The organism is Halomonas sp. ML-15 (genome assembly GCF_014779595.1).
GTDB lineage: Bacteria > Pseudomonadota > Gammaproteobacteria > Pseudomonadales > Halomonadaceae > Franzmannia.
This window is the reverse complement of record NZ_JACXZT010000017.1, coordinates 151,125-208,795: the sequence shown is the minus strand read 5'-3', so window position 1 is coordinate 208,795 and position 57,671 is coordinate 151,125. Positions and strand designations below refer to the sequence as shown.

Below are 57,671 nucleotides of genomic sequence, written 5' to 3'. Positions count from 1 at the left end.
AATCGATTCGATCAAGGCGCGGCTGTCGGGCAGGCGGCGAGTCACACCGATCGGGGCTCGCGCAATGCTGCCGATCCCGCTCATCGCGCAGATGAACAGGAACTTGCTCCAGGTCGCTACCTGGATATCCTCGGCGACCTCGGCGGTGATGCCCTCGGCGGCTGACAGGCACTCGCGGATGGCGGCCACGCGCTCGCTCTTGCGGTTGTCGAGCTCGCCGAGGCGTATAAAGGGCTCGATGCCGGCGTGGCGAATCACCCCCGGGGCCTCGCGCCAGGCAAGGATGCCGCACAGCCCGCCGATGACCCGCGCTTCTCCCACCTCCCGGGCCAGCTGATCGGCGGCCTCGACGCCGTTCTCGAGAGGCAGCACGCAGGTGTCGGGGCCGAGTAGAGGGGCCATGGCCGCCGCGGCATCGGCGACCTGCCAGGCCTTGACTGCGACGATCACCAGGTCGACCGGGCCGATGCTCGCCGGGTCGTCGCTGGCCTGAGCCGGGGCGACCTGAAAATCGCCCTGGATGCTGTGGACCTTGAGGCCGTCGCGCTGGATGGCGGCGAGATGCTCGCCGCGGGCGATGAAGGTGACGTCCTGGCCGGCGGCGGCGAGACGGCCGCCAAAGTAACCGCCAACGCCACCGGTGCCGTAGATCGCGATGCGCATGGGGATCTCCTGAATGGCACGCTCACTCGCGAGTGAGCGTGGCTAAGGGGTGTGGTTGTGAGGTTAGTCTCTGAAGCGACGCAGGGCTTCCTCGGCATCCGCCTGCCAGTGGCTGGGCAGAGTGGCGGCCTGCTGGAGTGCCAGATGGGCCTCGTCACGCTCGCCAAGGCTTTCGAGGGTCAGCCCCAGGTTGAGCCAGGCAACGGCCATATCCGGCTGCTGTTCGGTGGCATGGCGGAACGCCTCGGCAGCGGCTTCGGGATCACCGGCGCTGTGCTCGGCATTGCCTTGAGCAAACCAGGCCATGGCGTCCTGCGGCCAGCGCTCGGTGACCGCATGCCAGGCGGGTAGCGCCGCCCTGGCATCGTTGGCCTGCTCAAAGGACGCGATAGCGTCCATGGCGCGCCGCGGCCCCACGCTTACCGGCAAGTCGCCGGGGGGCAGGGCGACCATCGCCCAGCGCTCGCTGCGTGCCCAGGTGGCGTCGAAGCGGCGGAACGACTCCTGTCGATCGGCCTCCTCACCGCTATGCAGGGTCATCAGCTGCTCGTCGAGGTCATAGCCGATCGCCACCGCGTAGTGCCACATCGGCCAGGCGGGCAGCGATAGATTCTGCATCACCACCACCGGATGGCCAGCATCGAGCTCCTTGAGCAGTGACGGGAAGTTGCCGTCGAGCACGAAACTGACGCGGTCGTAGCGACGCACGGTGGACTGCATCTCGGGCTGCACGCTGCCGTCGCGGTTGGGCAGGAAGACCTGGGGAATCAAGGTGTCGACGCTGACATCGACGTTGGAATAGTTGAGCACCATGGCCAGTGAAGCGGGGCCGCACTGATACTCGCGCTGGGCGTGGAAGGGGACGCCGTCGATATAGGTGCGCTCGGCGATGCCCATGTCGCTGGGACTGGCCAGGCGCGGACTGGTGGCACAGCCGCTGAGCAGTAGCAGGGCCGCCATCAACAGCAGAACGCCCGCAGTGCGGGCGTTCCATGCTTGCCGTTGTGGCTGCCATCGCGGCGTAGGCCGTTCAAGCAGGTGAGACATGCGGCTGCCTCAGCGAGTGAACGGGAAGACGTTGGTCAGGCCGAGTAGATCGGTGACCAGCAGCAGCACGAAGACGAAGACCAGTGCACCGACCACACTGGCACCCGCCGGCAGGTCGTCGAGCTGTTCGGCCATCTGGCGCACTTCGGCGTCGGACAGCGCAGCAACGCGGGCTTCGACGTCGGCCGGATCGACGCCCTGGGCGACGAGCTGATCCTGAACGTCCTGGCGAGCGAGTACCTCATGGATACGCTCGCGGTCGGCGCTGACCTGATCGGCACTCAGGGCATCCTGGGTAGAGACCAGCGAACTGGAGGGCGCGGGCTGTGGCGCGGCGGCGACCGACATGCTGCCGAGGACCAGGAAGGCGATCAACAGCGGGCTGAGGACTCGAGAGAGTTTCTTCATCATGGGATGTTTCCTTTCTTTTGGGAGTGGCTTCCGGCGTCTTGATGATCCTTGAGTCTGCATCCGTGCATACGACGATGCCGTCTCAGTATAGAATTAGATGCCGATGATTTTCATGCCTTTTTTGTCAGTTCTTTGTCAAGCAGCTGGCGAATCAGCGGCGTGTCGGCATCGCGGTGGGTCGGCAGCTCGAAGCGTGCTTCGGCGATGGCATGCCGTGAGAGCCGGGCCTGGAGCAGGGTTTCACCGTCGCTGGCTGCGGCCAGCGTTTCGCCGCGCGGGCCGAGAATGCGCGAGCCGCCCCAGAACATGCTGCTTCCCTCGCTGCCGATGCGGTTGGCCATGATCACCGGCGTGCCATAGGTCATGGCATAGAACCCTAGGTTGGTGGACCAGTTGTGTTCGTTGGAGAAGGCCTGGCTGACGATGCCGCTGGCCGAGTTGATCGGCGCGCAGAGTACCTCCGGGCGGCTCAGCAGTGCGGCATGTACCAGCGCCGGGTTCCACAGGTCGGCGCAGATCAGCGTGCTGGCCGTCCAGCCGCCGGCCACGCCAAACTGAGTGAGCTGTCTACCCGCGGTAAACCACTTACCCTCCTCCAGGCCGCCGTAGCTGGGTAGATTGAGCTTGCGGTGTACCGCCTGCACCGCACCGTCCTGCAGCACGGCCACGGCGTTGTAGCACTCACCTGGAGTGGCCTCCTCGACGAATCCTACCAGCGTGCGCATAGGGCCGCAGGTGTGGGCCAGTTCGGCCAGGCGTGGATCGTTGGCAGGCATGGCGACCTCCAGCACGCGGCGGCCGAGGCCGTAGCCGGTCAGCGACAGCTCGGGAAACACCAGCAGCTCACAACCATCGTTGCGTGCGGCGTCGAGCAGCGTTCGGTGGCGGGCGAGGTTGGTGTCGATGTCACCTAGCTCGCAGTCGAGCTGGACCGCGGCGACGTGGAGATGATCGTGGTCGGGCATTGGAGGTCACTCGGGTAGAAACGGCGGCCAACCCAAAGAGGCCGCCCGCGGGCGGCCTCTCGAATGGCTAGGCAATAGTCTGCCAGCCATGGGCGTGGAGCTGAAGGGCCTTACAGCAGGTCGTGCTGCTCGAGGAAGGACTCGGCGACGCGCTCGATGGTCTCGCGCTCGACATCGACCCGGGCGTTGAGCTCGGCCATGGTGGCATCGTCGAGCAGCGCGGACAGGGCGTTGAGCTGCTCTTCGAGCTCGGGGAACTCCTCGAGGGTCTCCTCGCGGATTACCGGGGTGAGGGCGTAGGCGGGGAAATACTCGAGGTCGTCTTCCAGCACGCGCAGATCAAAGGCCGGGATGCGCCCGTCAGTGGCGAAGACGACCGAGACGTCGACCTCGCCGTCGCGCAGCGCCGGGTAGGTAAGGCCGGTATCCATGCGGCTGACATTGGGACGCCCGAACTCGAATTCGTACGCTTCCTGCAGCGGCCGTAGGCCGTCGTCGCGGGCGTAGAACTCGACGTTGGAGGCCAGGGTCAGCTCGTCGCCGTCGTTAATCGCCGCGGCCAGGTCGGAGATGGTCACGATGCCGCGCTCCTCGGCGTCGTCCTCGCGCATGGCCAGGCCGTAGGTGTTGTTGGCCGCGGAAGGCTCGAGCCACACCAGACCGATCTCGGCGTCGAGCTCCTTGACCCGGGCATAGGTCTCTTCGGGATCGAGGCGCTCGCTGATGTCGTTATAGGTGATCAGCGACGTACCGGTGTACTCCCAGTAGAGGTCGACCTGGCCGTTCTCCTGGGCCTGGCGCAGCACGGCCGACCCCATACCAACGCGGCTATCGATGTCGTAGCCGAGCGCCTCCAGGTACTGGCTGGTCATATGGGCGATGATCTGCTGCTCGGTGAAGCTCTTGCCACCCACCACCAGGTCGGCGGCGCTGGCGGTGGTCACTGCGCCTGCCAGGGCGAGGCCGGAGAGGGTAGAAACGATATATTTCACGGTCTATCTCCTTGTGTCAGGAATGTTGTCGTTAGTGATGTTGCGGCTGCCGCGCAGGGTTGACGCCCCGCGGGACAACGAAGAAGGCGATGGCGGCGATCAAGGCGTCAACGCAGATCGCCAATAGCGCGGTGGGGATGGCCCCGGCCAGCATCATCACCGGGTCGTAGAGGTCGATGCCGGTAAAGATCAGTTCGCCGAGCCCGCCCGCGCCAATCAGGAACGCCAGCGGCACGGTGCCGATATTGATGGCCAGCGCCGTGCGTATCCCGGCGAAGATCACGTAGAGGGCATTGGGCAGCTCGACCTGAAACAGGCGCTGTGTCGGCGACATGCCGATGCCCGCGGCGGCCTCCATCAGCGCCGGCGAGACGCCCTTGAGGCCGGCGTAGGTGTTGCGGGCGATGGGCAGCAGAGTGGCGACAAACAGCCCGAATATCGCCGGCACGGTGCCGATGCCCAGGAAACTCATCGACAGCGCCAGTACTGCCAGCGTCGGGATGGTGGTGCCGACATTGAGCACCTGCATCAGGCTTTCGGCCCAGCGCGCCATCGACGGGCGCGACAGCAGTATGCCCAGCGGAATCGCCACGCCGATCGCCAGGCCGCCGGAGACGGCGGTCAGCCACAGGTGTCCCACGGCCAGGTACTGGACGTCTGGCAGGTGCCACAGGAAGTCGTCGATGATGCCGCTCGAGTGGCTCCACACCCCGGCGGCGAAGATCGCCACCAGCAGCAGCGCGCGCAGCGCACCTTTCATGCTCTGGATGGGCATTGGCTCACTCCTTCGCAGCGGCGTCGGCGGCGGCCTGACGGGCGCGGTAGCGCGAGCCCAGGTGGCTGGTAATGGCGCGCTGGGTGATCTGCCCGCAGACTCGGCCGTCGTCATCCACGCAAGGCAGCCAGGTGATATCGTGGGCGAACATCAGCGAAGCGACCTTGCGCAGGTCATCGTCGAGATGCACCGAGGCCGGCACGTTCTGAAAGTGGTCGCGGCAGTAGCCCTTGGTGGTGCGCGCCACCGCGCGGCTGACAATGCCGGCCGGCTGGCGCTTGTCGTTGACCATCAGGATGGCGTTGGAGTAGCCGAAGTCGTCGATACGCTGCAGGGCGGTCTCCAGGGTGTCGCCGGGGATGACGCTGCCGATCTCGTCGGAGACGATCTCGCGTACCTTGACCAGGTTAAGACGTTTTAGCGCGCGGTCCTCGCCGAGGAAGGACTCGACGAAGGCGTCCTTGGGCGCGGTGAGCAGGTCGTCGGGGGTGTCGTACTGCACCAGCCGCCCTTCGCGGAAAATGGCGATGCGGTCCCCCATCTTGATCGCTTCGTCGATGTCATGGCTGACGAACATGATGGTCTTGTTGAGCGCCTGCTGCATCTTCAGGAATTCATCCTGGATCACCGCACGGTTGATCGGGTCGATGGCGCCGAAGGGTTCGTCCATCAGCATCACCGGCGGGTCGGCGGCTAGCGCCCGGGCCACGCCGATGCGTTGCTGCTGGCCCCCGGAAAGCTCGCTGGGATAGCGCTTGAGAAAGACATCCGGCTCGAGGGCGATCATCGCCATCATTTCGCGGGCGCGTTCGCGGAAACGGGCCTTGTCCCAGCCCAGCAGGCGCGGCACCACGGTGATGTTCTCCTCAATGGTCATGTTGGGGAACAGCCCGATCTGCTGGATCACATAGCCGATATTGCGGCGCAGGGTCTGGGTATCCATACCGGTGGTGTCGTCGCCGTTGATGAACACCTTGCCCGAGGTCGGGCGCACGATTCGGTTGATCATCTTCAGCGTGGTGGTCTTGCCGCAACCCGAGGGGCCGAGCAGGATGCAGATCTCACCGGCAGGGACCTCCATGCTGATATGGTCGGCGGCGACTATCGCGCCCTTGGGCGTGTCGAAGACCTTGGTCAGGCTGTCGAGTCGAATCATGGGCGAATCCTTGTCTGGTGGCAGTGGCGCGAGCAGGGCGGGGTCAGGCGGTGGATGCCGCACGCTCCATGCCCTTGGGCGTCAGGCGCTTCTGCAGCGCCAGCAGGCTGTAGTCGGCAATGATCGCCAGCAGGCTCACAGCAATCGCGCCGACGATCAGCTGGCGAGGGTCGGACTGCGAGATGCCACGGCTGATAAAGGTGCCAAGCCCGCCAGCGCCGATATAGGCAGCGATCGCCATCACGCCGATGTTGAGTACCACGGCGGTGCGAACGCCGGCCATGATCACCGGCACCGCCAGCGGGATCTCGACCATGCGTAGGCGCTGGTTGGGGCTCATGCCAATGCCGCGGGCGGCCTCACGCAGCGCCGGGTTGACGTTGTTGATGGCGGTGTAGGTGTTGCGGATGATCGGCAGCTGCGAATAGAGCAGGACCGCGATTACCGCTGGCACATAACCGATGCCGTGACCGATCAGCGACAGGATCGGAATCATGATGCCAAACAGGGCTATGGACGGAATGGTGATGATGATCGAGGCGGCGTAGAGGACGTTGCGTGCCAGGCGCTCGTTACGGGTGATGGCGATGCCAATCGGGACCCCTGTCAGGGTAGCCAGACCCACTGCTACGCCGACCAGAGCGATATGCTCAAGGCTGCGGCTGGCCAGCAGGTCGAGATTGTCGAGCGCGTATTGAATGAGCTCCACGCGGCGGGTCCTCCTGTTTGGGGGCGACGCTGGTCGATGACGGTGGACGCCCCCGGTGATAGCGCACGCATTACGCACGGCGGCTCACGAGCGAGTCGTTAAGATCGAGGCATAGCGGGTCGCACTGGAACGACGTAAGTCTAGCAAAGGTGGGTATCTATTTGTTTTGAAAATGAATAACGATTTCAAATTGCAATCATGAATAATACTGCTAGACCCCGGAGCTGGGTGTCGAGGCAATTATGCCGGGGTTGCCAGCAGTCTAGCGAAGTCCTCGGCCGGAAGCGGGCGGCTAATCAGATAGCCCTGGATATCCTCACATCCCTCACGGCGTAGGAAATCGAGCTGCTCCTGAGTCTCGACACCCTCGGCGGTCACCGTCAGGCCCATACTGTGGGCCAGCGCGATGATCGAACGGGCAATCGCGGCATCGTTATCGTCATGGGGGATATCGCAGATGAAGCTGCGGTCGATCTTGAGCTTGTGAATCGGCAGCCGCTTGAGGTGGCTGAGTGACGAATAGCCGGTGCCGAAATCGTCGATCGCAAGGCTGATGCCCTGAGCCTTGAGCTGGCTGAGGGCCTCGATGGCACGCTTGGCGTGCTGCATGATAAAGGTCTCGGTGACCTCCAGTTCGAGATTGTCTGGGCTGAGGCCGCTGCGGGTCAGGGCGTGGTTGACTGAGGTCACCAGCTGGCCGCTGTCGATCTGGGCGCCGGCCAGATTGACCGCCAGGCGCTCCAGGATCAGTCCCTCGGCCTGCCAGGCGGCGACTTGGCAACAGGCGTCTTCCAGCACCCACTGACTGATATCGCCCAGCAGGCCGCTGTGGGCTGCGGCATCCAGGAACAGTCCCGGTGCGGTGAGACCGCGGGTGGGATGCTGCCAGCGCACCAGCGCTTCGGCGCCGATGATGCGACCGCTGACGGCGGCCACGATGGGCTGATAGTGGACCACGAATTCGTTGCGCTCCAGCGCAAAACGCAGCTCGGTTTCGAGGCGTAGCTGGGTCTGGGTGGCGACGGTGAGCTCGGTGGTATAGAAGTCGAAGCAGTTGCGGCCGCGCGCCTTGGCGCGGTACATCGCCGCCTCGGCGTGCTCGAGCAATTCGGTGATATCGTCGGCGTCGCTGGGGAAGACGCTGATACCGAGACTGGTGGTGACGAATGGTGTCTGGTCGCCAAGGGTGAAAGGCTGCTTGAAATGACTGATCAGCTTGCTGGCGATGATCATGGCGTCCTGGGGGATGATGAGGTCCTCGAGCAGGATCGCGAACTCATCGCCGCCCAGGCGGGCTACGGTGTCGGTGGCGCGCAGGCCTTGCTGCAGGCGCAGGCTGACCTGGCGCAGCAGGTCATCGCCGTGGCGATGGCCGAGGGTTTCGTTGATGACCTTGAAACGGTCTAGATCGAGCAGCAGCACTGCCAGGTTATGCCCGAAGCGCTTGGCGCGGTGCTTGGCATGTTGGGCGCGTTCGAGAAACAGGGCGCGATTGGAGAGGCCGGTGAGCTCGTCATAGTAGGCCAGCTCGTTGAGTCGCTGACGAAAGCGGTGAGTCGACATGCTGGCGGCGAGTACGTCGCCGACCATTTGCAGGGCATCGAGCTCGACGTGTGACCATTCATGCTCCGTTTCAGTGTCGTCAAGGCCGATGAAGCCCCACAGGGCATCGTCCACGTGGATCGGCATCACTGCCAACGACACGATGTTCAGGGGCAATAGGACGTCCTGCTCAGAGGTTGGCATGTCGCGCACCCGGCCAGTAATCGCGCGACCCTGCTTGAACTCTTGTATCCAGCGGCCATCGCCGAGCGCATCCAGCGGCATATTCTGCAGCGCAGGGTTGTCGATATGCGGCTCGACGCCGCTACGCACCCATTCCAGGCGCTGGCTGGCCAGCCAGCCTGACTCTGCGTGGCGCTCTACCTGGAACATATACACCCGGCTGACCATCATGGCCTCACCCAGGCGTGCCAGTACTGCATTCAAAGCGTCGCTATCATTACCCGCGCGCAGCAGACTAGTGGCGGCGAAGTGCATCGCCTGAATGATTCTGCCGCGGCGGGCGATCTCCCGGTCCGTCGAGTGAGCGCTCATGAACCCAGGTTCTCCTGCCATGTTGTATTACGATCACTCAACTTTATAAGCGATCCATCATTTCAACAGTAGCAGTTTTTTAACATGCTCCGCTCCCAGAGAGTTTTTTGCTGCCGGCAGAAGGTAGAAAGTAAGAGACCCATCGCACACTTAAGTTACCTGCGGAGGGTCGCTGGCCGCGGCAGGTTGAGAATGCCGGTCGCGGCGCCGCAGCACCCACTTCTCCAGCTCGACGATAAGGAACAGCGCTATGCTCGCGGCCACAATCATCAGCCAGTGGTTCAGGCCCAATGCGGCGCTGCCGAAGATCATTTGCATAAAGGGCAGGTAGGTCCAGGCCAGTTGCAGCAGCATTACCAGGCCAATGGCGATCCATACCGGTCGACTGCCGAAGATCCCTTCCCAGGAGAGTGAGCTGTTGATCAGGTAGCGGCTGTTGATCAGGTAGGCTGCGCTGCCGGTGACCAGGATATTGACCGCCCCGCTGCGTGCCAGCTCCTCGCTGCCGCCCTGGCTGAGGATCCAGCTGAACATGCCGAACACGCCCGCCAGCAGCAGTACCGAGACGAACACCACCCGCCACAGCAGGAACATGTCGAGTAGCGCAGCATCGGCATCGCGCGGCTGGCGCTGCATGATGTCCGGCTCGGCGTCCTCGAAGGCCAGCGCCAGGCCGAGGGTGACCGCCACCACCATATTGACCCACAGCGCCTGCAATGGGGTGACCGGCAGCAGGGTGCCGGCCAGCACGGCGAGCATGATCGCCAGCCCCTGGCCGCCGTTGGTGGGCAGCAGAAAGGTGATGGTCTTGCGGATGTTGTCGTAGACCTTGCGACCCTCCTCGATGGCGCCGGCAATGGTGGCAAAGTTATCGTCGGCGAGTACCATCTCGGCGGCCTCCTTGGCCGCCTCGGTGCCCTGGATACCCATCGCCACGCCAACGTCGGCGCGCTTCAGCGCTGGCCCGTCGTTGACCCCGTCGCCGGTCATTGCGCAGATGCCGCCGCGGGCCTGCATTGCCTTGACCAGACGCAGCTTATGTTCCGGGGCGGCGCGGGCGAAGACGTCCACCTCGAGAATGCAATCTTCCAGTTCGGCGTCCGACATCGCCTCCACCTCGCGGCCGGTCAATGCCCGCTCGGTTTGGGCGAAGCCCAGCTGCTGAGCGATGGCGCGGGCGGTCACGGCGTGGTCGCCGGTGACCATCACCGGCCGGATACCCGCCGCCAGACACTGCTTGACGGCGCGAATCGCCTCGTCGCGAGGGGGGTCGAGCAGCCCGACCAGCCCCAGCATCACCAGCTCCTCCTCGGCGTGCTCGTCGCTCAACTCATCGAGGTTAGGCAGCGTCCTTTCGGCCAGGGCCAGTACCCGCAGGCCGCGGGTGGAGAGCGCGTGGATGCGCTCTTCCCACGCCTTCACGTCGAGTTCGACACTGTCACCCTCAGTGCCACGCTGGCGGTGGCACATCTCCAGCAGCCGGTCCGGTGCGCCCTTGACCAGCAGTCGCGGCTCCTCGTCGAGCTCGTGCAGGGTGGCCATGTACTTGCGTTCGGACTCGAAGGGGATAGCATCATGTCGGTCGTGGTCACCGCGCAGTTCGCGGGCGTCGAGTCCGGCCTTGGCGGCGGCGACCACCAGCGCGCCTTCGGTGGGGTCGCCGTGGATCAGCCAGCGGCCATCCTCCTCGGCGAGTTCGGCGTCGTTGCATAGCACCCCCACCTTGAGGAAGTGTCGCAGTGCCGGTAGCTCATCGAGATCGAGGGCGCTCTCGCTGGCTTGGCCGTCGTCCACGCGGTGGAACTCGCCCTCAGGGGCGAAACCGACCCCGTCGATGCAGATCTCGCCCTCCGGCAGCCAGATCGACTGGGCGGTCATCTCGTTACGGGTCAGGGTGCCGGTCTTGTCGGAGAAGATCGTCGAGATCGAGCCCAGCGTCTCCACCGCCGGCAGCCGGCGGATAATGGCGTTGCGCTTGGCCATGGCCTGGACGCCGAGCGCCAGGCCGATGGTGACAATGGCCGGCAGGCCTTCGGGGATCGCCGCGACGGCCAGGCCCACCGCGGCCATGAACATCTCGCCCAGCGGCTGGTCGTGGACCAGCATGCCGAATAGCCCGGTGAACAGCGCGGCCCCCAGAATGAACAGCGCCAGCACCCGGCCGGCGCGGTCGATCTGGCGCAGCAGCGGCGTCTTGAGCTGTTCGACGCCGCGCAGCATCTCGGAGATACGGCCGATCTCGCTGCGCGTGCCGGTTTCCACCACCAGCCCGCGGGCGGTGCCCTGGACGACGATGGTGCTGGCGTAGGCCATGGCGGTACGGTCGCCGAGCTCACTGTCGGCCTCGACCGGCTCGAGCTGCTTGTCGACCGGGGTCGACTCGCCGGTCAGCGCCGCCTCCTCGGTGCGCAGTCGCTTGGCCTCGATCAAGCGCAGGTCGGCGGGGACCCTGTCGCCGCTCTCGACCATCACGATATCGCCGGGCACCAGTGACTCGGCGTCGATGGTCTGGCGCTGGCCGTTGCGCAGCACCTTGGCCTGTGGCGAGAGCATATTACGGATACTGTCCAGCGCCTGCTCGGCCTTGCCTTCCTGGACGAAGCCGATCAGCGCGATGATCACCACCACGCCGACGATGGCCGCGGCATCGAGGGTATGCCCGAGCCCCAGGCTGGCGACTGCCGCTACCAGCAGGATCATCATCAGGATATTGTTGAACTGCTCCAGCAGGCGTCGCCACCAGGGGCGCCCCTGGGACTGCTGCAGCCGGTTGGGGCCATAGCGCTCGAGTCGACGTTCGGCCTCGGCGTCGCTGATCCCCTCGGCTTGGCTATCGAGTTCTTGCAGGGCGTCTTGCGCGGAAAGCGCATGCCAGGCGGTGGTGTCCTGGCTGTCAGAGCGGGTCGACGGCTGGTCAGGCATCCTGGCCTCCTTGTCGGCATCGGTGTGCTGCAGGTATAGCATAGCCAATGCTGCACTGCAGTGATCCATGTCAAGCCATGCTAAGACCTAGTCTGCATGTCAGAATGCGCGCTGCAATGAGTCGACATAAGGATGAGCCTCAAGATGGCCAAGCAACGCCCTTGCCCTTGCGGAGATAGCCAGGCGTACCTGGCCTGCTGCGGGCGCTACCATGCCGGCACGCCGGCGCCGTCCCCCGAGGCGCTGATGCGCTCGCGCTACAGTGCCTTTGCACTACAGCTCGACGACTACCTGTTGGCCACCTGGCACGCCTCCACACGGCCGGCGAGCCTGCCTGGTGACGAGTCAACCCGCTGGGTGCGACTCGAGGTGCTGGAGAGCGGTGAGTCGGGGGCGCAGGGGCATGTGCGTTTTCGCGCCACTTTCCGCGAGGGACGCCGCTGGGCAGCGCTGGAGGAGGCCTCGCGCTTCGTTCGCGAGGCGGGGCACTGGTATTACCTGGACGGTCGCCCGCGCGTGGCCCGTCTCAAGCCCGGCCGCAACGATCCCTGCGTGTGCGGCAGCGGGCGCAAGTTCAAGGTCTGCTGCGGCGGCACTTAGCGTTTTCCGCTTCGCGATGCGTTAGAGCCAGCTGGCGACTCCCAGTAGTAGAGCCACCAGCCCCAGGCTGACGCCGAAGGCGGGCCAGGGAACCAGCCACGCCTCGGCGCGGCGCAGTCGGAGCCGCCAGCGCCGCGCCGCGCTCTGCAGGGCCTGACGCCGAATACGCTGGCGTACTCTCTGCTGCTGCCGGGCGGCCTTCACCCGGTGGTGCAGCGGGGTCGCCGCCAGCAGCAGGGCGGCCAGCGCCAGGGCCAACAGCACCGGCAGCCCGTCGCTGAGCACCCTCAACGCTGGCAAGCCCGGGGATAGCCACCAGGGCAGCAGCGCGGCCAGGGTGCCGAGCGCGAACAGCCCTGCCAGTAGCCAGGGCGCGAGGGGCAGCGGTTGCGGCGGCGAGGCGCCGCGATCCAGCAACAGAAAGAGCCGCAGCATCAGCAGGCTGCTGGCGATACCGCTCAGCGTCGCCAGTCCGCCGGGCAGCCCGGCGGCGCTGAGGCTCTCGGTCAGACCCTGCTTGAGGAGCGCGCCGCCGCTGGGCGGCACCCCGGCCAGGGTGAGGGCGGGCAGCAGCAGCGCCGCCAGCACCAGACGGCGAGCGGCGGGCGCGGCGCGTGAGGCGAGGCCGGCCCCGGCGAACAGCGCGGCCTTGGCCAGGGCGTGGGTGGCGACCAGCAGGATCAGGGCGGGGCGGGCGGCCTCGACACCCAGCATCAGCAGGCCCAGCAGGGTCGCCATCAGCCCCAACTGGCTGACACTGGACCAGGCCAGCAGTCGCTTGGCGGAGGCGCTGAGCAGGCCTCGCAGCGCCCCGTAGCCGGCACCGGTCAGGCCCAGCACCAGCAGCGCGATGGCCAGCGGCGTCGCTGCCTCGGCGCCGGGCAGCAGGCGTAGCGCACCCAAGACTCCCACCTTGACGATCAGCCCCGAGAGCACCGCACTGGCCAGCGGTGGGGCCACCGGATGGGCCAGGGGCAGCCAGGCGTGCAGGCCGGGTAACCCCGCCTTGAGCGCGAAGCCCAGGGTCAGGGCTGCCAGGGTGGGCATCGACAGCCCCGTCTCGGCCAGCGTGGCGAAGTGCAGCGAAGACGCCTCGCGCCAGGCCAATACCAGGCCCAATACCAGCGCCAGTTCGGCCAGCAGCATCATCGCCAGGTAGCCGGCAGCGGCGCGTCGCGACTCGGCGCGCCCATCGAGCCGAACCATGGCCCAGCCCACCAGGCTCAGCAGGCTCGCGCCTACCAGGAAACTCAGCAGGTCGTCTGCCACCAGTACCAGCAGATGAAGGGCGGCGGCGGCGGCCAGCAAGGGGACGAGCCCCGGCGGCGAAGCGGTGGCGAGCGGCCAGCGCCAGGCCGCCGCCAGCGCCAGGGGCCAGATCACCCCGGCCGCCAGTGCCAGTGGCCGGGCGTCGTCGACGAGACCGATGCGTGGCAGCGGCGAGACGGGCAGCCAGGCCAGGGCGGCTAGGCCTGCCAGCCAGCTCAGCAGTGCCAGGACCAAGGCAGCGCCGAGGGTGACGCCACAGGGACGGCGGCTGAGCGCAACAGCCTCGGCCGGTCGCAGGGCCAGCTCGCCGAGCCGCCAGAGCCAGGCGCCGGTGAGCAGAGTGCCCAGTAGCAGCAGGGCGGCGATGCCGGGGCGGGCAGTGGCAAGGCTCGCGTCGAGCAGCCACCATTTGCCGACGAAGCCGCCCCCGGGCGGCAGCCCCACAAGGCCGAGCCCGGCCAGGGCGATGATGCTCCACGCCAGGGGAGCCCGCCGGGCGCTGCCGATGAGCCCCGACAGGCGGTCATGGCCGTAGGCTCGCTGGATGGCGCCCGCGGCCAGGAACAGTGCGCCTTTGGCCAGGCCGTGTGCCACCAGCAGCAGCACCGCCCCCTGGGCCGCCTTGCCATGCCAGCTGCCGCCGGCGAGGGTCGGCAGCAGCAGGGCATAGCCGCTCTGGGAGAGCGTTGACCAGGCGATCACCAGCTTGAGGCGGCGCTGCAGCATCGCCTGGAGGCCGCCCCAGATCAGTGCGCTGGCTCCGAGCAGTGCCAGGGCGGGACGCAGGCTGCCGTCAAGCCGCGCCAGGGGCCCCAGCCAGAGCCGCCACAGCACCATCAGCGCCGCGGCCACCACCGCGCCGGAGAGCAGAGCGCTGACTGGCGCCCGGGCGCGGGAGTGGGCCGCCGGCAGCCACAGGTGCAGGGGGACCAGAGCGGCCTTGATCGCCAGCCCCAGGGTCAGCATGACCGCCGCCAGCCGGGTCGCCGGGGTGGTCGACATTGCCTCGGCCAGCAGGCCCAGGTCGAGGAGCCCGGTCTGGCCGTAGAGCAGGGCGACGCCGAGCAAGTAGAGCAGGGAGCCGAGCAGCGAGGCGAACAGATAACGCAACGCGGCTCGGTGGTGAGGATCGTCATGGCTGCGGGCTACCAGGCCCACGGCGGCCAGACTCATCAGCTCCAGGATCACATAGAGGCTGAAGAGGTCCCTGGCGAGCAGCAGGGCATTGAGGGAGGTCCACAGCAGCCACCAGAGGCTCCACAGGAAACGGTCGTCGCGGCTGTCGGGATCGGCCAGCAGGGAGAGGCTGGCCAGCCCCATCAACAGGGCGGTCATGCCCAGCAGCGCGGCGGCGGGTAGATCGAGCCACCAGGCGATGCCCAGTGGCGGCTCCCACCCGCCCACCGCCAGCGTGACGGGCAGCGAAGGCCAGCCAGCCAGCAGCCCCACGGCACCGATGATGATGCCGAGCAGGGCGAGGGCGACCTGGGTACGTGGGACGGCCAGCCCCAGGAAGGCGGTCAGGGCCAGACCCAGCGGCAACACCAGCGTGCCGGGCAGCCACCAGATGGCCAGGCTCAAGGGTCGCTCTCGTCGTGATGGGAGTGTGTGGCGCGGAGTATCAGCGCCAGCGCCGCGGCGGTCGTGCTTACCGCCACCACGATCCCGGTGAGCACCATGGCATGGGGCACCGGATCGAGTCCCGCCTCGGTGTGGGCCAGGGTCACCAGCAGCAGAAAGAGCGCACTGGCCAGCACGTTGAGCGCCAGGATCCGCCGCAACAGGCTGGTGGCGCGAAACAGCCCGAGCAGCGCCAGGCCGCTCAGCAGCGCGGCGAGCAGCGCGAAGAAACCGCTCATCGTCCCGGCTCCCCGTAGAGGTAGCAGGCCATCAGCATCAGCGCGATGGAGAGTGCCGCCGCCACCTCCACGACGAGGATGGCCAGAGCGGCGATGGCCACGGGGATGGCGAAGAAGGTGCCGGTGAGCAGCAGGCCGCCGAGGGCCAGGCCCAGGAACAGCACCAGACCGGTGCTCAGCAACAGGCGCAGCAGCGGTTGACGGTCGGGGCGTTGCATCCAGGGCACGGCATCGGCCAGCAAAAGGAGGACACCGCCGGCGCCGAGCACGGCACCGGCGGGGAAGGCGCCCCCTGGGGCATGGCTGCCCCGCCAGAGCAGGTAAGCCGGCACCATCAGAAAGAGCGGATGCAGCAGCCGGGTGAGGGCGGGCAGCCCCGGCAGGGCGGTGGCCGGAGCATAGGGTCGCAGCTCGGGGCCCAGCGACCAGACGAGCCACACCGCCCCTAGCATCACCGCCAACTCCAGCATCGTGTCGAGGGCGCGCAGATTCAGTAGTACCGCTGTGACCGGGTGCCGTACGCCGCTCTCGGGCAGGGCCGCCGTCACCTCGGCGCTGAGTCCGGGGCGCGGCAGCTGCCAGGCCACCCAGGCCAGCCACAGGCCGAGCAGCAGGACGACGCCCAGCGCCAGGGCGACCGGCGGGCGCTGCCAGGGCCGCAGGGCGAGTCGCGGCGTCGCGCCATTGGGCAGCCGGCCTAGCGCCGCCAGCAGCAGGGCGCCGGTGACTCCGGTGCCGATGGCGGCCTCGGCCAGTGCAATATCGAGGGCCTCGAGACGCACCCAGACCAGGGCCATCACCAGGCCAAAGGCCATGAAGTGCACCACGGCGGCGAAGGGCTTGGGGTGGAAGAGTGCCTGCCAGGCCAGCCACAGCAGGCCGGCACCCAGCAGCAGGTCGAATCCGATGATGAAAGTGCTCACGAATCCCGCGACCCCCGTCGGGTCCGTGGACGCAGCCCCCGGGCCAGGGCAGTGGAGGCCATCAGGGTAGCGCCGATGCTCGAGGCCACCAGCACGAGTCCCCAGACCAGCAGGATCTTGAGGGCTGCCGAGACGCTGGCCGCCTGACAGGCCAGCCCCAGGCAGAGCAAACCAAGTCCCAGATTATCGGCCTTGGTCAGGGCGTGCAGTCGCGAGTAGACATCGGGAAAGCGCCACAGGCCAAGGGCTCCGGCCATGAAGAAGAGCACCCCCGCGGCGATCAGCCAGGGGGCAATCAAGGCGAGTCCCTCAGTCACCTTCGGCCTCCTCGGGGCGGCGTTGCGCCTCGTGCAGTCGTGTCCAGGTGCGGGTCACGAAGGTTGCGGTGGCCACTGCGGCCAGCAGGCCGAAGAGCAGGGCGACATCCACCAGCGCCGGTTGTGCCAGGCGGGTGCCGAGCAGCAGCAGGATGGCGATGGCCAGGGTGCTGAGCTGCTCGGCACCCAGCATGCGGTCGACGCTGGTGGGACCGCGCCAGATCCGCCACAGGCCAACCGTCGCGCAAGCCAGCAGCAGCATCGCGGCGAGGATAGGCGGCATCAGTCGATCTCCTTCTGGTCGGCATGCAGGCGGGCGATGCGGCGCTCCAGCACTGCCAGGTCGCGGGTCGTCGCCGGGGTCAGGTGCAGCACATGCACCACCAGCCTGTCGGCTGCCAGGCGGACTGTCAGGGTGCCCGGAATCAGGTTGATCAGGCTGGCCATGAACAGGCGCCCTGGCCCCTCGGGGAGGCACGACCAGCGGTGGTCGATCACGGCGCTGTGAAGGTCCAGGCGGGGGCGACAGGCCAGCAGGGCAACCTGTACTCCGCCGCGCAGGGCCAGCCATAGCGCCACTGGGCAGAGCGCCAGGCAGGCGGGCAGGTGCAGCCGTGACAGACCGCTGAGGGGCATGGCCAGGGCGGTGATCAGGATCACCGGGACGCCCCAGGCCCAGGCGCTGCCCTCGGTGAGCACCCACCACAGCAGGGCGAGCCCCGCCAGGCGGCGGGCAGATAGCCGGACCGCGGCCCATGCGACGACGCTGACGGGGTCTCCCGTCGTAGTTCGTTGCGGTGCTTGCGCGTCTGAGCCGCCGCGAGGGGGCGGTGGGGGCTGATGGTTCGCGGGCGATGGTGGGGTCATCCCTGTCCTCCATGGGTGAGATGACCCCTAGATGTAGCACAGTCCCGGTGGGGATGCCGTGACCTGGCTCAATCTGGACCGCTGCGATGGCTGCGGAGCGCCAGGCGACAGTTCGAGGCCCGCCGCAGGCGACGGGATAACCGGCGACCTTGTCAAAGGATCATGGCGGCGATCCAGCCGAAGGCGATCAGCGGAATATTGTAGTGCAGGAAGGTAGGCACCACGGTGTCCCAGATATGATCATGCTGCCCGTCGGCGTTGAGGCCGGCGGTGGGGCCCAGCGTCGAGTCCGAGGCCGGCGAGCCGGCGTCCCCGAGGGCGGCGGCGGTACCCACCAGCGCGATGGTGGCCAGCGGCGAGAAGCCGAAGCCCAGCGCCAGCGGCACGTACAGCGAGGCGATAATGGGGATGGTCGAGAATGACGAGCCGATGCCCATGGTGATGAACAGCCCCACCAGCAGCATGACCAGGGCGGCCAATCCCTTGTTGTCACCAATCAGCTCGGCGGAGCCCGCCACCAGACCCTCGACCTCGCCGCTGGCCTGCATCACGCTGGCAAAACCCGCCGCCGAGATCATGATGAAGCCCACCAGCGCCATCATGCGCATGCCTTCGGTGAAGATGCCGTCCTGCTCGTGCCAGCGGAACACACCGCTCACCGACAGCAGGGCAAAGCCGAAGATCCCACCCAGCACCATTGAACCGGTCAGCAGCTGCACCGCTACGGTCCCTACTAGCGAAGCTGCCAGTACCACCTTCTGCCAGGTCGCCAGGTGGCGTGCCGCTTCGGCGGGCGTCTCGTCGCCGTGGGCCAGGTCGCGGTCTTCGTAGTGGCGCCCCTTGCGATAGCTGAACAGCACCGCCACGGCGAGGCCCAGCGCCATGCCGCCGATGGGAATTACCATTGCCATCGGCACCATGCCGCGGGTGACTTCGAGGCCCAGCTCGGCACCGCTCTCGTTGAGGTTGGCGAGCAGTATATCGTTGAGGAAGATCGCCCCGAAGCCCACCGGCAGCAGCATGTAAGGGGCGGTGATGCCGAAGGTAATGACGCAGGCGGCTACCCGCCGATCGAGGTTGAGGTGATTCATCAGCTTGAGCAGCGGCGGCACCAGCACCGGGATAAAGGCGATATGCACCGGAATCAGGTTCTGGGAGCTGACCGCCGCGGCGAGCAGTGCCGCCAGCAGGGTGTAGGCCACCAGTCGACGGTTGCCGCCGTCGCTGTCGAGATTGAGGCCGGCGATGGCTCGGTTGGCCAGCAGCTCGGTGATGCCCGAGCGCGATAGCGCCACGGCGAAGGCACCCAGCACGGCGTAGGAGAGGGCAATGGTGGCGCCATTGCCAAGACCGTCGTTGAAGGCGTCGAGGATTTCGCCCAGCGGCATGCCGGCGAACAAGCCGCCGACCAGAGTTGCGACGATCAGCGCGAAGACCACGGAAACGCGGGCAAGACTCAGGGAGACCATCACCAGGATGGCCAGCACGATGGCATTCATGGAGCACTCTTGTGGTTGGATCAAGCAGGGGTGACGCACCCCGCGGCCAGGCGCCGCGGGGTGTTCGAACGAGCGGTGCAGCCGGCCGCTTCAGCGCGCGCTGGGCAGCATATCCGCGGGCACCAGCGCGCTCAAGGTGCGCGCTGCGAGCAGCTTGCTGGCCGCTTCGATATCGGGGCCGAAGAAGCGGTCCTTGGCGTAGTAGTCGACGCGTTCGCGCAGCGCTGAGCGCGCCTGCTCGAGGGCCTCGGTAGTGAGCAGGCGCTGGCCGCTCTCATCCTGGCGGAAGTCGAGCCCCTGGCAGGCCGCCAGCCACTCGATGGCAATGATGCCGCGCACGTTGTCAGCCATCTCCCACAGCCGCTTGCCGGCCGCCGGGGCCATGGAGACGTGATCCTCCTGATTGGCCGAGGTCGGCAGGCTGTCGACGCTGTGGGGATGCGACAGTGCCTTGTTTTCGCTCGCCAAGGCCGCCGCCGTCACCTGGGCGATCATGAAACCGGAGTTGATCCCGCCGTTCTCCACCAGGAAGGGCGGCAGCTGCGACATATGCTTGTCCATCATCAGCGACACGCGCCGCTCGGTGAGCGAGCCGATCTCGGCAATGGCCAGCGCCAGGTTGTCGGCGGCCATGGCCACCGGTTCGGCGTGGAAGTTGCCGCCGGAGATGATGTCGCCGCTATCGGCGAAGACCAGCGGGTTATCGGAGACGGCATTGATCTCGACGGCCAGCACCTCAGCGGCCTGGCGCAGCTGGGTCAGGCAGGCGCCCATCACTTGCGGCTGACAGCGTAGCGAATAGGGGTCCTGCACCTTGTCGCAGTCGATATGGGTGTCGCTGATGTCGCTGCGCTCGCCGAGCAGATGACGGTAGGCCGCGGCGGCGTCGAGCTGGCCCTGCTGGCCGCGCGCCTCATGGATACGGGCATCGAAGGGGGAGCGTGAGCTGAGGGTGGCCTCTACCGTCAGTGAGCCGCATACCGTGGCGGCGGCGTAGAGGTCTTCGGCGTCGAACAGCCCCTTGAGCGCATAGGCGCAGGAGACCTGGGTGCCGTTGAGCAGCGCCAGCCCCTCCTTGGGGGCCAGGGTGATGGGCTCGAGACCGGCGATCTCCAGTGCCTGGCGAGCGGGCAGCCATTCACCTTGGTAGCGGGCTTTGCCCTCGCCGAGCAGTACCGCACTCATATGGGCGAGGGGGGCCAGGTCGCCGGAGGCGCCTACCGAGCCCTTGAGGGGGATGTGTGGATAGACCTCGGCGTTGATCAGGGCGATCAGGGCATCCAGCACATCGCGGCGGATGCCGGAGAAGCCGCGGGCCAGGCTATTGACCTTGAGCACCATGATCAGCCGCACCAGGGCGTCGTCCATGGGCGCGCCGACGCCGGTGGAGTGGGAGAGCACCAGCGAGCGCTGCAGGTCTTCGAGGTGCTCGTGGGCGATACGGGTCTGGGCGAGCAGGCCGAAGCCGGTGTTGATGCCGTAGACGGTGCGATCATCGGCCACCACCTGGTTGACGCAGTCCACGGCCTGCTGAATAGCGGCGTTGGCGCTGTCGGGCAGGCTGACCGGGATGGGTGCCTCGAAGACCTGGCGGGCCTGGGCCAGGGTCATCTTGCCGGGTTGAATCTCGAGATATGACATGCGGTGAATCTCTTTTAAGAAGCGTGTCGTTGCTCGCGCTGAACTGATCTGGCTCTCAGCGCGTTTGGAAGCTCGTTGGCGTAGGAGCTGTTCCGGCGGCAGGCCTGCGAGGAGGCGCTGTAAACCCATCCCTGGGCGCTACCTTGCGCCATCCATGGCGCAAACCTCCTCTACGGCCTGCCCCCGGCGCTCCTGGGCATATGGCATTGCTTGTGACTGTCGTTACTTATCGAGCATCGGCAGGTCGAGGCCGTTGTCGCGGGCGGACTGTTTGGCGATATCGTAGCCCGCATCGGCGTGGCGCATCACCCCGGTACCCGGGTCGTTGCGCAGCACCCGGCCGAGGCGGGCGTGGGCATCATCGGTGCCGTCGGCGACGATCACCACCCCGGCGTGCTGGGAGTAACCCATGCCCACGCCGCCGCCGTGGTGCAGCGAGACCCAGGTGGCGCCGCCGGCGGTGTTGAGCAGGGCGTTGAGCAGCGGCCAGTCGGAGACGGCGTCCGAGCCGTCCATCATCGCCTCGGTCTCGCGGTTGGGGCTGGCCACCGAGCCGGAGTCGAGGTGGTCGCGGCCGATCACGATGGGTGCCTTGAGCTCGCCATTGGCGACCATCTCGTTGAAGGCCTGGCCGAGGCGGGCGCGGTCCTTGAGGCCGACCCAGCAGATCCGTGCCGGCAGCCCTTGGAAGGCGATCCGCTCGCGGGCCATGTCGAGCCAGTTGTGCAGATGCGGGTCGTCGGGGATCAGCTCCTTGACCTTCTGATCGGTCTTGTAGATGTCCTCCGGGTCACCGGAGAGCGCCACCCAGCGGAACGGCCCGACGCCCTGGCAGAACAGCGGACGGATATAGGCCGGCACGAAGCCGGGGAAGTCGAAGGCGTTCTCGACGCCCTCTTCCTCGGCCATCTGGCGGATATTGTTGCCGTAGTCGAAGGTCGGCACGCCCATCTTCTGGAAGTCGAGCATGGCCTGCACGTGGACCGCCATGGACTGCTTGGCGGCCTTGACCACGGCGGCGGGCTCACGCTTGCCCCGCGCCACGTAGTCCTCCCAGGTCCAGCCGGCGGGCAGGTAGCCGTGCAGCGGATCGTGGGCGCTGGTCTGGTCGGTGACCATATCGGGGCGTACGCCGCGCCGGACCAGCTCCGGCAGCACCTCGGCGGCGTTGGCGCAGAGACCGATGGAGACCGCCTTGCCCTCGGTGGTGTAGCGCTCGATGCGCGCCAGGGCATCGTCGAGGTCGTCGGCCTGCTCGTCCAGATAGCGGGTGCGCAGGCGGAAGTCGATGCTGGTCTGCTGGCACTCGATATTCAGCGAACAGGCACCGGCCAGCGTTGCGGCCAGCGGTTGGGCGCCGCCCATGCCGCCGAGGCCGGCGGTGAGGATCCAGCGGCCGCTGAGCTTGCCGTCGTAGTGCTGGCGCCCGGCTTCGACGAAGGTCTCGTAGGTGCCCTGGACGATGCCCTGGGAGCCGATATAGATCCACGAGCCGGCGGTCATCTGGCCGTACATCATCAGGCCCTGCTTATCGAGCTCGTTGAAGTGCTCCCAGTTGGCCCAGGCCGGCACCAGGTTGGAGTTGGCGATCAGCACCCGCGGTGCATCCTTGTGGGTCTCGAACACGCCCACCGGCTTGCCGGACTGGATCAGCAGCGACTGAGTGTCTTCCAGACGCTTGAGGGTCTCGACGATGGTGTCGAAGCACTGCCAGTCGCGGGCGGCGCGGCCGATACCGCCGTAGACCACCAGGTCCTCGGGGCGCTCGGCCACGTCCGGGTGGAGGTTATTCATCAGCATGCGCATGGGCGCCTCGGTGAGCCAGCTCTTGCAGGTCAGCTGGCTACCGGTGGGGGCGGCGATCTGGCGCGAGGCATCGTGGCGCGGATCAAACGTCTGATGGCTGTTCATGGCGGTCTCCTGTGAGGTCAGTTCAACGTTAGGTGGTGTACCAGCCGCGCCGCCGCTCGGGCGGTACGGTGGTCGATATCAAGATCGGGGTTGAGCTCGGCGAGGTCGGCGAGACGCAGCTTGCCGCTATCGCGTACCGCTTCAATAAGCGGCTCGATCAGGGCCAGCGAGACACCGCGTGCCGCTGGTGCACTGACCCCGGGTGCCTCGGCGGCAGGCAGCACGTCGAGGTCGATGGTCAGGTAGAGGTGGTCGCAGCGCGCCATAAAGCGCTGCAGGTCCCTGACCACGGCATCCAGTCCCTTGGCATCGATCTCGCGATCTTCGCGTACCAGCACCCCCAGTTCGCGCGCGCGGCTGAACAGGGCGCGGGTATTGGCGGCACGGCTGACGCCAAGGCAGGCGTAGCGGAACGGCCAGTTGCGGCTGTGGCACTCGGCGGCGATCTGCGCGAAGGGGGTGCCGGAGGAGCGCACATGGGCGGGGTCGCGCAGGTCTAAGTGGGCATCGAGATTGATGATGCCGACCTTGGGCGCGTTATCGCCCTGGGCTTCCAGGTGGCGTGCCAGCCCCGACCAGCTGGCAAAGGCGATCTCGTGGCCGCCCCCCAGCGCCACCGGCAGGTGGCCTGCGGCGAGCAGAGTGGCTAGGCGGTCGGCGAGCCGCGCCTGGGTGGCTTCCATATCGGCATCGCTATGGCAGGTGACATCGCCGGCATCGTAGGCCGGAGCCTGTCGATGCCAGGCCAGCGAGGCGAGCGCCTTGCGCAGGGCGCGGGGGCCCTTGGCGGCGCCAATACGGCCCTTGTTACGGGCCACGCCGGCATCGCAGGCGAAGCCAAGTAGCGCGACGCCGGCGGGGCTGGCGGCCGTCAGCGGCTGAATCGTCTGGTGCCAGCGCAGGCTGTCGGCCTCGGGATCCTCGCGGCCGGCCCAGGGCGACATATCGATGGTTTTATCCATGGCTCAACTCTCCACCGTAGATCCGCTGGCGCAGGCGGCCGGGCTGCACGGCATAGGCCAGCGCCGCCGGGGTGTCGACATCCCATAGGCAGAGGTCCGCGGGGGCGTCGGCCTCGATTCGTCCCAACCCTCGATCTGCCAACCCCAACGCCTGGGCACCGTGAGCGGTCATGCCGGCCAGCGCTTCCTGGGGCGTGAGGCGGAACAGGGTGCAGGCGAAGTTGAGCATCAGGGTCGGGTTGAAGATCGGCGAACTGCCGGGGTTGGCGTCGGTGGCTACGGCCATCGGCACGCCGGCGCGGCGCAGGGTGTCGATGGGCGGCAGCTGGGTCTCGCGCAGGGTGTGGAAGGCGCCGGGCAGCAGTACGGCGACGCTGCCGGCCTCGCGTAGCGCGGCCACGCCGGCCTCATCGAGGTACTCGATATGGTCGGCTGAGAGGGCGCCATGGCGTGCCGCCGCGGCGCTGCCCCCCAGGTTGGAGAGCTGCTCGGCGTGGGCCTTGATCGGCAGTCCGTGGGCCTTGGCGGCGGCAAAGACCCGCTCGCACTGGGCCACCGAGAAGGCGATCTTCTCGCAGAATACGTCGACGGCGTCGGCCAGGCCTTCGGCAACGGCGGCCGGAATCATCTCCTCGCACACCACGTCGATATAGCCGTCGCTGTCGTCCTTGAATTCCGGCGGCAGGGCGTGGGCGCCGAGCAGGGTGGTGACCACCCGCACCGGCAGTGCCTCGCCCAGGCGCCGAGCCACGCGCAGCATCTTGAGTTCGTCGTTTAGCGTCAGGCCATAGCCGGACTTGATCTCTACTGTGGTCACGCCGTCGGCCATCAACGCCTCGAGGCGTGGTCGCGCGGCCTCGAACAACGCCTCCTCGCTGGCCGCGCGGGTGGCGTTGACCGTGCTGAGGATGCCGCCGCCGCGGCGGGCGATCTCCTCATAGCTGACGCCTTCGAGGCGCTGCTCGAATTCATCGGCCCGCGAACCGCCAAACACCAGGTGGGTGTGGCAATCCACTAGGCCGGGGGTCAGGACGCCGCCGCGGGCCATCTCGCGGCAGGCGGCGAGCTGCGCGGCGTCTGTCTCGGCCATGGGTGCCACCTGTGCGATGCGGTCGCCCTCGACGATCACCGCCATCGGCTCGGGGTGAGTGCGATGGCCGTCGAAGAGCGTGACGTCGCGCCATAGCAGGGCATTGGTCGGGTGCGCTGGCATGCTGGCCTCCTGACTAGGATGATGTGTTTGTATATACATTTAGCGAAGCCCTGCCATGACGTCAAGTGGCGCGTTGCATCGGTCTCGAGACGGCGACGAGTGTGGCGCCGTCAGCGAACGATGATATTTATATATTTAATTGATTTTATTGGGTTTTAAATATCTGCTTCGATACCGGATAGCGTCTGGCTGAGGTCTGCATAAGACCAAAGTATAGGCGCTGTTTGGCGATGGGGAATGGCGATGTCTTTCTGTGTATTGTATATACATATTATCGATGCCAACGCTGGCCATGCGATTTCCTACCACCGCCAACAACACAATGAGAGGGAGGGGCTCCCCATGCCGGACCAACACACGGCGGCCGATGGGCGCCGTTCAAAGGCCGTCGCTCGGCCTGCCACGGTGCTCAAGCTGTTTCTGCCCAGTGCGCTGGGTATCCTGATCTTCTTCGTGCCGGTCACCATCGCCGGTAACACCACCATCCTGCTCGACCATATGGTCACCGGGGCCCGCACGCTGCTCGGCGACCTGAGCGGCTTCTATGCCCTGGCGCTGATCGTGGCCGGTGCCGCCTATCCGCTGATCAAGGGCTACTGGAACCGCAGCCTTACCGAGCGCATCTTCAGCGTATTGAAGATCGCCGGGGTGGCGGCGGCGCTAATGGCCATGACCGGTTGGGGGCCGGGGTTTCTACATGAGCCGGATATGCTGCCGTTCCTGTTCGAGCGGCTGGTAATCCCGGTAGGGCTGATCGTGCCGATCGGCGCGGTGTTTCTGGCGCTGCTGATCAGCTATGGCCTGCTGGAGCTGATCGGGGTATTGCTGCAGCCGATCATGCGACCGGTCTGGCGCACCCCTGGGCGCAGCGCCATCGATGCCGTGGCGTCCTTCGTCGGCAGCTACTCGATTGGCCTGCTGATCACCAATCGTGTCTATCAGGCGGGGCAGTATTCGGCGCGGGAGGCGGCGATCATCGCCACCGGCTTCTCCACGGTATCGGCGACCTTCATGATCATCGTGGCGCGCACCCTGGACCTGATGAGCGTGTGGAACCTCTACTTCTGGCTGACCCTGGCCATCACCTTCATCGTTACCGCCGTGACGGTGCGTCTGCCGCCGCTGTCGCGTATGGATGACAGCAAGCCTGATGGTGAGCCGGAGGCCGTGCCGGGCAAGCGCTTGGCTACCGCCTGGCGCACCGGGCTCGAGGTCGCCGAACGGGCGCCGGGCCTGCACCGCAGCGTGGCGCTCAATGTGCGCGAGGGGCTGGTAATGGCGATCAGCATCCTGCCCTCGATCATGTCGGTAGGGCTGCTGGGCCTGCTGCTGGCCAAGTACACGCCGCTGTTCGAGTGGCTGGGCTGGCTGTTCTACCCGTTCGTGGCGATCTGGGGACTCGAGGATGGCGCGGCTCTGGCCCAGGCGTCGGCGGCGGGGCTGGCCGAGATGTTCCTGCCGGCGCTATTGATGGCGGAAGCCGAGTTCGTGGCGCGCTTCGCCGCGGGAGTGGTGTCGGTATCCGGCGTGCTGTTCTTTTCGGCATCGATCCCCTGCATCCTCTCCACCAGCATTCCGCTGTCGGTGGCGCGCATCGTAGCGGTGTGGTTCATGCGCGTAGCGCTGAGCCTGCTGCTGGCGGTGCCGGCGGGGTATCTGGCCCTGGCACTCTCGGGAGGGTAGTTCGACGAGGGCTCTATGCTTCAACGCGGCCTGGCAGATGCCAGGCCGCGTTGCGTTGAGGACGAGTCTGATCAGGAGCCGTTGCGATGTACCGAAGAGCGCAGCTTGTAGCGCTCGCCGGGATGAATCAGTCGGGCATAGCTGATCAGGTTCTCCCCCGACCAGGTGCGACGAATCATGCTCAGGCAGGGGTGCCGGGTATCGGTGTCGAGATGCTCGGCGGTGGTGGCATCCACCAGTATTGCTTCGACCACGTGTTCGATATCGGTAATCGGGCAGGCTGCCACCAGCACTTCGTTGGGCGTATGCCGGGTAAAATCGGTATCGAGGTAGTCGGGCACCCAGCGTGGATTGACGTAGCGCTCCTCGAGCTGGATCGGTACGTCGTTCTCGCGATGCACGATCAGGGTGTGGAAGACCCGGGTGCCGAGCCGCACCCCGAGACGCAGTGCGACCTCGTCATCGGCAGCGATGGCTTCACTGGTCAACACCCGATTGGCGTATTGGTGCCCACGGCTGCGCACTTCCTCGGCGATATTGTGGACGTCGACCAGCGACGACTCCGCCTTGCGGTCGGTGACGAAGGTGCCGAGCCCCGGCTGGCGGGTCAGGTAGCCTTGCTGAACCAGGTCGCGAATCGCCTTGTTGGCGGTCATGCGGCTGACGCCGAAGTCCCTGGCCAGCTGCTCCTCGGGGGGGATCTGATGGTCTGCCGGCCAGATGCCGCTGTGAATCTTCTCCAGCAGGTGCTGCTGAATCTGCAGGTAGAGCGGTGGGGAGCTGCCCATGGTCGGCGCCGGGTCCTTTGTCGAGTGAATCTGTGCACAAGCCATGAGCAGTTTACCCGTCAGCGTTGGCAGGTACACCCCATGCTTGCGTCGGGCCGGGTCGCGATGCCTGTATCAACTCGCCACGGCTTAGTCGCAATCAACATAAAAGAAACTTGCTCAAACTGCAGATATAGACAACCTTGATAAAGGAAATACAACTAAGCGGGTCATTATTGGCGCCGTGTTAATACAGGATGTAGTTGTTAAGGAAGCGTTCCGCACAGTCTGAATGTGCGCCCTGTTGCATTGCGCCATCCGCATCTTATTGAGGAGGGCATGATATGCAGCGCCTCTATTTCCTGACGCCCGACCTGGAGACCACGGTCAATATCGCCCACGAGTTGGATGACTTGGGTCTGTCCCGTAATGAAGTGCATGTTACCGGACGCGACTGGGTCCATCTCAAGGAGCGTGGTGTCAACAACGCCACCCTGCGCCAGACCTCCGACGTCGGACATGCCGCCGTGCGCGGCCTGCTGTTCGGGATCCCGCTGGGCTGTGCGCTCGGGGTTCTGGTCTACTACGTACTCGGTGAAGGCTTCAGCAACACCGGCATCACCGCTGTCATTGCCGGCATGGGCATCTTCGGCGGGCTGTTCGGGGTCTGGACCAGCACCATGATCGGCGTATCGGTACACGACGTGAAGGTCGACAAGTACGAGGACGATATTGAGAACGGCGCTTTCCTGATGATGGTCGACGTTGCCAACGAACAGGAGTCGAAGGTCTACTCAGTGATTCACCGCCACCACCCCGAGGTGATCATCGACAAGGTCACCGCGGAAGAGCGGCGTCACCACTGTGGTACCGGTGTTTAAACATGAAACTTTCTTTATTTCGTTTTATGCACTGCTAGTAGCGTTTCTATATATAGGCAGGTGGTCGTAAGTGACAGTCAGTCATTAACTAAATTAGCAGAATGGCTGACTGATAATATAGGCGCGGGGAAGAGGGCTGCCGATGGCAATGGCGATCATGGTAATCGTATTGGCGGTGGGCTCGGTGCTGTTTTTCTTTTTCAGCCCCTGGTATCTCACGCCGCTGGCTTCCAATTGGGGGAAGATCGACGACACCATCCAGATCACCCTGTGGGTCACCGGCGCGGTCTTCCTCGCGGTAAACCTGTTCCTGGCCTATGTGATCGTTCGCTATCGCTTCAACCATCGGCGGCGCTCCCAGTATGACCCGGAGAACAAATCGCTGGAGCTATGGCTGACGGGTCTCACCACGCTGGGCATTGCCGGCTTGCTGGCGCCTGGTCTGGTGGTCTGGGCGTCGTTCGTCTCGCCCCCCGAGGATGCCCATCAGGTCGAAGTGGTGGGCCAGCAGTGGCACTGGAGTTTCCGTTTTCCCGGCGAGGATGGCCGCTTCGGCTCGGCGCACAACCGCTTCATCGATGAGCATAACCCCTTCGGCCTGATCGATGATCCGGCCGGCCAGGACGATATTCTGATCAACGCGCCGCACTTGCTGCTGCCGGTCGACCGGCCGGTGAAGATGGTGCTGCGCTCCAAGGATGTGCTGCATAACGTCAAGGTGGCCAACTTCCGCGCCAAGATGGACATGGTGCCGGGACAGACCTCCTATTTCTGGTTCACGCCGACCGTGCTCGGGGAGTACGAGATCGTCTGCGCGCAGCTGTGCGGTATCGCCCACTTCGCCATGCGCGGGCGCATCGAGGTGGTGGAACAGGAAACGTTCGACGCCTGGCTTGCCGAACAGCCCACCTTCGCCGATATCGCGGCGCGCGAGCCGGGCGATCCCGAAGCGGGCGAGTCACATTACACCAGCTGTGCCGCTTGCCATGGCGCCGAGGGGCAGGGCAATCAGCCGCTCAACGCGCCGAAGCTGGCGGGGCTCGATGCCTGGTATCTGGAACGTCAGCTCGAGCTGTTCCGCTCTGGAGCCCGCGGTACTCATGAAGACGACACCTACGGCCGTCAGATGCGCCCATTTGCCACCATGCTGCCGGATCGCCAGGCGATTGCCGACCTGGCGGCCTATATCGAAACCTTGGCCGACGAGCCGCTCCAGGCCAGCCTCGAAGGCGGTGATGTCGAGCGCGGTGCAAAGCGCTACCGCACCTGCGCCAACTGTCATGGCCAGCAGGGAGAGGGCATCCGTGCCACCAACGGCCCGCGCCTGGCAGGAATGCCTGACTGGTACCTGGAACGGCAACTGCACAACTTTCGTGAGGGCGTGCGCGGTCGCCACCGGGAGGATCCTTACGGCAACCAGATGGTCGAGATGGCCCAGGTGCTGGTCGATGATCGCGCGGTCCGCGACGTGGTGGCCTATATCGCCACCTTGCCGCAACCCGCAATGACGGTAGCGGCGGTGAACGCCGGTGACGGGGAGGAGTGAGGGATGGCCGACCATGGACAGCACAGCGTGCCCCACGCTCAGCCGGGCGAGTTCGACAACATGGAGCTGGTGCACCCCAAGACGTTTCTCGGCAAGTATGTGTGGAGCCAGGACGCCAAGGTGATCGCCATCCAGTATGGCATCACCGCCATCGCCATCGGGCTGGTGGCACTGGTGCTGTCGATCCTGATGCGGCTGCAGCTGGGCTTCCCCAACACCTTTGCGTTGATCGACCCGTCAAGTTACCTGCAGTACGTGACCATGCACGGGATGATCATGGTGGTCTATCTGCTCACCGCGCTGTTTCTGGGGGCTTTCGGCAACTACCTGATACCCCTGATGTGTGGCGCCCGGGACATGGCATTTCCCTACCTCAACATGCTCAGCTACTGGTTCTATCTGGTGGCGGTGCTGATCCTGATGGCCAGTTTCTTCGTGCCGGGGGGCGCCACCGGCGCCGGCTGGACGCTCTATCCACCCCAGGCGATCAGTCCCGGTACGCCGGGCATCAATGGCGGCATTCTGCTGATGCTGGGGTCGCTGTCGGTGTTTATTGCCGGTTTCACCATGGGCGGGCTCAACTACGTGGTCACGGTGCTGCAGGCACGCACCCGGGGCATGACGCTGATGCGCCTGCCCTTGACCATCTGGGGCATCTTCATGGCCACGGTGATGGCGCTGCTGGCCTTCCCGGCGCTGCTGGTGGCGATCCTGATGATGCTCTGCGACATGCTGCTGGGGACCAGCTTCTTCATGCCGGAGATGCTCAACCTGGGGGAGCAGTCCGGGCATGAGGGCGGCAGTCCCTTGCTCTATCAGCACCTGTTCTGGTTCTTTGGCCATCCGGAGGTGTATATCGTGGCGCTGCCGGCCTTCGGCATCGTCTCGGATATCCTTGCCACCCATGCCCGCAAGAACATCTTCGGCTACCGCATGATGGTGTGGGCGATCATCATCATCGCCGTGCTCAGCTTCGTGGTCTGGGCCCACCACATGTTCATCAGTGGCATGAACCCTTACTTCGGTTTCCTGTTCGCCACCACCACCCTGATCATCGCGGTACCCACGGCGATCAAGGTCTACAACTGGGTGTTGACGCTATGGCGCGGCAACATCCGCATGACGGTACCGATGCTGTTTGCCATCGGCTTTATCTTCACCTTCGTCAATGGCGGGCTCAGCGGTCTGTTCCTGGGCAACGTCACCGTCGACGTGCCGCTGGCGGACACCTACTTTGTGGTCGGCCATTTCCATATGGTGATGGCGGTGGCGCCGGTGCTGGTGGTGTTCGGCGCGATCTACCACTGGTACCCCAAGATCACCGGCCGGATGATGGATGACGCCCTGGGCAAGATTCACTTCTGGGTCACCTTCCTCGGCACCTACGCGATCTTCTACCCGATGCACTTCATGGGTTTTGCCGGGGTACCGCGCCGCTACTACGGCTATGGCGAGACGGCCTATATTCCCGACTCGATCCAGACCCTCAACGCCTTCATGAGCGTGGCGGCGATCATCGTCGCGCTGGTGCAGCTGGTGTTCTTCTACAACCTGGTGCGCAGCTACTTCCGCGGCCGCGAGGCGGGCCCCAATCCCTGGCAGGCGACCACCCTGGAGTGGCAGACCGAGCACACGCCACCGCGCCACGGCAATTTCGGCGCCGAATTGCCGGTGGTCTATCGCTGGGCCTACGACTATGCCGTGCCCGGTGCCAAGCAGGATTTCATTCCGCAGAACATGGCCCCCGAGGAGGTCGAGCGGCTCGACGATCAGAGCGCGTCGGGGAGGGCGACACCATGACCGTCACCCTGATCTTCATTGCCGTGATGATGGCGATTTTCGGTGGCTGGCTGTTCAGCCATTCGATCGGTGTGCGTCCCTGGGAGGCGCAGGCGGCAGGCGAGAGCAGCCGCCAGATGCCGGTCGGCGTCAGCGCCCCCCGGGTGGGGCTGGGCGTATTTCTGGCAGTCGCCACCTCGCTGTTTGCACTGACCATCAGCGCCTACCTGATGCGCCACGACATGGGCCATGACTGGCAACCGCTGGCGGTGCCTGGCCTGCTGTGGTGGAACAGCGCTTGCCTGGTGCTCGGCAGCGTGGCGCTGCAGACGGCCTGGCAGGGCGCGCGCCGGGACGATGCGCAGCGTTTGCGGCTTGGACTGCTGGTCGGCGGGGGCTTCACCATCGCCTTCATCCTTGGGCAGTCGCTGGCCTGGTGGCAGCTGCAGGCCGCTGGCCACTATCTGGCGGCCAACCCGGCCAATGCGTTTTTCTTCCTGCTTACGGCGCTGCACGCCGTGCACCTGCTGGGCGGGCTATTCGCCTGGTCGCGCAGCCTGTTCCGCCTGCAGCAGGGCGCCGCGCCGCGGGAGGTGCTGCCGAGCATTGAGCTGTGTGCGCTGTACTGGCACTTCCTGCTGGTGGTGTGGGGCATCCTGTTTGCCCTGCTGCTGACGACATGAGGGCATGAGCATGGCGACTCACGATTCCGACGCCTCACCGCAACGCGAGGGCACGGCCGGCCTGATCCGCGACTGGTCGGTAGACCGGCGGGTGTTCGATGTGCCCTGGGGCAAGGCGATGATGTGGCTGTTCATCCTCAGCGACGTGTTCATCTTCGCCTGCTTCCTGGTCGGCTACATGGTGCTGCGCATGTCAACGGTGGAGCCCTGGCCGGATGCCAGCGAGGTGTTCGCGCTGACCATCGCGGGGCAGTCGATACCGCTGCTGCTGATCGCCATCATGACCTTCATCCTGATCAGCAGTAGCGGCACCATGGCACTGGCGGTGAAGTACGGCTACGCCAACGATCGTCGCAAGACCGCCATACTGCTGCTGATCACGGCGCTGTTGGGGGCCAGTTTCGTGGGCATGCAGGCCTTCGAGTGGGCGATTCTGATCGGCGAGGGCGTGCGGCCCTGGGAGAACCCCTGGGGGGCGGCCCAGTTCGGTGCGGTGTTCTTTCTGATCACCGGCTTTCACGGTACCCACGTGACCATCGGCGTGATCTTCATCGTGATCATGGCGGTCAAGGTCATGCGCGGTTCGCTGGACGGTCAGCGGCCCGGCTTTCTGACCGGTCGCAAAGGCAGCTACGGAATGGTCGAGAGCCTGGGCCTCTACTGGCACTTCGTCGACCTGGTGTGGGTATTTATCTTCGCGTTCTTCTATTTGTGGTAGGAGGTCGAGATGGATCAACACAATAGCCATCACCAGCCCGAGCTGCGCGTCTATCTGCGCGTATGGCTCTGGCTGTTCGTGCTTAGCGTACTCTCCTATCTGGTCGATATCTCGGGGCTCGAGGGGTTACCCAAGTGGGGCTTGATCACCCTGTTCATGCTGCTCAAGGCCGGCCTGATCGTGGCCTTCTTCATGCACATGGCCTGGGAGCGCCTGTCGATCATCTATACCGTGCTGCTGCCACCGGCGGTGCTGCTGTTCCTGGCCGCACTGATGGCCATGGAGGCCAACTATACGCTCGTGTCGCGGCTGGGCGTTGCCAACTGAGTTAGCCAGGCCGCCGTGCTAGTATCCACCAACAGATGATGTTCGGTGGATCCATCATGTCCCGTGCCGCACGGCTATTCGACCTCATGCAGACACTGCGCCGCCACCGCTGTGTGGTGAGCGGTAGAGTGCTTGCCCAGGAGTTGGGCATCTCGCTGCGAACCCTGTATCGGGATATCGAGGCTCTCAGGGCGGTAGGGGCCGAGATCGACGGCGAGCCGGGACTAGGTTATGTACTCAAGCCAGGCTTTATGCTGCCGCCGCTGATGTTCTCCGAGGAGGAGATCGAAGCTCTGTCACTGGGGCTCAAATGGGTGGAGCAGCGTGCCGATGATGGGTTGGGGACGGCCGCCAGCGAAGCCCTGGCCAAGGTCGCGGCGGTGTTGCCTCGTGAGCTTCGCCATCGACTGGAAGACTCAACGCTGCTGATCGGCCCCGGCTGGGATAAACCCCAGCAGGTCGATCTTGCCGTACTGCGGCAAGCAATTCGTGGCCAGAATAAGCTCGTGATCAGCTATTGCGACCTCAAGAGCCGTCGTTCGTCGCGGCTGATTTGGCCCTTCGCCATCGGTTTCTTCGAGACCACGCGCATCCTGGTGGCTTGGTGTGAGTTGCGCCAGGGGTTTCGTCACTTCCGTGCCGATCGTATAGAGACCGCTAGGGTGAGAGAGGAGCGATACTCACGGCGACGTCATGAACTGCTCAAGATGTGGCGAGCAACGCTACTGCCACAATCTGACAGTAGTGGGGGCTATGCTACCAGCACACCCACTGATGCGAGGCGTATCACCATGGAACAGGACATTGTCTTTTACACGAACCCGATGTCACGCGGTGGCATTGTGCACTGGATGCTGGAAGAGATCGGAGTGCCTTACCGTAAGGAGGTGCTGGCTTACGGGGCGGAGATGAAAAGCCCCGACTATCTGGCGATCAACCCGATGGGCAAGGTGCCCGCGATTCAGCACGGCTCGGTAGTGGTCACCGAGGCGGCGGCGATCTGCGCGTATCTCGCCGATGCCTTTCCGGAGGCCGGTCTGGCGCCGCCATCGGGGGAGCGTGGTGCCTATTACCGATGGCTGTTCTTCGCCGCAGGGCCGCTGGAGACGGCCATTGCATTGAAGGAGTGTGGTGTCCAGCCGGGGCCAGAGCAGCAGATGCAGCTGGGGTGCGGTGCCTACGAATCGGTGGTCGATGTCTTGGCAGCTGCGGTCAAGGAGCGTCCCTATCTGGCAGGGGAGCACTTCAGTTCGGCGGACATCTATGTCGGCTCACATATCGGTTGGGGCATGCAGTTTGGCACCCTGCCCAAACGGCCCGAGTTTGTGCGCTATTGGCAGAACCTAGAGGCGCGACCGGCCTACCAGCGAGTCGCTGAAGGCGTCCAGCAGGCGATGGCGGAACAGAGTATCTAAGCCGGGACGCAACGCTGCCATGCCTGCCGGGAGGCATACCAACATGTTGTATCAGTCGGGAGAATCACGATGATTGGCTCTATCGAGGAACTGCGAGCACTGTATCCGCCAGCCAAGCCGCGTGCGTTGCAAAAACAGCTCAGCCGCCTGGATGATCACTGCCGGCGTTTCATTTCGCTGTCGCCTTTCGTGGTGCTGGCCAGTGGCGATGGTCTCAACCAGGACGCTTCGCCGCGCGGCGGGGCGCCCGGTTTCGCCAAGGTGCTCGACGATACCACGCTGCTGATCCCCGACTCGCCGGGCAACAACCGCCTCGATTCGCTGAGCAATATCATCGCCAGCGGGCGCCTCGGGCTGCTGTTCCTGATTCCCGGCGTGGATGAGAGCCTGCGCATCAACGGTGCGGCCGAGGTGTCGGTGGATGAAACGCTGCTGGCGCAGGTGGAAGACGAGCGTCGCGAGCCGCGGGTGGTGATCCGGGTGACGCTGGAGGAGGCCTACCTGCACTGCGCCAAGGCGTTGATGCGCTCAAAGCTGTGGAGTGATGAGAGTCGGCGCGAGCGCTCGGTGCTGCCGAGCATGGGCCAGATGATCCAGGACCAGACCAGCGGCAGTGGCGAGCCAGAGAGCCAGGCGACCATGCTGGCGCGTTATCAGAACGAACTGTAGAGGGGATCAACCCACTTTATAGGAGAGCGGCGACTCGGCCAGCAGGCCGCGGCCGCCGGCCAGCGTCAGTGCCAGATCGTGGATGCCATCCCACAGCGGCAGCGGTGCGGCGCCCTTGATCGCCAGATCGAGGCGCTGGGCGAATAGCAGCAGCTTGTGCAGGCGCTTGAGGGGCAGCCGATTGAGCGCCTGCTGATAGGCGGGACGACGCTTGTCGAAGATCGGCGGTTTCTGCGCCTTGCAGGCGTGTTCGAAGCTCTGGCCCTGGTCGAGATGCTGATAGAGCGACAGCAGGATGCGCAGTTCGCGGGTCAGCGCCCACAGCATGATTGGCGCCTCGACGCCCTCCTGGCGCAGGCCACGCACGATCCGCGAGACCCGCTCACGCTCGCCGCGCAGGCAAGCCTCGGCCAGGGTGAAGACATCGTAGCGGGCGCTATCGTCGACACCGCTGGCGATCGCCTCGGCGTTGAGGCGGGCCCCGGGAGGCATCAGCAGCGCCAGTTTCTGCAACGCCTGATCGGCGGCCAGCAGGTTGCCCTCGGTACGCTCGCCGAGCAGCTTGGCGGCCTCCATATCGAGCTGCAGGCCGTGGCGGCCGGCGCGATCGCGCATCCAGTAGCCCAGTCGCTGGTGGTCCACCGGCCATACCGGGACGAACAGCCCAATCTTGTCCAGCGCCTTGAACCACTTGCTCTGCTGCTGCTTGCGGTCCAGCTTGCCGGCGCTGAGCAGCAGCACGTTGTCGCTGCCACTGGCCTGCTCGGCGTAGGCCTCCAGGGCGCGGCCGCCTTCCTGGCCGGCCGCCTGGCTGCCGAGACGCAGCTCGATCAGTTTGCGCGAGGCGAACAGCGACAGGCTGGCGGCGGATTCGGTAAGCCGCCCCCACTGAAAGCCGCTTTCGACGTGCAGCACTTCGCGCTCCTCGATGCCCTGCTGGCGCGCGGCGGTGCGTACGGCATCGCAGGCCTCCATATGGATCAACGGCTCATCACCGGTCACCATCACCACCGGCGGCAGCTTCTTGGCAATCGCCTCGGGCAGCTTGTCGGGGAAGATCTTCACGCAGGCACCTTACGGGGGAGTGGCGTCACCCGGCAGCGTCGTGTCACGAAGCCGGTTGGTTGTCGAGGGCGCGCAGGCGATCGAGCAGTCGGCGCGCGGCCTCCTGGCGCAGTTCCTGGCGAGCCTCTTCGCGGATATCGTCCTGGGCCAGCAGGTTATCGTCGCTGATGCTGAAATTGGTGCTCACCTCGAGCTGCTGCTGGTCGAGCAGGTAGGCGTTGTCGCGCTGGCGCTGCACCGAGAAAGGTGCAGTCAGGGTCATCTCGATTTCGCGACTGGCTGCGCTACCGAAGGTGCGACGGCTCTCGCGGAACGACTCGCCGCCGAGATTGAGGCGTAGCGGCGCGTCGTCGCGAATGGCGGTGTCGGCACTCTCCAGTGCCGCCTGCACCGCGGGGGTCAGGTCGGTGTCGGCGGCGACCAGGGCGATGCTGTCCAACGACACCGTCGAGGCATCTAGCCCGCGTAGCCGAAAGCCGCAGCCGGAAAGCGCCAGGCCAGCGCCGGCGGCCAGGGTCAGGTGGAGAAAGCGACGACGCTGCATGCAACACTCCTTGTAGGTAGACGATGGACGCGGGCCTAGTTGGCGACGATATTGACCAGCTTGCCCGGCACCACGATGACCTTGCGTAGCGTCTTGCCGTCGGTGTGGCGCTGGACGTTATCGTTGGCCAGGGCCTCGGCCTCGATGCTGGCCTTGTCGGCGTCTGCCGGCACCTCAAGGCGCGCGCGCAGCTTACCGTTGACCTGCACCACCAGCTCGATGGTATCGCGGGCCAGGGCTGATTCATCGAGGCTCGGCCAGGCTGCGTCGATAGCGGGTTCGGCATGACCCAGCGCCGCCCACAGCGCGTGGCAGGCGTGGGGTGTAATCGGTGCCAGCAGCAGTACACAGGCTTCCACCGCTTCGCGCGCTACCGCCAGATCCTGGGGGCTGGTGGCCTCACCCTCGTTGTGGAATCGGCCCAAGGCGTTAGTCAGCTCCATCACCGCTGCAATGGCGGTGTTGAAGGTGGTGCGCCGGCCGATATCGTCGCTGGCCTTCTTGATCGTCTCGTGGGTCTTGCGGCGCAGGTCACGCTGGGCGTCGTTGAGCGACGTGGTGTCCAGCGGGCCGGGCGTGCCGGCGGCGAGGTGCTCGTTGACCAGACGCCACAGCCGCTTGAGGAAGCGGTGGGCGCCCTCGACGCCGGAGTCGGACCACTCCAGCGACTGCTCGGGCGGTGCGGCGAACATCATGAACAGCCGCACGGTATCGGCCCCGAAGCGGTCGATCATCGACTGCGGGTCGACGCCGTTGTTCTTCGACTTGGACATCTTCTCGATGCCCCCCATCTCCACCGGCTGGCCATCTTCGATCAGCACCGCGCTCAGCGGACGGCCCTTGTCATCGCGCTTGACCTCGACATCGGCGGGGTTGAACCAGGTCTTGGCGCCGTTGGACTCAAGGCGATAGTAGGTTTCGGCGATCACCATGCCCTGGGTCAGCAGCTGCTGGAAGGGCTCATCGCTGTCGACCAGCCCGAAGTCGCGCATCAGCTTGTGGAAGAAGCGCGCGTAGAGCAGGTGCAGGATGGCGTGTTCGATGCCACCGATGTAGAGATCGACGGGCAGCCAGTAGTTGGCGCGCTCGTCGAGCATCGCCTCGTGGTTGTCGGCGCAGCAGAAGCGCGCGTAGTACCACGACGACTCCATGAAGGTGTCGAAGGTATCGGTCTCGCGCAGCCAGCCGTCGCCGAGATCGGAGAACTCGGGCATCTTCTTGAGCGGCGAGCCTGAGGCGTCGACGGTGACTTCCATCGGCAGCGCCACCGGCAGTTCGTCATCGCTGAGCGGCACGGTCTGGCCCTCGGGACCGTACTTGACCGGAATCGGCGCCCCCCAGTAGCGCTGGCGTGCCACGCCCCAGTCGCGGAGCCGGAAGTTGATCTTGACCTCGCCAACGCCTTGCTGCTTGAGCCTGGCGGCGATGGCATCGAAGGCCGCCTCGAACTCTAGGCCGTCGAATTCACCGGAGTTGATCAGCCGGCCATGCTCGACATAGGCCCCCTCGGAGAGGTCCGGGGCCTGACCGTCCTGGTCGGCGATCACCGCCTCGATGGGCAAGCCGTACTTGGTGGCAAACTCCCAGTCGCGCTGGTCGTGGCCGGGCACCGCCATCACCGCCCCGGTGCCAAATTCCATCAGCACGAAGTTGGCCACGTAGACCGGTACTTCGCGGCCGGTGAGCGGATGCACGGCGACATGCCCGGTGGGCATGCCTTTCTTGTCCTTGGTGGCCAGTTCCGCTTCGGAGGTGCCGCCGTGGGCGCACTCCTCGCAGAATGCAGCCAGCTCGGCATTGCCTGAAGCGGCGGCCTTGGCCAGCGGGTGGCCGGCGGCCACTGCCATATAGGTCACGCCCATCAGGGTGTCGGGGCGGGTGGTATAGACGCTGACCGGCTCGACGTCGGTGCCGTCGGCGGCCTTGATGTCGAATGCCAGTTCGACGCCGCGCGACTTGCCGATCCAGTTGCGCTGCATGGTCTTGACCTGCTCGGGCCACTCGACCTTGTCGAGATCGGCGAGCAGCTCATCGGCGTAGTCGGTGATCTTGAGGAACCACAGCGGGATCTCCTTGCGCTCCACCGGCGCCCCGGACCGCCAGCCGCAGCCGTCGATCACCTGCTCGTTGGCGAGTACGGTCTGGTCGACCGGATCCCAGTTGACCGTCGACATCTTCTTGTAGACCAGGCCCTTCTCCAGCAGCTTGGTGAAGAACCACTGCTCCCAGCGATAATAGTCGCTGTCGCAGGTAGCAAACTCGCGGTTCCAGTCATAGGCGAAGCCCAGCGCCTTCAACTGGTTGCGCATGTAGTCGATGTTCTCGTAGGTCCACTTGGCAGGCGGTACCTGATTCTTGATCGCGGCATTCTCCGCCGGCATGCCGAAGGCGTCCCAGCCCATCGGCTGCATGACGTTCTTGCCCTGCATGCGCTGGAAGCGCGAGACCACGTCGCCGATGGTGTAGTTGCGCACGTGCCCCATGTGCAGCTTGCCGCTGGGGTAGGGGAACATCGACAGGCAGTAGAATTTCTCGCGGCTGGCGTCTTCTATTGCCTTGAAGCACTGGTTCTTGTCCCAGTACTGCTGGGCGTCACGTTCGATGTCAAAGGGCGTGTACTGTGCGTCCATCGGTCTCAACAGGCACCTTGCGTTGAATGTAGCGAAAAAGAGGAGCGTCGCCGAGCCGCCTGGTCTATATATGACCTTGGCCTAACATCGTGGAGGCGCGGCGACGAGTAGCGTCATGACAGGCCGCTAGCATACCCCACTCGCCTGCTTGCGGCCACGCTCAGGCTAGTCCGAGCGGGCGGTTCCGTCCTGGAGAGCGGCTTTTGATGACAGCGGTATTACTTCCCTAAGCGTATTATGGCTCGCGACTTGAGATACTTAATGTTACACTGAGGGGTGTGTGATGTTACATTGATGGTGAATCACCTGTCTTATGGCTCAGGGAAAGCCTCGCGCTAGCATGGCTCGGCAAAGGGACACAGGATGACAGATATACTGAAAAAGTTGTTTGGTTTGCCGCGACGCCGCAAGCAGCTCATACAGCTGATTGCTGACGCATTACTTATCGTGGCCAGCTTCTTTGCCGCTATGCTGCTGCGTCTGGACTCCATGCGGTTTCTCGCTGATCCGGATGTGTGGGTCGCGCTGCCTGTGGTGGTGCCGGTTAGCTTGATCATTTTCGTCAAGCTGGGCTTTTACCGTTCCATTATCCGCTACATGGGCCTGAAGGCCTTTCAAGCGATCATGGCAGGGGTCATAGGGTCGGCGTTAACGCTGGGCATTGTGAGCAGCGTTTTTGACCTGTCGATTCCTCGCTCAGTACCCTTTATCTACATCATGCTGGCATTGCTGACCATTGGCGGCGTGCGGCTTGCACTGCGTCTGCTATACCAGCGTGGCCAGCAGAGACTCAAGACGCGCGTGTTGATCTATGGAGCCGGTGCTGCGGGGCGCCAGCTAGTGATGTCACTTCGCCATGGGCGCGACTATGAGCCTGTGGGGTTCGTCGACTTTGCCCCACGCCTCCAGGGTACCCACGTGCAAGGTTTGAGGGTGCACTCCCCGGACGATACTGGACGCCTGGTTAATAACTATGGGGTAGAGAAGCTCCTGCTGGCCGTGCCCGAGGCCACCCGTGCCCGCCGCCAGGAGATAATCGAGTCGTTGGAGCCGCTCTCGATTCCCGTTCAGACCATCCCTGACATGGCCGACGTCATTTCCGGCAAGGCCAAATTCAACGAGCTGCGTGATGTGGCGGTGGAAGACCTGCTGGGTCGCGATCCGGTCCCCCCCGTGCAATCCCTGATGGGGGCCAACATCAGCGGTAAGGTCGTCATGGTCACCGGTGCCGGAGGCTCAATCGGTAGTGAGCTGTGTCGGCAGATTCTGCGTCAGCAACCCCGGCAGCTGCTGCTTGTCGAGCTCTCCGAATACTCGCTGTACCGCATCGAACTCGATCTGCAGCGCATCGCTGCCGCAGAGTCAATCGATGTGGAGTTCACGCCTCTGCTTGCTTCAGTGCGCGATGGGGAACGTATCAAGAGGCTCATGTGCGATTATGAGGTGCGCACTGTTTACCACGCGGCAGCCTACAAGCACGTGCCGATGGTTGAGCACAATCCTGGTGAGGGCGTGCTCAACAATGTCTTTGGCACGTTGGCCGTGGCCAAGGCTGCCATTGCCGCGCGTGTCGACGACATGGTGCTGGTCTCCACCGACAAGGCGGTCAGGCCCACCAATGTGATGGGGGCCAGCAAGCGCATGGCGGAACTGGTCTGTCAGGCGATGGCGTCCTCCCAGCAGAAGACGCGCTTCTCTATGGTCCGTTTCGGCAATGTGCTGGGCTCCTCTGGCTCGGTCGTCCCGCTGTTTCGCAAGCAGATCGAGAACGGTGGCCCGATTACCGTTACGCACCCTGAAATCACGCGCTATTTCATGACCATCCCCGAAGCTGCCCAACTGGTCATTCAGGCAGGTGGGATGGCCAAGGGGGGCGATGTATTCGTGCTCGATATGGGCAAGCCTGTGCGGATCGTCGAGTTGGCCACCCGTATGGTGCGCTTGACTGGCCTTGAGCCACACTTCCCCCAGTCTGGGGCATCGCCCAATTCCTCAACGCCTAGAAAGCAGCGCAGGCAGCACCAGGAGTTGGCCGAGGGGGGCAGTAAGGGCGATATATCGATCATATTTACCGGATTGCGGCCTGGAGAAAAGCTCTATGAAGAGCTGCTGGTGACCGAGGCCGTGGGCAAGACAGGCCACCCGCGCATCATGACGGCCAGCGAGGCATCGCTTAGCTGGGAGGCGCTGGAAGCCATTCTGCTCGATCTGAATGCCGCCTGCATGAACCAGGATGCAGAGCGTATCCGGCGAATCCTGATAGATGCCCCAACCGAATATCATCCGCAGTCTGATGTCGTGGCTCATCAGCCGAAAGCGGCTCGCCCCAATACAATATGCGACCCGCTGCCATCTACAGAGACGCTAGCAAGTGATCAAGCAGCCCAGCCCACGGCCGATATCACTCCTAGCTGGCAAACGATGAGTGACCCCACTGTTGAGCCCAGATGCCACGAGGAGCCCGTCGTTGCGAATGTTGCGTACTACTCACCCAAGAATCGCTAGGTTGGCTTAGAGCTTGGCAGGGTGTCAGGCAGTGAAAGTAGGCGTCGGAGCAGTAACGCCAAATATCGACAAGGACGTTATTCGGGGGCTGTCGTGTAGATGGCCGGTCGTGGGCCTTACAGGCCTCGAGAAGCGGTTCACTCTGGATACGTCTTGAAGAGAACAGACATCAATGTGACGACAGGGTCTTATGTGAGCCACCTGTTGCCAATTGAGACAAGCAGCATATGAAAGCGTACTGACGCTTCAGGCCTCGGGGATGTGCCGTACACCTCGGGGCGGTAGCGTGCCTGGATAAGGTCGCCAGGGACAAGGCACCAAACGACAATTGAAGGAATGGGGGAACGGCCAATGCGTACTTTAACTGCTTCACGCCACATCTTGACGCTAGTTGCGATACTGACGCTCGGAGGCTGCGCCATCGCTCCCGGCGGACACATGGATTACGATACCGGGGATGCGCCAGATCTAGCGCAACTGGTAGACATCGAGCCGATCACCCCTGAACTTATCCATTCGATGGAGCGTGCAGAGCGACGCGTCAGCCCTGTGCCGGACGACCTGCGCCGTCAGATTTCCGATTACGAGTACAACGTTGGCCCCGGCGATGTCTTGAGCATCGTGGTCTACGACCATCCGGAGCTGACGATTCCAGCGGGGGCCGAGCGTAGCGCGGCAGAAGCTGGCAATCAGGTCCGCGCGGATGGCACTATCTTCTATCCATTCCTGGGGCGCATCAACGTGGCGGGCAAGAACGCCGACGAGATTCGGGTGCAGTTGACGCGAGGGCTCTCCGAGTATCTCACCGACCCTCAGGTCGATGTATTCGTGGCGGCCTTCAACTCGCAAAAGGTCTATGTAACCGGTGCGGTGGACAGCCCAGGAGTTCGGCCGATTACCAATGTGCCAATGACCATCATCGATGCCATCAGCGAAGTGGGTGGCCCTACAGGTGCAGCATTCTGGCACGATCTCACTTTTATCCGCGATGGTCAGGAGGAGCGCCTGTCGCTGTATGCGCTGCTTAGCGAAGGAGACCAGCGCCAGAACCGCCTGCTGCAGGATGGCGACATCCTTCACGTTCCCACCGCCGAAAACCAGGGCATTGCCATGATGGGTCAGGTGCGTTCACCGGGTAATCTATCAATGAATCGCGAGCGCTTGTCGCTTTCGGACGCCATCTCACGGGCGGGTGGGATCAATGAAATTACCGCTGATCCTTCAGGTATCTTCGTACTGCGTCGCCAGCCCGAGACCAGTGATAAGTTGGCGACGGTCTATCAGTTGGACGTCAACGACGCCACGGCCTTCGCCCTGGCGGGAGGGTTCCAGCTTGAGCCGCGCGATATCGTCTACGTGACCACAGCACCGCTGGCACGCTGGAACCGTGTGATCAGCTTGCTGCTACCGTCGATCGGGCTGCCGGGTAATATCCGTGGCTCCAGCGACAATCTGCAAGATCTGCTCTAACGATGTTCAACCATGTCCTGGTGGTATGTACCGGCAATATCTGTCGCAGCCCGGTGGCTGCGGCGATGTTGGCCCGCAAGCGGCCTGATGTCCGTTTCGATTCTGCAGGCCTAGGCGCGATGGTTGGGCAAGGGGTGGAGCCTAATGCCCTGCGCCTGGGCCAAGCCGAGGGGCTCGAGCTCGACACTCATCAAGCCCGCCAGTTAGACGCCGAGATGATCGTCAACGCTGACCTGGTGCTGGTCATGAGCGACGGTCAGCGTCGAGAAATTGCCAACCGCTGGCCGGAGATGCTGGGCAAGACGCTGCGGCTTGGTCAGTGGCTCGACGATGGCAAGGGGCGCGATATTCCCGACCCCTACCGTAAAAGCCACGAGGTGTTCAAGCATGTACACCAACTATTGGTGCAAGCGACCGAGGGATGGGCGTCAAGGTTATGAAAGCCAGGCCACGTAAAGCGGTGCCCAACATTTTCCTTTTCCACTTTGTGAAGTAGAGCCCAATGTCCGATAAGCCTGTGACTCAAGCCCCACCCGAGGAAACCATCGACTTGGGGCGTATGATTGGTGTGCTGTTCGACCATAAGTGGTTGATTATCTTTATTACTGGCCTATTTGCAGTAGTAGGCATAATTCACGGCATGCTGGCAACGCCTATCTACCAGTCAGATGCTCTGGTCCAGGTTGAGCGACGCTCTACCGTCAGCCCGCTGGGTGACGTAGGTAATGTGATCGGTGCAGAAGAGCTGAATACCCCAGCCGAGCTGCAGATACTGCAGTCTCGCATGGTGCTTGGGCAGGTAGTAGACCGTTTGAATCAAGATATTATTATTCGGCCAGTAGAAGTGCCGGTTATCGGCAACTTTGTTCTACGCCGGAATATTCCTCGCCCGCCCTTTATGGAGGGCCAACCGCATATCTGGGGTAACGAGAGCATCGACGTGCCGCGCTTCGAGTTGGCCGAGCGCCGCCGGGGCCAGCAGATACTGGTCGAGCGGATCATCGATGACCGCTATCGCGTGCTGGTTAACGGTGAAGCGGTAGGCAACGGCCGTATTGGCGAGCCCGAAACCTTCCTTGATGGCGACCTGGAATTGACCATCGACAATTTCGACGCTGCCGTAGGGGGGCGATTCCAGCTGCTCAAGCAGCATCGCACTGCCGCCATTCGCTCTATCGGCGGCCGTCTGCAGGTCGTTGAGGCAGCAGGCCGAGGCTCATCCACGGGCATGTTGCGTATGACCATGATAGGGCCAGATACGCAAGAGATTACCCAGACGCTTGATGCGGTCGCTGAGACATTTCTTACCCAGAACGTCGAGCGGCAGTCTGCTCAGGCGCAGCAGAGTCTGGAGTTTTTGGAGCAGCAGGCCCCTGAGCTGCGTGAACAGTTAGTGAACGCTGAGCAGAACCTCAATGAGTATCGCGCCAACCTCGACAGCGTGGACTTGAACAGCGAGGCTCAGGCGGCTATTCAGCGCTATATCGAACTGGACACCCGCCTAAACGAGCTGGAGTTCCAGGAGGCGGAGCTGGCCCAGCGCTATACGCCCAGTCACCCCAGCTACCAGGCGCTCATGCGCCAGAAGCGTCAGATCGAGCAGGACCGCGTCGAGCTCAATGCGCGGGTTAACGAGCTGCCGGCAGCCCAGCAGGAAGTGGTGCGCCGTACGCGGGATGTTGAAGTGACCCAGGCCATCTACGTCAACGTCCTGAACAAGATGCAGGAGCTGCAGGTCGCTCGGGCGGGGACGATCGGTAATATTCGCATCATTGATCGCGCGGTAATCAGCGGACAGATAGCCCCCAGCAAAGCAAGAACGACGGTGCTGTTGACGCTGGTGGGCTTTATTCTCGCCGTCGGGGGTGTGCTGTTGCGGGAGCTGCTGCGCCGCGGCGTCGACTCTCCCGATCAGATAGAGGCTGCCGGCCTGCCGGTGTATGCCACCATCCCGCTGTCGACCGCCCAGAACAAGTTGGCAAGGAAGGTCAAGCGCAAGCGTCGCAAACCCGCCCAGGACATTGTGGTGGGGGTGCTGGCCGAACGTGAACCCTCCGACCTGGCGCTGGAGGCACTGCGCGGGCTGCGTACCAGCCTGCACTTTGCGATGCTCGAAGGGCGCAATAACCGCTTGATGATCACTGGTCCAAGCCCCGGTGTCGGCAAGAGTTTCGTCAGCATCAACCTGGGTGCCGTGAGCGCTCAGGCAGGCAAGCGGGTATTGATCGTCGACGCCGATCTGCGTAAAGGCCATATTCACCACGCTTTCGGCAAGAAGAGCGAGAATGGTCTTGCAGATTATCTGGCTGGCCAGATGCCGCTTGACGAGATCATCCAGCCGACCGGGATCGATAACTACTGGGTGGTAACGCGAGGTACCGCGCCGCCCAACCCTTCCGAACTACTGATGCAGCCGCGCTTCGCCGAGGCCATGGAAACGCTCAGCCAGCAGTTCGACCTGATCATCGTCGATACGCCGCCGGTATTGGCCGTCACGGATGCCAGCGTGGTGGGTAAACAGTGTGATACCACCCTGCTGGTGGCCCGCTTCGAAACCAACCCGGTGCGTGAGATCATGGCCGCCAAGCGTCGCTTGGAAGGCAATGGTCTTGTCGTACAGGGCGCTATCCTGAATGCCATGGAGCGCAAGGCATCGACGGCCTCAGGGCATTACGGCTACTACTTCTATAACTATCGCTAGTTCTATATTCAGGTTGTGATTTCATGAAAATACTTGTGACAGGCAGCGCCGGGTTTATCGGCTTTCATACCGTCAAGCGGTTGTTAGAGCGCGGTGATAGCGTGGTGGGCTTCGATAGCGTCAACGACTACTACGACCCCAACATCAAGGAAGCGCGACTAGCGATACTGGAAGAAACCGCCAAGCGCACCGGCAGCGACTACCACTTCGTGCGCGACAATCTCGCCAATCAGCAGGCGGTGAACGACTGCTTCAATGAGCATGGCATCGAGCGGGTCATCCATCTGGCGGCTCAAGCTGGCGTACGCTACTCGCTGGAGAATCCGCATAGCTACGTCGAGAGCAATATCGTAGCCTTTACCAATATCCTGGAGGCCTGCCGCTACGCTGAGGTGCAGCACCTCACCTATGCCAGCACCAGCAGCGTCTATGGGGCCAACACCAAGATGCCGTTCTCCGAGCATGAAGGTGCTAACCACCCCCTGCAGTTCTACGCGGCCACCAAGAAAGCGAATGAGATGATGGCGCACAGTTACAGCCATCTATTCGGCCTGCCCACCACCGGGCTGCGCTTCTTTACGGTCTATGGACCCTGGGGGCGGCCGGACATGGCGCTATTCAAGTTCACCAAGAACATCCTGGCCGATGAGCCGATCCCGGTGTTCAACCATGGCAATCATACCCGCGACTTCACCTATGTCGATGATATCGTCGAGGGCGTAATACGGGCCAGCGACCAGGTGGCAACGGCGAATCCCGACTGGGACAGCGATGACCCAGACCCGGCGACCAGCAATGCGCCCTATCGACTGTTCAATATCGGCAACAACGACCCCGTGAAGTTGAGTGCCTACATCGAAGCGATCGAGGCGGCGCTCGACAAGCCGGCCAAGAAAGACCTGTTGCCACTGCAGCCGGGCGATGTGCCAGATACCTACGCCGACAGCAGCGAGCTCGAGAAGGCCGTCGATTATAAACCGGCCACCCCCGTTGAACAGGGGGTGGCGAACTTCGTTGCCTGGTACCGCGATTACTACCAGGTGTAAGGCCTGGCACTAGGCTCTGCCTGAGAAGTCGGCGAGCCAGCCAGCTTCCGGACAGAGTCTAGCGAGGCTGCCTAAACATGCGCAGTGGAGCGCTGTCGTCTAGAGCATGGAAGGAGTGACATGAACGTCACGGTTTTTGGAACAGGTTATGTTGGGTTGGTACAGGGCGCTATTCTTGCCGACGTGGGTCACCACGTGGTGTGCGTCGATGTGGATGCTAGCAAGGTAGAGCGCCTCAAGCAGGGGCATATCCCGATCTATGAGCCGGGGCTGGAGCCCTTGGTGCGCGAAAACTACGCCGCAGGACGGCTGGAGTTCACTACCGACGCCGAGGCAGGTGTAAAGCACGGTGAGGTGCAGTTCATCGCCGTCGGCACCCCGCCGGACGAAGATGGCTCTGCCGATCTGAAGTACGTGCTCGCAGTCGCCGGCACCATTGCCGAGCATATGCAACGCGACCAGATCATCATCGACAAGTCGACGGTACCTGTGGGCACCGCCGACAAGGTGAAGGCCAAGGTGGCGGAGGTGCTCGCCAAGCGTGACCGCGCCGACCTGGGTTTCGACGTTGTGTCCAATCCGGAGTTTCTGAAAGAGGGCAGCGCCGTCGCCGACTGCCAGAAGCCCGACCGCATCATTATTGGCACCGAGAGCGAGGCGACGATTGAGGTGATGCGTGAGCTCTACGCGCCGTTCAACCGCAACCACGACAAGATCATTGTCATGGATGTGCGCAGCGCTGAGCTGACCAAGTATGCCGCCAACTGCATGCTCGCCACCAAGATCAGTTTCATGAACGAGATGGCTAACCTGGCCGAACGGCTCGGGGCCGATATCGAGATGGTCCGCCAGGGCATTGGCTCCGACCCGCGTATCGGCTACCACTTCATCTATCCTGGCGTAGGCTACGGTGGTTCATGTTTCCCCAAGGATGTTCAGGCGCTGATTCGTACCGCCGGCGATATCGATTTCGACGCCAAGGTGCTCAAGGCCGTCGAAGCGCGTAACCAGGAGCAGAAGACCACGCTGTTTGCCAAGATTCATCGCCACTTTGACGGGCATCTCGAAGGCAAGACCTTTGCCGTGTGGGGGCTCTCCTTCAAGCCTAACACCGATGATATGCGCGAAGCCCCCAGCCGCGTGCTGATGGAAGCCCTGTGGCAGGCTGGCGCCAAGGTCCAGGCGTACGATCCCGAAGCCATGGAAGAGACCCAGCGCCTCTACGGCAATCGTGATGACCTGACCCTATGCGGTACCAAGGAAGCGGCTCTCAAGGGCGCGGATGCCTTGGTGATCGTTACCGAATGGCAGAGTTTCCGCGCTCCGGACTTCGATCTCATCAAGTCTCAGCTCAGCCAGGCGACCCTGTTTGATGGGCGCAATATGTTCCAGCCCGCACGCATGCGCAATAAAGGCTTCACCTACTACTCTGTCGGCCGCCACATCACGTCGGCGTAACTACCAACGTTAGCAATGTCAGGATGACAGAAGGGCCGTTATGAAACTGTTGATTACCGGTGGCGCTGGCTTCATAGGCTCGGCGGTCATTCGCCATGTAATTGATCACACCGATGACCAGGTGGTGAATGTCGACAAGCTTACCTATGCGGGTAACCTCGAGTCGTTGCAGTCCGTCGCCGATAACCCTCGTTACGCCTTCGAGCAAGTCGATGTGTGCGATCAGCAAGCCCTGGCTGACGTATTCGAACGGCACCAGCCCGATGCGGTCATGCATCTGGCGGCTGAAAGCCATGTAGACCGCTCCATCGACGGCCCAGCGGCCTTTATCGAGACCAACATCGTCGGCACGTACACCTTGCTCGAGGTGGCACGCCGCTACTGGCAGAGCTTGAACACCGATCGCCAAGCACTGTTTCGGCTGCACCATATCTCCACCGATGAAGTGTACGGGGATCTGGACGGGCCGGAAGGCCTGTTTACCGAGCAGACCGCCTACGCGCCTAGTTCACCCTACTCAGCAAGCAAGGCGAGCTCGGACCACCTGGTGCGTGCCTGGTCACGGACCTATGGCCTGCCGACACTGATTACCAATTGCTCCAATAACTACGGGCCTTATCACTTTCCCGAAAAACTGATCCCGCTGGTGATCCTCAATGCCCTGGAAGGCAAGCCGCTGCCTGTCTACGGGAAAGGGGAGCAGATCCGCGACTGGCTGTACGTGGAGGATCATGCCCGAGCGCTCTACCTGGTGGTGACCCAGGGCACGCCGGGGGAGACCTATAATATTGGTGGGCACAACGAGAAGCGTAATATCGATGTGGTGTATGCCCTGTGTGAGCTGCTCGACGAGCTGTCGCCCTCTGCTCACTCTCCCTACCAATCACTGATTACTTTCGTGCCTGACCGCCCAGGGCATGACCTGCGCTACGCCATCGACGCAAGCAAGATAGCGCGTGAGCTTGGCTGGACACCCGCGGAAACCTTCGAGACGGGGATCCGCAAGACAGTTGAGTGGTATCTGCAAAACCTCGAGTGGTGCCGCCGAGTCCAGGATGGCAGCTACCAGCGCGAAAGGCTGGGTGTTGGTTCCGCTTAGCTCTATGTGAAGTAAGATAAGGAGGAGTGTATGCAACTTACTTCGCTACTGAACAAGCTATTGTTAACAAATGGCATACAGTTAAGTAAGATACCCAAAGACTTAGCGCTTGATAAACGTCAGCACCCCTCTTTAGGAAGTATTGTCGAGCTTGTAGGGCCATCGGGAGTTGGGAAGTCTTACTTTTACAACCACCTCCAACCTGAACTAGAGGGTAATTGGTTTTTCAGGAAAGAAGTAAAAAAAATTAGCACCTATCAAGGCAGCAGTTTTTCCTTGTTGAATGACGAAGATGCCGCACTTGTAGAAAATCTTCTGAATAAAAAATATGAAAATATTCGCTCAGTTAAAGGTGTTCTTCAGAGAAAAGTAGCCCTTTATGACTTCTTTCTTAAGGAAATGGCGGCAGATGTCTACTTTCGACACACGAAATTGGCTCGTGGCCTATTTTCAGAAGATGGTGTGACGCATAACTTCTCCCAGGAACTTCTTTGGTATCATGAAGAACTCACTAAAGAAGGGGCGAAGGGGAAGTATAATGTTTTACAGCGTTTTTTTGATAATCGTGCGGTAATTTTTTTTGATGCACCCACATCTTATATCATTAAAAACTTAAAAATAAGAAGCTCTCAAAATCCTGGTGCTGGAAATGATTGGTTTTATTATGCTGGAGAAAAAGAAGTAACTGAATTTATTGAAAGATCGAAAGCGAACAAAGCGAAAATGCATTCCGTATTGCAGAAATATGGAGTTGATGTTCTCACGCTGGATGCTACTGAATCTCTCGAGACTAATAAGCAAAAGGTTCTCGAGTTTTCTGCTTCTGTTATATCTAGGAATAAGGGATAGGGAATATTATGAAAGGTATCATTCTTGCTGGTGGTAGCGGAACGCGCCTTTACCCTATTACCATGGGGGTCTCCAAGCAGCTGCTGCCTATCTATGATAAGCCGATGATCTATTATCCCCTATCGGTGTTGATGCTGGCGGGTATCCGCGATGTGCTGGTGATTACCACGCCTGAAGAGAACGAGAGTTTCCGTCGTTTATTAGGTGATGGACATCAGTTTGGAGTCAATATAACCTATGCTGAACAGCCAAGCCCCGATGGGTTGGCACAAGCATTTCTTATTGGCGAAGACTTTATTGGTCAAGACAATGTCTGTTTGGTCCTAGGTGATAATATTTTCTACGGACAAGGCTTCAGTCCCAAGCTGATAAGCGCAGCAGAGAAAGAGTCGGGGGCAACGGTATTTGGCTACCAGGTCAAAGACCCTGAGCGCTTTGGCGTGGTTCAGTTTGATAAGCAGAAACGCGCGCTCTCGATCGAAGAGAAACCTGACAAGCCTAAATCTAATTATGCGGTCACGGGGCTCTACTTCTACGACAATGACGTTATTGAAATTGCTAAGCAGGTAAAACCTTCACACCGTGGTGAGCTGGAAATCACCAGCGTAAACCAGGCATACCTTGAGCGTGGGGACTTAAGCGTTCAGCAGCTGGGGCGTGGCTTTGCCTGGTTGGATACAGGGACCCATGAGAGCCTGTTGGAAGCTGCTCAGTTCGTTGAGACGATCGAGAAGCGCCAGGGCTATAAAATCGCCTGTTTGGAAGAGATTTCTTGGCGCAACGGCTGGATGACAACTGAGCAGCTTAAAGCTGCTGGCGATAAGCTTTCCAAGAACGGTTATGGAAAATATCTTCTTTCATTAATCGACGAAGATTAATTTATTTTTTCCTTTGAAATTATTTTAGGTCGCATCGTTATGATCCCTGTTACCAAGCCCTATTTGCCAAGCCGTGAAAAGTTAGACCGATATATCGATGGTATCTATGAGCGCGCCTGGCTAACCAACAATGGGCCTCTGGTGCAGGAGTTGACGCAGCGGCTAGAAGCGTATTTGGGTGTGGAGAATCTGCTGCTTGTTGGTAATGGTACTCTTGCCTTACAGATAGCCTATCGTGCGCTAAATGTTAGCGGTAATGAATCAAGCGAAGCTATTACTACCCCATTTACCTATATAGCAACCGCAAGCTCGCTCAAGTGGGAGGGCGTGGAGCCGGTGTTTGTCGATATAGATCCTGATACCTGGTGTCTTGATCCCGCCAATATAGAAGTAGCCATCACCTCGGCTACCAAGGCAATTGTACCTGTTCATGTCTTTGGTAATGCCTGTGACGTTGAGGCCATAGATACTATTGCGCAACGCCATGGCTTAAAGGTCATCTACGATGGTGCCCATGCATTCGGTGTTACCTACAAAGGGAATAGCCTGCTGAGTCATGGAGATGCCACTACCCTTAGCTTTCATGCAACCAAGCTGTTTCACTCCATTGAAGGCGGCGCCATTATCTTCAAACATAAAGAAGATTTGGAACGTGCTCGCAGGATGACTAATTTTGGCCTTGCCTCACCCGAAGAAATTACTGATGTCGGGATCAATGCCAAAATGAGCGAGTTTCAGGCAGCGATGGGGCTATGTGTGCTAGATGAGATTGATGTAAATCTAAAGGGTAGAGAAAAAATCTGGCATACTTATGAAGAAGCGTTAAAGGACAGAGTTAAGCTGCAGCATCGTAATCATTTTGCTTCATATAATTATGCATATTTTCCAATGATGCTTAAAGATCAGCGGGAACTGATTTCCACACTAGATCATTTTCGCTCAAAGAATATTTCCGCAAGGCGTTATTTTTATCCATCATTGGATGTTGTTTCGTATGGTAGAGCCGTCGACTCTACTATTTCACGTGATGTTTCGAGTCGTATTATATGTTTGCCAATTTTTCATGGTCTGTCTGAAGATGACCAAAGGCTAATCGCTGCTTCGGTGGTTGATATTTCGGCTAGTAGCTTAGGCGAGGGAGTGCTATGAGTTTAGGTGGGAGTTTGAGAAGGGCTATTTTTTTTTCACGTGACCGCATTAAAAGCCAAGGTATTGGTTCCAACCTTGATGAAATACGTGATGAGCTGTCCGAACCAAGCCTGGTTAGGGAACGGCAAAGTAAAAGAATAAGAGACCTTCTTAATTACGCTACCAGTAATTCGCTATTCTATAAAAAGTTGGTGGGTAAGGAGCTTAGTGACTTTCCTGTGGTTAATAAGCAGATTTTGATAGAAAGCTACGAGGAAGTTTGCGTGCCTCCTGCATTGGTACCATATCAAAACGGTCCCTTGCATATCGCCAAGACCAGCGGATCAACTGGTATGGTGTTTAAAGTTCCTCAGGATACTCGAAAGCGTGCGAGAAGAATTGCTGACTTAAAATATTTTGGAGAGCAGGCGGGGTATCAATCCCACGAGCCGCTCGTTCAGCTGCAGGCATTTAATGTCCATAATAGCGCTGATCGCTTGAAATCTTTTAAGGACAATGTGTATAAGTTTGACGCTAGCTCAATGGGCGACGAGCGTTTAAGTGAACTGTTGGAGTTCATTGACAGGAAGAGTGCAGTTGCAGTAATCGGTTATGCTAGCTGGCTATCACAGCTCGTGAACTTTGTCACCAATAATTCTCTTTCGCTTGGAAAGATCAAGACACTCAAGTCGCTTATCGCCATTTCAGAGCACTTGCATGACGATACAAAAGAAAAAGTTGAGAAGCTTCTTAATATAGATATCGTTTCTCGCTACTCTAATGAAGAGCAGGGCGTGCTGGCTCAGCAACTAGCCGGTGATGATGCCTTCAAACTAAATCATGCCAGTTACTATTTTGAAATTCTTAAGCTGGACTGTGATCTGCCAGCCGAACCGGGGGAGTTGGGTAGGATCGTAGTGACAGACCTCTTTAACTATGCTTTCCCAATGATCCGTTACGACACTGGCGACACCGGTATTATGGGGCGCGCAGCAGATACCCACGATGGTTTTGCATTTTTGTCTGCCATATATGGCCGTAGGCAGGATGTAGTGTACAGCGCTGCAGGTGAGCCCATACATCCCATTACTTTATCCCGGACTTTGAGAGTGTATCCTGAGATTAAGCAATGGCAGTTCATTCAAAAAGACTCCAGTCGTTACATTGTTAAATTAAACCTCTATCGTCCTATGGATGATAAGGTGATCGTTGATTGTGTAACAAAAATATTTGGCGAGGAGGCTGAAGTGGAGGTGAAAGTCGTTAGTGATATCCCGGTGTTGGCATCGGGCAAAAGACGCTCTGTAATTTGCGAGCTTGAGCATGAAGGATGATATTTATGTAATAGGTGTGGGGCCATATACGGCGGTTATTATCGAACTGGCTCAAACTTGTGGTTATGAGGTGAGAGGGCTTTATCACTACAATGATGAACGCAATGGTGAAGACTTTCATGGTGTAGAGATCATCAGCTCTGTTGACTCGCTGTTAGCCACAGGGGGAGACGCACAGGGGAAAAACTTTGCGCTATCCATGGGTAACAATCAGGTGAGGTTGGAGACTGCAGAGAGCATAGTTATAAATGGTGGTGTTATTCCTTCACTTATTCATCCCCTAGCTGAAGTGTCGCCTAGTGCTACTATCGAAGAAGGTGTGATACTTAAAAGAAATGTCGCGGTCCAGGCAAAAGCTACTATTAAAAAGTTTTCCATTGTCTGTGATAATTCTCTGATATGTCATCACTCGATAATTAATGAGGGTTGCTTTGTCGCTGGTCTGTGTGTGGTGGGGGCATATCTTACTCTAGGCAGAGGGGTGTTTATTGGGCAAGGCGCCATTGTGCCTTCTGGTAAAGCTAGCTCATTAGGGTGCTTCTCGAGTGTGGGGGCAGGGTCAGTAGTTATAAAAGATGTCGCTAAGTATGAGGTCGTTGCAGGAAACCCTGCACGAATACTGCGGAAAAATGAATTTCATGATTCATAGTGCTGATATCACTGTGAGTGACTATTGTTATATTGAGGAATGACACCTTGTTAAGGGCTCGCACCGTAAGCGGTATTTTCTGGACATTCTTAGAACAGGCTAGCAAGCGAGGAATAAGCTTGCTGGTAACATTGTTGCTTGCGCGGTTGCTGCTTCCAGAAGATTTTGGTTTGCTGGCGATGATCTCTGTTTTTGTTACTATTGCTTCTTCGCTAATGGAGTCGGGCATAAAGCAGGCAGTGATAAGAAAGAAAGTGGTTGATCAAGATGATTTGAATACTGCATTTTATGCAAATATTTCTTTAGGTATTTTAGCTTACTTTATCCTTTATGGATCCGCTCCATATATTGCATCTTTCTATGATGAAGAAAGGATAACTCTGCTTGTCCGTGTGGCAGGTATGGTTGTGCTCATCAATTCTTTTCATATAATACAAAGTGCGGTGCTAACTCGTGATCTCAATTTTAGACTTCAACTAAAAGCATCAATACCTGCAAGCTTTATCTCAGGGATTGTTGCGGTTTTTGTCGCTTATTCTGGGGGGGGCGTCTGGGCGCTAATTGTTCAACTATTGTTTAACTCGCTACTTTTGGCTGCTTTTTTATGGTGGATGCAAAATTGGCGGCCCAGCTTATCTTTTGATTTTAAGGTGCTAAAAGAGTTATATTCTTTTGGGTATAAATTGTTTTTGGCCAGTTTTCTTTCTCTGGTGGCAAAAAATATTTATGTCTTGGTTATAGCTAGTATTTTTGGTGCGGCTGTTGCAGGGCTCTATTACTTTGCACACCGCATAAAAGAATTAGTGATAGATCAGCTTGTGCGAGCAATACAGAAAGTCACTTATCCTGCCCTTTCTAAGCTTCAAGACGAAGATGAAAGATTAAAAGAAGGATATAGGAAAGTTCTATGTGTCACTACCTTCGTATTGTTCCCATGCATTACTATGACTGCTGCACTTGCGTCTCCAATTTTTGAAGTGGCATTTCCAGATCGGTGGAGTCCTGCGATTGCATACCTACAGCTCATGTGCATTGCTAGTTTGCTATACCCACTACATGCGATTAACTTAAATATTCTTAAGGTAAAAGGTAGGTCTGACTTGTATCTCGGGATATCTGTTTTCAAGAAGATCATGACGTTTTCAATTCTGTTTGTTAGTTATAGGTTTGGTGTTGTTGGAATATTAATTGGGCAAATATTTTTGGGTGTTTTAGCCTATCTTCCCAATAGCTACTACTCTGATAAATTGATAAGTTATTCCACAGTCGAACAGGTTAAAGATTTTTTTCCGGCGTTCATAGTGTCTGCTATCATAAGTGGCGTTGCTTTTTGGGCTGTTCAGTTGTCTTATTTTCCTCCTTTGCTTGAGATTTTGTTATATGGTGTTTTAGGGGGAGTGTTTTATATTTTACTTTGCTTTGTGTTTAAAGTTCCGGGGTGTGGTTTGTTTTTTGAAATGGTAGGTGGGCGATTTCCCGTGATTCGTAAAGTTATGCCCAAGCGTAGGCATGCTTGACCTTAACCCGAAACTTGCTGACTTATTTCGAAATTTTAGTGGTGGGATAATGAGTGAAAGAGAACGCGAATGTATTTTTCGAGTAGGGTTTTGTCTTGGAGACCATGCTCCAAGGCCGCCTGAGCCGTTGGAACAAGATGAAATAACCTCCCGCTGGGAAGGAGATACATCATCACCCTTAGTTTCTATTAAATGTAATGCTTATAATCATGCGGGATATATTCGCGATGCTATAAATGGCTTCTTAATGCAGCGTACTACTTTTCCATTTGAAATAATTATACATGATGATGCATCGACCGATGGCACCGATAAGATAATTTATGAGTACATGGAACGATATCCCTCTATCATAAGGGGGGTGTTGCAGAGAGAAAATCAATATTCACAGGGGAAAAAGCCAGGGATTTTTACTTCTCATTTGGTTCGGGGTAAGTATATCGCATTTTGTGAAGGTGACGACTATTGGCTTGATGAAAACAAGCTACAGGTACAAGCTGAATTTTTAGAAAATAATCCAGATTTTTCTGTGTGTGGTCACGACGCGTGCGTGATAGAAAACGGTATCGTTGTTCGTGAATCTAAATTGCCTGCCAACCAGAAGTTCGACTTCTCAGCATTTGATCTACAACGCGGTGTCTATGTCCTAACCCTTTCAGCAATGTTTGTTAATAAGCTTGGTGAAGTGCCTCCTGAACAGTCTCAAGTTATAAATGGTGACGATTTTTTCTTGAGCCGGCTTGGGGAGTTTGGGGGATCAAAATTTCTTCCTCAAATCATTCCAGCAGTTTATCGCCGTCATGAAGGGGGGGTCTGGTCCTTAGTCGATGACAGAAAGAGAAAAGCGCACTCGATTAATACGCAGTATTGGATAATGCAGTACTATTCTCGTAAAGGAAATAGTCGCTTGGCGACATACTTTGCCAGCAAGGCAGCTGCTAACATTTTCTCTAGTTTGCCTTCTTTTTCCTTCCAGGAGCTTTTTTCTTTATTTATACAGCTCCTTAAGATGTTTCTTATTAGGAAGTTTTCTTTTCTAAGGAATCGTTCGGGAAAGTAAAAGCATAACGTTGTTTCTAGGTTTTGAATGTCCTGTAAGGTTTTTTATGTCTAATTGGTCGTGCGTTTTAGAATGAATAAATAAAGTCATAGCGCGTTTTTTTAATGATTTTTGCTACACCCTTAACTAACTTGGTAGTGCAATGAACGATATAGCCGCCTTAACCCCCGAACGCCAGACCCACCTCAAGCAACTCGAGGCGGAATCGATCCATATCATTCGTGAGGTGGCCGCCGAGTTCCGCCATCCGGTGATGATGTACTCCATCGGCAAGGACTCCTCGGTGATGCTGCACCTGGCGCGCAAGGCCTTCTATCCGGGTACGCCGCCGTTTCCGCTGATGCATATCGACACCACCTGGAAGTTCAAGGAGATGATCCAATTCCGCAACCGCATGGCGGCGGAAGCGGGCATGGAGCTGATCGTGCATACCAACGAGGAGGGGCGGGCGGCCAACATCAACCCCTTCGAT

The 57,671-nt window shown here is 61.3% G+C and carries 50 protein-coding genes (1 of these 50 only partly in view); 25 read left to right on the top strand and 25 right to left on the bottom strand.

What is annotated here, in order from left to right:
• From IEI94_RS10525 to IEI94_RS10480, 10 genes are all read right to left on the bottom strand, one after another.
• Window positions 1-663 carry the 5' portion of a 2-dehydropantoate 2-reductase gene (locus IEI94_RS10525; protein WP_191167258.1) on the bottom strand. It extends 285 nt beyond the left edge of the window, so only the first 663 of its 948 coding nucleotides appear in the window; its start codon is at window positions 661-663; its stop codon lies beyond the left edge, outside the window.
• 63 nt (window positions 664-726) lie between these two features.
• On the bottom strand, window positions 727-1,710 hold the full coding sequence (locus tag IEI94_RS10520) for a PA2778 family cysteine peptidase (protein ID WP_191167257.1): 984 nt from the start codon (window positions 1,708-1,710) through the stop codon (window positions 727-729).
• Between the two features lie 9 nt (window positions 1,711-1,719).
• Window positions 1,720-2,118, bottom strand: a complete 399-nt coding sequence (locus IEI94_RS10515; protein WP_191167308.1) for a PA2779 family protein — start codon at window positions 2,116-2,118, stop codon at window positions 1,720-1,722.
• A gap of 113 nt (window positions 2,119-2,231) precedes the next feature.
• Complete coding sequence (locus tag IEI94_RS10510) at window positions 2,232-3,086, bottom strand: nitrilase-related carbon-nitrogen hydrolase (protein WP_191167256.1); 855 nt, start codon at window positions 3,084-3,086, stop codon at window positions 2,232-2,234.
• 110 nt (window positions 3,087-3,196) lie between these two features.
• The gene (locus tag IEI94_RS10505) at window positions 3,197-4,078 is read right to left on the bottom strand and encodes a glycine betaine ABC transporter substrate-binding protein (RefSeq protein ID WP_191167255.1); all 882 of its coding nucleotides are present in this window, start codon (window positions 4,076-4,078) and stop codon (window positions 3,197-3,199) included.
• A 31-nt stretch (window positions 4,079-4,109) separates the two neighbouring features.
• Window positions 4,110-4,853, bottom strand: a complete 744-nt coding sequence (locus tag IEI94_RS10500) for an ABC transporter permease (RefSeq protein ID WP_191167254.1) — start codon at window positions 4,851-4,853, stop codon at window positions 4,110-4,112.
• A gap of 4 nt (window positions 4,854-4,857) precedes the next feature.
• Window positions 4,858-6,009 carry an ABC transporter ATP-binding protein gene (locus IEI94_RS10495; RefSeq protein ID WP_191167253.1) on the bottom strand — a complete coding sequence of 384 codons (1,152 nt, stop codon included), beginning with the start codon at window positions 6,007-6,009 and terminating at the stop codon, window positions 4,858-4,860.
• 43 nt (window positions 6,010-6,052) lie between these two features.
• Window positions 6,053-6,718: an ABC transporter permease gene (locus tag IEI94_RS10490; protein WP_191167252.1), complete on the bottom strand. Its 666-nt coding sequence runs from the start codon at window positions 6,716-6,718 to the stop codon at window positions 6,053-6,055.
• A gap of 240 nt (window positions 6,719-6,958) precedes the next feature.
• Window positions 6,959-8,815: a putative bifunctional diguanylate cyclase/phosphodiesterase gene (locus IEI94_RS10485; protein ID WP_191167251.1), complete on the bottom strand. Its 1,857-nt coding sequence runs from the start codon at window positions 8,813-8,815 to the stop codon at window positions 6,959-6,961.
• A 150-nt stretch (window positions 8,816-8,965) separates the two neighbouring features.
• Window positions 8,966-11,737, bottom strand: coding sequence for a cation-transporting P-type ATPase (locus IEI94_RS10480; RefSeq protein ID WP_191167250.1), 2,772 nt, complete (start codon window positions 11,735-11,737; stop codon window positions 8,966-8,968).
• Window positions 11,738-11,881: 144 nt separating this feature from the next.
• Here IEI94_RS10480 and IEI94_RS10475 point away from each other — a divergent pair, with 144 nt between their 5' ends.
• Entirely contained in the window at window positions 11,882-12,337 is a 456-nt protein-coding gene (locus IEI94_RS10475) for a YchJ family protein (RefSeq protein WP_224750058.1), read from the top strand.
• A gap of 21 nt (window positions 12,338-12,358) precedes the next feature.
• Here the strand turns inward: IEI94_RS10475 and IEI94_RS10470 are convergent, their stop codons facing one another.
• From IEI94_RS10470 to hutI, 11 genes are all read right to left on the bottom strand, one after another.
• Window positions 12,359-15,187 (bottom strand): proton-conducting transporter membrane subunit, encoded by a 2,829-nt coding sequence (locus IEI94_RS10470; RefSeq protein ID WP_191167248.1) that lies wholly within the window; start codon window positions 15,185-15,187, stop codon window positions 12,359-12,361.
• Complete coding sequence (locus IEI94_RS10465) at window positions 15,184-15,465, bottom strand: NADH-quinone oxidoreductase subunit K (protein ID WP_191167247.1); 282 nt, start codon at window positions 15,463-15,465, stop codon at window positions 15,184-15,186. Before IEI94_RS10465 ends, IEI94_RS10470 begins: the two co-directional genes overlap by 4 nt.
• On the bottom strand, window positions 15,462-16,388 hold the full coding sequence (locus IEI94_RS10460; RefSeq protein WP_191167246.1) for a hydrogenase subunit MbhD domain-containing protein: 927 nt from the start codon (window positions 16,386-16,388) through the stop codon (window positions 15,462-15,464). The genes IEI94_RS10465 and IEI94_RS10460 overlap by 4 nt, the downstream gene beginning before the upstream one ends.
• Window positions 16,385-16,705: a monovalent cation/H(+) antiporter subunit G gene (mnhG, locus tag IEI94_RS10455; protein WP_191167245.1), complete on the bottom strand. Its 321-nt coding sequence runs from the start codon at window positions 16,703-16,705 to the stop codon at window positions 16,385-16,387. The genes IEI94_RS10460 and mnhG overlap by 4 nt, the downstream gene beginning before the upstream one ends.
• Entirely contained in the window at window positions 16,698-16,988 is a 291-nt protein-coding gene (locus IEI94_RS10450) for a monovalent cation/H+ antiporter complex subunit F (RefSeq protein WP_191167244.1), read from the bottom strand. Before IEI94_RS10450 ends, mnhG begins: the two co-directional genes overlap by 8 nt.
• Window positions 16,988-17,572 (bottom strand): Na+/H+ antiporter subunit E, encoded by a 585-nt coding sequence (locus tag IEI94_RS10445; protein ID WP_191167243.1) that lies wholly within the window; start codon window positions 17,570-17,572, stop codon window positions 16,988-16,990. Before IEI94_RS10445 ends, IEI94_RS10450 begins: the two co-directional genes overlap by 1 nt.
• Window positions 17,573-17,724: 152 nt before the next feature.
• Window positions 17,725-19,071, bottom strand: coding sequence for a Na+/H+ antiporter family protein (locus IEI94_RS10440; RefSeq protein ID WP_191167242.1), 1,347 nt, complete (start codon window positions 19,069-19,071; stop codon window positions 17,725-17,727).
• 90 nt (window positions 19,072-19,161) lie between these two features.
• On the bottom strand, window positions 19,162-20,712 hold the full coding sequence (gene hutH / locus IEI94_RS10435) for a histidine ammonia-lyase (protein WP_191167241.1): 1,551 nt from the start codon (window positions 20,710-20,712) through the stop codon (window positions 19,162-19,164).
• A gap of 222 nt (window positions 20,713-20,934) precedes the next feature.
• The gene (gene hutU / locus IEI94_RS10430) at window positions 20,935-22,623 is read right to left on the bottom strand and encodes a urocanate hydratase (RefSeq protein WP_191167240.1); all 1,689 of its coding nucleotides are present in this window, start codon (window positions 22,621-22,623) and stop codon (window positions 20,935-20,937) included.
• A gap of 17 nt (window positions 22,624-22,640) precedes the next feature.
• Entirely contained in the window at window positions 22,641-23,585 is a 945-nt protein-coding gene (gene hutG / locus IEI94_RS10425; protein WP_191167239.1) for a formimidoylglutamase, read from the bottom strand.
• A complete protein-coding gene (hutI, locus tag IEI94_RS10420) occupies window positions 23,578-24,798 on the bottom strand; it encodes an imidazolonepropionase (protein ID WP_191167238.1) in 1,221 nt (406 codons plus the stop codon). The genes hutG and hutI overlap by 8 nt, the downstream gene beginning before the upstream one ends.
• Before the next feature lie 342 nt (window positions 24,799-25,140).
• Between hutI and IEI94_RS10415 the strand changes: the two genes are divergently transcribed.
• Window positions 25,141-26,481, top strand: coding sequence for a YjiH family protein (locus IEI94_RS10415; RefSeq protein WP_191167237.1), 1,341 nt, complete (start codon window positions 25,141-25,143; stop codon window positions 26,479-26,481).
• A gap of 71 nt (window positions 26,482-26,552) precedes the next feature.
• On the opposite strand, the gene hutC is transcribed toward IEI94_RS10415, so the two are convergent.
• Window positions 26,553-27,269, bottom strand: a complete 717-nt coding sequence (gene hutC, locus IEI94_RS10410; protein WP_191167236.1) for a histidine utilization repressor — start codon at window positions 27,267-27,269, stop codon at window positions 26,553-26,555.
• A gap of 323 nt (window positions 27,270-27,592) precedes the next feature.
• On the opposite strand from hutC, the gene IEI94_RS10405 reads away from it, so the two are divergent.
• The 8 genes from IEI94_RS10405 to IEI94_RS10370 all read left to right on the top strand — a co-directional run bounded on the left by IEI94_RS10405 (window position 27,593) and on the right by IEI94_RS10370 (window position 35,266).
• Window positions 27,593-28,129, top strand: a complete 537-nt coding sequence (locus IEI94_RS10405) for a DUF1269 domain-containing protein (RefSeq protein ID WP_191167235.1) — start codon at window positions 27,593-27,595, stop codon at window positions 28,127-28,129.
• 142 nt (window positions 28,130-28,271) lie between these two features.
• On the top strand, window positions 28,272-29,675 hold the full coding sequence (locus IEI94_RS10400) for a c-type cytochrome (RefSeq protein WP_191167234.1): 1,404 nt from the start codon (window positions 28,272-28,274) through the stop codon (window positions 29,673-29,675).
• A 3-nt stretch (window positions 29,676-29,678) separates the two neighbouring features.
• Entirely contained in the window at window positions 29,679-31,475 is a 1,797-nt protein-coding gene (locus IEI94_RS10395) for a cbb3-type cytochrome c oxidase subunit I (protein ID WP_191167233.1), read from the top strand.
• Window positions 31,472-32,137, top strand: coding sequence for a cytochrome c oxidase subunit 3 (locus IEI94_RS10390; protein ID WP_191167232.1), 666 nt, complete (start codon window positions 31,472-31,474; stop codon window positions 32,135-32,137). The genes IEI94_RS10395 and IEI94_RS10390 overlap by 4 nt, the downstream gene beginning before the upstream one ends.
• Window positions 32,138-32,147: 10 nt before the next feature.
• Window positions 32,148-32,855 (top strand): cytochrome c oxidase subunit 3, encoded by a 708-nt coding sequence (locus tag IEI94_RS10385; RefSeq protein ID WP_224750057.1) that lies wholly within the window; start codon window positions 32,148-32,150, stop codon window positions 32,853-32,855.
• Window positions 32,856-32,864: 9 nt separating this feature from the next.
• Complete coding sequence (locus IEI94_RS10380) at window positions 32,865-33,182, top strand: cytochrome C oxidase subunit IV family protein (RefSeq protein ID WP_191167230.1); 318 nt, start codon at window positions 32,865-32,867, stop codon at window positions 33,180-33,182.
• A 56-nt stretch (window positions 33,183-33,238) separates the two neighbouring features.
• Window positions 33,239-34,597 carry an HTH domain-containing protein gene (locus tag IEI94_RS10375; RefSeq protein ID WP_191167229.1) on the top strand — a complete coding sequence of 453 codons (1,359 nt, stop codon included), beginning with the start codon at window positions 33,239-33,241 and terminating at the stop codon, window positions 34,595-34,597.
• 69 nt (window positions 34,598-34,666) lie between these two features.
• Window positions 34,667-35,266: a pyridoxamine 5'-phosphate oxidase family protein gene (locus IEI94_RS10370; RefSeq protein WP_191167228.1), complete on the top strand. Its 600-nt coding sequence runs from the start codon at window positions 34,667-34,669 to the stop codon at window positions 35,264-35,266.
• Between the two features lie 6 nt (window positions 35,267-35,272).
• On the opposite strand, the gene holA is transcribed toward IEI94_RS10370, so the two are convergent.
• From holA to leuS, 3 genes are read right to left on the bottom strand one after another with little or no spacing between them, the layout of a single operon-like run.
• Window positions 35,273-36,331 carry a DNA polymerase III subunit delta gene (holA, locus tag IEI94_RS10365; protein WP_191167227.1) on the bottom strand — a complete coding sequence of 353 codons (1,059 nt, stop codon included), beginning with the start codon at window positions 36,329-36,331 and terminating at the stop codon, window positions 35,273-35,275.
• Between the two features lie 43 nt (window positions 36,332-36,374).
• Window positions 36,375-36,875: an LPS assembly lipoprotein LptE gene (gene lptE, locus IEI94_RS10360; RefSeq protein WP_191167226.1), complete on the bottom strand. Its 501-nt coding sequence runs from the start codon at window positions 36,873-36,875 to the stop codon at window positions 36,375-36,377.
• Between the two features lie 35 nt (window positions 36,876-36,910).
• Window positions 36,911-39,505 carry a leucine--tRNA ligase gene (gene leuS, locus IEI94_RS10355; protein ID WP_191167225.1) on the bottom strand — a complete coding sequence of 865 codons (2,595 nt, stop codon included), beginning with the start codon at window positions 39,503-39,505 and terminating at the stop codon, window positions 36,911-36,913.
• Between the two features lie 363 nt (window positions 39,506-39,868).
• On the opposite strand from leuS, the gene IEI94_RS10350 reads away from it, so the two are divergent.
• The 15 genes from IEI94_RS10350 to IEI94_RS10280 form a co-directional block, all read left to right on the top strand.
• Complete coding sequence (locus tag IEI94_RS10350; RefSeq protein ID WP_191167224.1) at window positions 39,869-42,010, top strand: polysaccharide biosynthesis protein; 2,142 nt, start codon at window positions 39,869-39,871, stop codon at window positions 42,008-42,010.
• A 336-nt stretch (window positions 42,011-42,346) separates the two neighbouring features.
• Window positions 42,347-43,480: a polysaccharide export protein gene (locus tag IEI94_RS10345; RefSeq protein WP_318153388.1), complete on the top strand. Its 1,134-nt coding sequence runs from the start codon at window positions 42,347-42,349 to the stop codon at window positions 43,478-43,480.
• A gap of 2 nt (window positions 43,481-43,482) precedes the next feature.
• Window positions 43,483-43,920, top strand: coding sequence for a low molecular weight protein-tyrosine-phosphatase (locus tag IEI94_RS10340; RefSeq protein ID WP_191167222.1), 438 nt, complete (start codon window positions 43,483-43,485; stop codon window positions 43,918-43,920).
• Between the two features lie 62 nt (window positions 43,921-43,982).
• Window positions 43,983-46,181 carry a polysaccharide biosynthesis tyrosine autokinase gene (locus IEI94_RS10335; protein WP_191167221.1) on the top strand — a complete coding sequence of 733 codons (2,199 nt, stop codon included), beginning with the start codon at window positions 43,983-43,985 and terminating at the stop codon, window positions 46,179-46,181.
• A gap of 23 nt (window positions 46,182-46,204) precedes the next feature.
• Window positions 46,205-47,227, top strand: a complete 1,023-nt coding sequence (locus IEI94_RS10330) for an NAD-dependent epimerase (protein ID WP_191167220.1) — start codon at window positions 46,205-46,207, stop codon at window positions 47,225-47,227.
• Between the two features lie 120 nt (window positions 47,228-47,347).
• Window positions 47,348-48,685 carry a UDP-glucose dehydrogenase family protein gene (locus IEI94_RS10325; protein ID WP_191167219.1) on the top strand — a complete coding sequence of 446 codons (1,338 nt, stop codon included), beginning with the start codon at window positions 47,348-47,350 and terminating at the stop codon, window positions 48,683-48,685.
• A 40-nt stretch (window positions 48,686-48,725) separates the two neighbouring features.
• Window positions 48,726-49,784 carry a dTDP-glucose 4,6-dehydratase gene (rfbB, locus tag IEI94_RS10320; protein ID WP_191167218.1) on the top strand — a complete coding sequence of 353 codons (1,059 nt, stop codon included), beginning with the start codon at window positions 48,726-48,728 and terminating at the stop codon, window positions 49,782-49,784.
• A 30-nt stretch (window positions 49,785-49,814) separates the two neighbouring features.
• On the top strand, window positions 49,815-50,633 hold the full coding sequence (locus IEI94_RS10315; RefSeq protein WP_191167217.1) for a hypothetical protein: 819 nt from the start codon (window positions 49,815-49,817) through the stop codon (window positions 50,631-50,633).
• A gap of 8 nt (window positions 50,634-50,641) precedes the next feature.
• Window positions 50,642-51,511 (top strand): glucose-1-phosphate thymidylyltransferase RfbA, encoded by an 870-nt coding sequence (gene rfbA, locus IEI94_RS10310; protein ID WP_191167216.1) that lies wholly within the window; start codon window positions 50,642-50,644, stop codon window positions 51,509-51,511.
• A 39-nt stretch (window positions 51,512-51,550) separates the two neighbouring features.
• Complete coding sequence (locus IEI94_RS10305) at window positions 51,551-52,660, top strand: DegT/DnrJ/EryC1/StrS family aminotransferase (protein WP_191167215.1); 1,110 nt, start codon at window positions 51,551-51,553, stop codon at window positions 52,658-52,660.
• On the top strand, window positions 52,657-53,973 hold the full coding sequence (locus IEI94_RS10300) for a hypothetical protein (RefSeq protein WP_191167214.1): 1,317 nt from the start codon (window positions 52,657-52,659) through the stop codon (window positions 53,971-53,973). The genes IEI94_RS10305 and IEI94_RS10300 overlap by 4 nt, the downstream gene beginning before the upstream one ends.
• The gene (locus IEI94_RS10295; protein ID WP_191167213.1) at window positions 53,963-54,622 is read left to right on the top strand and encodes a transferase; all 660 of its coding nucleotides are present in this window, start codon (window positions 53,963-53,965) and stop codon (window positions 54,620-54,622) included. The genes IEI94_RS10300 and IEI94_RS10295 overlap by 11 nt, the downstream gene beginning before the upstream one ends.
• Window positions 54,623-54,669: 47 nt before the next feature.
• Entirely contained in the window at window positions 54,670-56,139 is a 1,470-nt protein-coding gene (locus IEI94_RS10290) for a lipopolysaccharide biosynthesis protein (RefSeq protein WP_191167212.1), read from the top strand.
• The gene (locus IEI94_RS10285; RefSeq protein WP_224750056.1) at window positions 56,132-57,199 is read left to right on the top strand and encodes a glycosyltransferase; all 1,068 of its coding nucleotides are present in this window, start codon (window positions 56,132-56,134) and stop codon (window positions 57,197-57,199) included. The genes IEI94_RS10290 and IEI94_RS10285 overlap by 8 nt, the downstream gene beginning before the upstream one ends.
• Before the next feature lie 142 nt (window positions 57,200-57,341).
• Window positions 57,342-57,671 (top strand): phosphoadenosine phosphosulfate reductase family protein (locus IEI94_RS10280; RefSeq protein ID WP_191167211.1); only part of this gene is annotated, 330 nt, incomplete at its 3' end.

What these genes read in the sequence shown, in the direction of transcription:
- IEI94_RS10520 (WP_191167257.1), bottom strand. Translation starts at nt 1,710, where the DNA reads ATGTCTCACCTGCTTGAACGGCCTACGCCGCGATGGCAGCCACAACGG.
- IEI94_RS10515 (WP_191167308.1), bottom strand. Translation starts at nt 2,118, where the DNA reads ATGAAGAAACTCTCTCGAGTCCTCAGCCCGCTGTTGATCGCCTTCCTG.
- IEI94_RS10510 (WP_191167256.1), bottom strand. Translation starts at nt 3,086, where the DNA reads ATGCCCGACCACGATCATCTCCACGTCGCCGCGGTCCAGCTCGACTGC.
- IEI94_RS10500 (WP_191167254.1), bottom strand. Translation starts at nt 4,853, where the DNA reads ATGCCCATCCAGAGCATGAAAGGTGCGCTGCGCGCGCTGCTGCTGGTG.
- IEI94_RS10495 (WP_191167253.1), bottom strand. Translation starts at nt 6,009, where the DNA reads ATGATTCGACTCGACAGCCTGACCAAGGTCTTCGACACGCCCAAGGGC.
- IEI94_RS10485 (WP_191167251.1), bottom strand. Translation starts at nt 8,815, where the DNA reads ATGAGCGCTCACTCGACGGACCGGGAGATCGCCCGCCGCGGCAGAATC.
- IEI94_RS10480 (WP_191167250.1), bottom strand. Translation starts at nt 11,737, where the DNA reads ATGCCTGACCAGCCGTCGACCCGCTCTGACAGCCAGGACACCACCGCC.
- IEI94_RS10475 (WP_224750058.1), top strand. Translation starts at nt 11,882, where the DNA reads ATGGCCAAGCAACGCCCTTGCCCTTGCGGAGATAGCCAGGCGTACCTG.
- IEI94_RS10465 (WP_191167247.1), bottom strand. Translation starts at nt 15,465, where the DNA reads ATGAGCGGTTTCTTCGCGCTGCTCGCCGCGCTGCTGAGCGGCCTGGCG.
- IEI94_RS10450 (WP_191167244.1), bottom strand. Translation starts at nt 16,988, where the DNA reads ATGCCGCCTATCCTCGCCGCGATGCTGCTGCTGGCTTGCGCGACGGTT.
- IEI94_RS10445 (WP_191167243.1), bottom strand. Translation starts at nt 17,572, where the DNA reads ATGACCCCACCATCGCCCGCGAACCATCAGCCCCCACCGCCCCCTCGC.
- IEI94_RS10440 (WP_191167242.1), bottom strand. Translation starts at nt 19,071, where the DNA reads ATGAATGCCATCGTGCTGGCCATCCTGGTGATGGTCTCCCTGAGTCTT.
- hutH (WP_191167241.1), bottom strand. Translation starts at nt 20,712, where the DNA reads ATGTCATATCTCGAGATTCAACCCGGCAAGATGACCCTGGCCCAGGCC.
- hutU (WP_191167240.1), bottom strand. Translation starts at nt 22,623, where the DNA reads ATGAACAGCCATCAGACGTTTGATCCGCGCCACGATGCCTCGCGCCAG.
- hutG (WP_191167239.1), bottom strand. Translation starts at nt 23,585, where the DNA reads ATGGATAAAACCATCGATATGTCGCCCTGGGCCGGCCGCGAGGATCCC.
- hutI (WP_191167238.1), bottom strand. Translation starts at nt 24,798, where the DNA reads ATGCCAGCGCACCCGACCAATGCCCTGCTATGGCGCGACGTCACGCTC.
- IEI94_RS10415 (WP_191167237.1), top strand. Translation starts at nt 25,141, where the DNA reads ATGCCGGACCAACACACGGCGGCCGATGGGCGCCGTTCAAAGGCCGTC.
- hutC (WP_191167236.1), bottom strand. Translation starts at nt 27,269, where the DNA reads ATGGGCAGCTCCCCACCGCTCTACCTGCAGATTCAGCAGCACCTGCTG.
- IEI94_RS10405 (WP_191167235.1), top strand. Translation starts at nt 27,593, where the DNA reads ATGCAGCGCCTCTATTTCCTGACGCCCGACCTGGAGACCACGGTCAAT.
- IEI94_RS10400 (WP_191167234.1), top strand. Translation starts at nt 28,272, where the DNA reads ATGGCAATGGCGATCATGGTAATCGTATTGGCGGTGGGCTCGGTGCTG.
- IEI94_RS10395 (WP_191167233.1), top strand. Translation starts at nt 29,679, where the DNA reads ATGGCCGACCATGGACAGCACAGCGTGCCCCACGCTCAGCCGGGCGAG.
- IEI94_RS10390 (WP_191167232.1), top strand. Translation starts at nt 31,472, where the DNA reads ATGACCGTCACCCTGATCTTCATTGCCGTGATGATGGCGATTTTCGGT.
- IEI94_RS10385 (WP_224750057.1), top strand. Translation starts at nt 32,148, where the DNA reads ATGGCGACTCACGATTCCGACGCCTCACCGCAACGCGAGGGCACGGCC.
- IEI94_RS10380 (WP_191167230.1), top strand. Translation starts at nt 32,865, where the DNA reads ATGGATCAACACAATAGCCATCACCAGCCCGAGCTGCGCGTCTATCTG.
- IEI94_RS10375 (WP_191167229.1), top strand. Translation starts at nt 33,239, where the DNA reads ATGTCCCGTGCCGCACGGCTATTCGACCTCATGCAGACACTGCGCCGC.
- IEI94_RS10370 (WP_191167228.1), top strand. Translation starts at nt 34,667, where the DNA reads ATGATTGGCTCTATCGAGGAACTGCGAGCACTGTATCCGCCAGCCAAG.
- lptE (WP_191167226.1), bottom strand. Translation starts at nt 36,875, where the DNA reads ATGCAGCGTCGTCGCTTTCTCCACCTGACCCTGGCCGCCGGCGCTGGC.
- leuS (WP_191167225.1), bottom strand. Translation starts at nt 39,505, where the DNA reads ATGGACGCACAGTACACGCCCTTTGACATCGAACGTGACGCCCAGCAG.
- IEI94_RS10350 (WP_191167224.1), top strand. Translation starts at nt 39,869, where the DNA reads ATGACAGATATACTGAAAAAGTTGTTTGGTTTGCCGCGACGCCGCAAG.
- IEI94_RS10345 (WP_318153388.1), top strand. Translation starts at nt 42,347, where the DNA reads ATGGGGGAACGGCCAATGCGTACTTTAACTGCTTCACGCCACATCTTG.
- IEI94_RS10340 (WP_191167222.1), top strand. Translation starts at nt 43,483, where the DNA reads ATGTTCAACCATGTCCTGGTGGTATGTACCGGCAATATCTGTCGCAGC.
- IEI94_RS10335 (WP_191167221.1), top strand. Translation starts at nt 43,983, where the DNA reads ATGTCCGATAAGCCTGTGACTCAAGCCCCACCCGAGGAAACCATCGAC.
- IEI94_RS10330 (WP_191167220.1), top strand. Translation starts at nt 46,205, where the DNA reads ATGAAAATACTTGTGACAGGCAGCGCCGGGTTTATCGGCTTTCATACC.
- IEI94_RS10325 (WP_191167219.1), top strand. Translation starts at nt 47,348, where the DNA reads ATGAACGTCACGGTTTTTGGAACAGGTTATGTTGGGTTGGTACAGGGC.
- rfbB (WP_191167218.1), top strand. Translation starts at nt 48,726, where the DNA reads ATGAAACTGTTGATTACCGGTGGCGCTGGCTTCATAGGCTCGGCGGTC.
- IEI94_RS10315 (WP_191167217.1), top strand. Translation starts at nt 49,815, where the DNA reads ATGCAACTTACTTCGCTACTGAACAAGCTATTGTTAACAAATGGCATA.
- rfbA (WP_191167216.1), top strand. Translation starts at nt 50,642, where the DNA reads ATGAAAGGTATCATTCTTGCTGGTGGTAGCGGAACGCGCCTTTACCCT.
- IEI94_RS10305 (WP_191167215.1), top strand. Translation starts at nt 51,551, where the DNA reads ATGATCCCTGTTACCAAGCCCTATTTGCCAAGCCGTGAAAAGTTAGAC.
- IEI94_RS10300 (WP_191167214.1), top strand. Translation starts at nt 52,657, where the DNA reads ATGAGTTTAGGTGGGAGTTTGAGAAGGGCTATTTTTTTTTCACGTGAC.
- IEI94_RS10295 (WP_191167213.1), top strand. Translation starts at nt 53,963, where the DNA reads ATGAAGGATGATATTTATGTAATAGGTGTGGGGCCATATACGGCGGTT.
- IEI94_RS10285 (WP_224750056.1), top strand. Translation starts at nt 56,132, where the DNA reads ATGCTTGACCTTAACCCGAAACTTGCTGACTTATTTCGAAATTTTAGT.